The 56,415-nt window shown below is 64.3% G+C and carries 55 protein-coding genes (2 of these 55 cut by a window edge); 25 read left to right on the forward strand and 30 right to left on the reverse strand.

The window, feature by feature from the left end; all coding sequences use genetic code 11:
• The 3 genes from KH389_RS26695 to KH389_RS26705 all read right to left on the reverse strand — a co-directional run.
• A protein-coding gene (locus tag KH389_RS26695; protein WP_008366879.1) for an HU family DNA-binding protein crosses the window boundary here: on the reverse strand, positions 1-211 show its 5' portion. 65 nt of this gene lie to the left of the window's left edge; 211 of the gene's 276 nt are visible here — the first part of the coding sequence; its start codon is at positions 209-211; the stop codon falls past the left edge of the window.
• Positions 212-397: 186 nt separating this feature from the next.
• A complete protein-coding gene (locus KH389_RS26700) occupies positions 398-1,546 on the reverse strand; it encodes an NAD(P)/FAD-dependent oxidoreductase (protein WP_054916465.1) in 1,149 nt (382 codons plus the stop codon).
• Between the two features lie 30 nt (positions 1,547-1,576).
• Complete coding sequence (locus tag KH389_RS26705; RefSeq protein ID WP_007954349.1) at positions 1,577-1,744, reverse strand: rubredoxin; 168 nt, start codon at positions 1,742-1,744, stop codon at positions 1,577-1,579.
• Between the two features lie 168 nt (positions 1,745-1,912).
• Between KH389_RS26705 and KH389_RS26710 the strand changes: the two genes are divergently transcribed.
• Both KH389_RS26710 and ubiA read left to right on the forward strand, forming a co-directional pair.
• Complete coding sequence (locus KH389_RS26710; RefSeq protein ID WP_210014036.1) at positions 1,913-2,479, forward strand: chorismate--pyruvate lyase family protein; 567 nt, start codon at positions 1,913-1,915, stop codon at positions 2,477-2,479.
• Positions 2,479-3,369, forward strand: coding sequence for a 4-hydroxybenzoate octaprenyltransferase (ubiA, locus tag KH389_RS26715; protein ID WP_213606577.1), 891 nt, complete (start codon positions 2,479-2,481; stop codon positions 3,367-3,369). The genes KH389_RS26710 and ubiA overlap by 1 nt, the downstream gene beginning before the upstream one ends.
• A 31-nt stretch (positions 3,370-3,400) precedes the next feature.
• On the opposite strand, the gene KH389_RS26720 is transcribed toward ubiA, so the two are convergent.
• A complete protein-coding gene (locus KH389_RS26720) occupies positions 3,401-3,775 on the reverse strand; it encodes a COG4315 family predicted lipoprotein (protein WP_213606578.1) in 375 nt (124 codons plus the stop codon).
• 147 nt (positions 3,776-3,922) lie between these two features.
• On the opposite strand from KH389_RS26720, the gene phoB reads away from it, so the two are divergent.
• The 3 genes from phoB (at position 3,923) to KH389_RS26735 (ending at position 7,484) form a co-directional block, all read left to right on the forward strand.
• Complete coding sequence (gene phoB / locus KH389_RS26725) at positions 3,923-4,612, forward strand: phosphate regulon transcriptional regulator PhoB (RefSeq protein ID WP_028942483.1); 690 nt, start codon at positions 3,923-3,925, stop codon at positions 4,610-4,612.
• A gap of 142 nt (positions 4,613-4,754) precedes the next feature.
• Positions 4,755-6,029, forward strand: coding sequence for a phosphate regulon sensor histidine kinase PhoR (gene phoR, locus KH389_RS26730; protein ID WP_244988738.1), 1,275 nt, complete (start codon positions 4,755-4,757; stop codon positions 6,027-6,029).
• Positions 6,030-6,143: 114 nt separating this feature from the next.
• Positions 6,144-7,484, forward strand: coding sequence for a hemolysin family protein (locus KH389_RS26735; protein ID WP_043861548.1), 1,341 nt, complete (start codon positions 6,144-6,146; stop codon positions 7,482-7,484).
• Between the two features lie 6 nt (positions 7,485-7,490).
• On the opposite strand, the gene KH389_RS26740 is transcribed toward KH389_RS26735, so the two are convergent.
• From KH389_RS26740 to KH389_RS26775, 8 genes are all read right to left on the reverse strand, one after another.
• Positions 7,491-8,387 (reverse strand): peptidoglycan DD-metalloendopeptidase family protein, encoded by an 897-nt coding sequence (locus KH389_RS26740; RefSeq protein ID WP_054916463.1) that lies wholly within the window; start codon positions 8,385-8,387, stop codon positions 7,491-7,493.
• 185 nt (positions 8,388-8,572) lie between these two features.
• Positions 8,573-9,481: a response regulator gene (locus KH389_RS26745; protein ID WP_213606580.1), complete on the reverse strand. Its 909-nt coding sequence runs from the start codon at positions 9,479-9,481 to the stop codon at positions 8,573-8,575.
• 162 nt (positions 9,482-9,643) lie between these two features.
• Positions 9,644-10,408 (reverse strand): phosphate signaling complex protein PhoU, encoded by a 765-nt coding sequence (gene phoU / locus KH389_RS26750; protein WP_043861545.1) that lies wholly within the window; start codon positions 10,406-10,408, stop codon positions 9,644-9,646.
• Between the two features lie 56 nt (positions 10,409-10,464).
• On the reverse strand, positions 10,465-11,298 hold the full coding sequence (gene pstB / locus KH389_RS26755; protein ID WP_043861544.1) for a phosphate ABC transporter ATP-binding protein PstB: 834 nt from the start codon (positions 11,296-11,298) through the stop codon (positions 10,465-10,467).
• Between the two features lie 80 nt (positions 11,299-11,378).
• Positions 11,379-13,049, reverse strand: coding sequence for a phosphate ABC transporter permease PstA (gene pstA, locus KH389_RS26760; RefSeq protein WP_043861543.1), 1,671 nt, complete (start codon positions 13,047-13,049; stop codon positions 11,379-11,381).
• A 17-nt stretch (positions 13,050-13,066) separates the two neighbouring features.
• The gene (locus KH389_RS26765; RefSeq protein ID WP_043861542.1) at positions 13,067-15,355 is read right to left on the reverse strand and encodes an ABC transporter permease subunit; all 2,289 of its coding nucleotides are present in this window, start codon (positions 15,353-15,355) and stop codon (positions 13,067-13,069) included.
• A gap of 138 nt (positions 15,356-15,493) precedes the next feature.
• A complete protein-coding gene (locus KH389_RS26770) occupies positions 15,494-16,495 on the reverse strand; it encodes a phosphate ABC transporter substrate-binding protein PstS (RefSeq protein ID WP_043861541.1) in 1,002 nt (333 codons plus the stop codon).
• Between the two features lie 150 nt (positions 16,496-16,645).
• A complete protein-coding gene (locus tag KH389_RS26775; protein WP_043861540.1) occupies positions 16,646-17,935 on the reverse strand; it encodes an MFS transporter in 1,290 nt (429 codons plus the stop codon).
• 360 nt (positions 17,936-18,295) lie between these two features.
• Between KH389_RS26775 and KH389_RS26780 the strand changes: the two genes are divergently transcribed.
• Both KH389_RS26780 and KH389_RS26785 read left to right on the forward strand, forming a co-directional pair.
• Positions 18,296-18,697 (forward strand): acyl-CoA thioesterase, encoded by a 402-nt coding sequence (locus KH389_RS26780; RefSeq protein ID WP_009402429.1) that lies wholly within the window; start codon positions 18,296-18,298, stop codon positions 18,695-18,697.
• A 72-nt stretch (positions 18,698-18,769) separates the two neighbouring features.
• Positions 18,770-19,666 carry a D-hexose-6-phosphate mutarotase gene (locus tag KH389_RS26785; RefSeq protein ID WP_213606581.1) on the forward strand — a complete coding sequence of 299 codons (897 nt, stop codon included), beginning with the start codon at positions 18,770-18,772 and terminating at the stop codon, positions 19,664-19,666.
• A 104-nt stretch (positions 19,667-19,770) separates the two neighbouring features.
• Here KH389_RS26785 and KH389_RS26790 read toward each other — a convergent pair whose 3' ends face one another.
• From KH389_RS26790 to KH389_RS26810, 5 genes are all read right to left on the reverse strand, one after another.
• A complete protein-coding gene (locus KH389_RS26790; protein WP_043861581.1) occupies positions 19,771-20,304 on the reverse strand; it encodes a DUF3299 domain-containing protein in 534 nt (177 codons plus the stop codon).
• 51 nt (positions 20,305-20,355) lie between these two features.
• Positions 20,356-20,601 carry a GlsB/YeaQ/YmgE family stress response membrane protein gene (locus tag KH389_RS26795; RefSeq protein ID WP_043861538.1) on the reverse strand — a complete coding sequence of 82 codons (246 nt, stop codon included), beginning with the start codon at positions 20,599-20,601 and terminating at the stop codon, positions 20,356-20,358.
• A 92-nt stretch (positions 20,602-20,693) separates the two neighbouring features.
• Positions 20,694-21,776, reverse strand: a complete 1,083-nt coding sequence (locus tag KH389_RS26800; RefSeq protein WP_213606582.1) for a 5-(carboxyamino)imidazole ribonucleotide synthase — start codon at positions 21,774-21,776, stop codon at positions 20,694-20,696.
• 10 nt (positions 21,777-21,786) lie between these two features.
• Entirely contained in the window at positions 21,787-22,278 is a 492-nt protein-coding gene (gene purE, locus KH389_RS26805) for a 5-(carboxyamino)imidazole ribonucleotide mutase (protein ID WP_054916459.1), read from the reverse strand.
• Positions 22,279-22,490: 212 nt separating this feature from the next.
• Entirely contained in the window at positions 22,491-23,396 is a 906-nt protein-coding gene (locus KH389_RS26810; protein ID WP_043861535.1) for a LysR substrate-binding domain-containing protein, read from the reverse strand.
• A 178-nt stretch (positions 23,397-23,574) separates the two neighbouring features.
• Between KH389_RS26810 and aspA the strand changes: the two genes are divergently transcribed.
• The gene (gene aspA / locus KH389_RS26815) at positions 23,575-24,999 is read left to right on the forward strand and encodes an aspartate ammonia-lyase (RefSeq protein WP_043861534.1); all 1,425 of its coding nucleotides are present in this window, start codon (positions 23,575-23,577) and stop codon (positions 24,997-24,999) included.
• 126 nt (positions 25,000-25,125) lie between these two features.
• Here the strand turns inward: aspA and KH389_RS26820 are convergent, their stop codons facing one another.
• Entirely contained in the window at positions 25,126-25,707 is a 582-nt protein-coding gene (locus KH389_RS26820) for a hypothetical protein (RefSeq protein WP_152644110.1), read from the reverse strand.
• Between KH389_RS26820 and KH389_RS26825 the strand changes: the two genes are divergently transcribed.
• The 3 genes from KH389_RS26825 to KH389_RS26835 all read left to right on the forward strand — a co-directional run bounded on the left by KH389_RS26825 (position 25,706) and on the right by KH389_RS26835 (position 28,951).
• Positions 25,706-26,692, forward strand: a complete 987-nt coding sequence (locus KH389_RS26825; protein ID WP_213606583.1) for an asparaginase — start codon at positions 25,706-25,708, stop codon at positions 26,690-26,692. The two genes, KH389_RS26820 and KH389_RS26825, sit on opposite strands and share 2 nt — an antisense overlap.
• Positions 26,693-26,779: 87 nt before the next feature.
• Positions 26,780-27,772 (forward strand): AraC family transcriptional regulator, encoded by a 993-nt coding sequence (locus KH389_RS26830; RefSeq protein ID WP_213606584.1) that lies wholly within the window; start codon positions 26,780-26,782, stop codon positions 27,770-27,772.
• Between the two features lie 141 nt (positions 27,773-27,913).
• Entirely contained in the window at positions 27,914-28,951 is a 1,038-nt protein-coding gene (locus tag KH389_RS26835; RefSeq protein ID WP_043861530.1) for a histone deacetylase family protein, read from the forward strand.
• 2 nt (positions 28,952-28,953) lie between these two features.
• On the opposite strand, the gene pdxR is transcribed toward KH389_RS26835, so the two are convergent.
• Positions 28,954-30,483 carry a MocR-like pyridoxine biosynthesis transcription factor PdxR gene (pdxR, locus tag KH389_RS26840; RefSeq protein ID WP_213606585.1) on the reverse strand — a complete coding sequence of 510 codons (1,530 nt, stop codon included), beginning with the start codon at positions 30,481-30,483 and terminating at the stop codon, positions 28,954-28,956.
• A gap of 108 nt (positions 30,484-30,591) precedes the next feature.
• Between pdxR and KH389_RS26845 the strand changes: the two genes are divergently transcribed.
• Complete coding sequence (locus tag KH389_RS26845) at positions 30,592-31,038, forward strand: GNAT family N-acetyltransferase (protein WP_043861529.1); 447 nt, start codon at positions 30,592-30,594, stop codon at positions 31,036-31,038.
• Between the two features lie 14 nt (positions 31,039-31,052).
• A complete protein-coding gene (locus tag KH389_RS26850; protein ID WP_054916454.1) occupies positions 31,053-31,727 on the forward strand; it encodes a GNAT family N-acetyltransferase in 675 nt (224 codons plus the stop codon).
• A gap of 94 nt (positions 31,728-31,821) precedes the next feature.
• Here KH389_RS26850 and oadA read toward each other — a convergent pair whose 3' ends face one another.
• Both oadA and KH389_RS26860 read right to left on the reverse strand, forming a co-directional pair.
• Positions 31,822-33,630, reverse strand: a complete 1,809-nt coding sequence (gene oadA / locus KH389_RS26855) for a sodium-extruding oxaloacetate decarboxylase subunit alpha (RefSeq protein ID WP_043861527.1) — start codon at positions 33,628-33,630, stop codon at positions 31,822-31,824.
• Positions 33,631-33,641: 11 nt separating this feature from the next.
• Complete coding sequence (locus KH389_RS26860) at positions 33,642-35,057, reverse strand: acetyl-CoA carboxylase biotin carboxylase subunit (RefSeq protein ID WP_043861526.1); 1,416 nt, start codon at positions 35,055-35,057, stop codon at positions 33,642-33,644.
• A gap of 205 nt (positions 35,058-35,262) precedes the next feature.
• Between KH389_RS26860 and KH389_RS26865 the strand changes: the two genes are divergently transcribed.
• The gene (locus KH389_RS26865) at positions 35,263-36,210 is read left to right on the forward strand and encodes a LysR family transcriptional regulator (protein ID WP_213606586.1); all 948 of its coding nucleotides are present in this window, start codon (positions 35,263-35,265) and stop codon (positions 36,208-36,210) included.
• On the opposite strand, the gene KH389_RS26870 is transcribed toward KH389_RS26865, so the two are convergent.
• Positions 36,152-36,370, reverse strand: a complete 219-nt coding sequence (locus tag KH389_RS26870) for a PA3496 family putative envelope integrity protein (RefSeq protein WP_213606588.1) — start codon at positions 36,368-36,370, stop codon at positions 36,152-36,154. The two genes, KH389_RS26865 and KH389_RS26870, sit on opposite strands and share 59 nt — an antisense overlap.
• 162 nt (positions 36,371-36,532) lie before the next feature.
• The gene (gene hexR, locus KH389_RS26875; protein WP_043861524.1) at positions 36,533-37,399 is read right to left on the reverse strand and encodes a transcriptional regulator HexR; all 867 of its coding nucleotides are present in this window, start codon (positions 37,397-37,399) and stop codon (positions 36,533-36,535) included.
• A gap of 104 nt (positions 37,400-37,503) precedes the next feature.
• On the opposite strand from hexR, the gene zwf reads away from it, so the two are divergent.
• Both zwf and KH389_RS26885 read left to right on the forward strand, forming a co-directional pair.
• Positions 37,504-38,946: a glucose-6-phosphate dehydrogenase gene (gene zwf, locus KH389_RS26880; protein WP_210014044.1), complete on the forward strand. Its 1,443-nt coding sequence runs from the start codon at positions 37,504-37,506 to the stop codon at positions 38,944-38,946.
• Positions 38,947-39,030: 84 nt separating this feature from the next.
• The gene (locus KH389_RS26885) at positions 39,031-39,348 is read left to right on the forward strand and encodes a hypothetical protein (protein ID WP_054916453.1); all 318 of its coding nucleotides are present in this window, start codon (positions 39,031-39,033) and stop codon (positions 39,346-39,348) included.
• Positions 39,349-39,409: 61 nt separating this feature from the next.
• Here the strand turns inward: KH389_RS26885 and KH389_RS26890 are convergent, their stop codons facing one another.
• Entirely contained in the window at positions 39,410-42,280 is a 2,871-nt protein-coding gene (locus tag KH389_RS26890; protein WP_213606590.1) for an EAL domain-containing protein, read from the reverse strand.
• Between the two features lie 235 nt (positions 42,281-42,515).
• On the opposite strand from KH389_RS26890, the gene uvrD reads away from it, so the two are divergent.
• From uvrD to KH389_RS26910, 4 genes are all read left to right on the forward strand, one after another.
• The gene (uvrD, locus tag KH389_RS26895) at positions 42,516-44,699 is read left to right on the forward strand and encodes a DNA helicase II (protein WP_116052430.1); all 2,184 of its coding nucleotides are present in this window, start codon (positions 42,516-42,518) and stop codon (positions 44,697-44,699) included.
• A 192-nt stretch (positions 44,700-44,891) separates the two neighbouring features.
• On the forward strand, positions 44,892-45,743 hold the full coding sequence (locus KH389_RS26900; protein WP_043861520.1) for a Tim44 domain-containing protein: 852 nt from the start codon (positions 44,892-44,894) through the stop codon (positions 45,741-45,743).
• Between the two features lie 111 nt (positions 45,744-45,854).
• A complete protein-coding gene (locus tag KH389_RS26905) occupies positions 45,855-46,262 on the forward strand; it encodes an SMI1/KNR4 family protein (protein WP_014720555.1) in 408 nt (135 codons plus the stop codon).
• A 157-nt stretch (positions 46,263-46,419) separates the two neighbouring features.
• Positions 46,420-47,232, forward strand: a complete 813-nt coding sequence (locus KH389_RS26910; RefSeq protein WP_058541958.1) for a hypothetical protein — start codon at positions 46,420-46,422, stop codon at positions 47,230-47,232.
• Here the strand turns inward: KH389_RS26910 and KH389_RS26915 are convergent.
• Positions 47,229-48,989 carry a cation:proton antiporter gene (locus KH389_RS26915; RefSeq protein WP_054916449.1) on the reverse strand — a complete coding sequence of 587 codons (1,761 nt, stop codon included), beginning with the start codon at positions 48,987-48,989 and terminating at the stop codon, positions 47,229-47,231. The two genes, KH389_RS26910 and KH389_RS26915, sit on opposite strands and share 4 nt — an antisense overlap.
• A 323-nt stretch (positions 48,990-49,312) precedes the next feature.
• Here KH389_RS26915 and KH389_RS26920 point away from each other — a divergent pair, with 323 nt between their 5' ends.
• Positions 49,313-49,798: an acyl-CoA thioesterase gene (locus tag KH389_RS26920; protein WP_043861517.1), complete on the forward strand. Its 486-nt coding sequence runs from the start codon at positions 49,313-49,315 to the stop codon at positions 49,796-49,798.
• Here KH389_RS26920 and pdxY read toward each other — a convergent pair.
• Positions 49,795-50,667, reverse strand: coding sequence for a pyridoxal kinase PdxY (pdxY, locus tag KH389_RS26925; RefSeq protein ID WP_043861516.1), 873 nt, complete (start codon positions 50,665-50,667; stop codon positions 49,795-49,797). The genes KH389_RS26920 and pdxY overlap by 4 nt on opposite strands.
• 117 nt (positions 50,668-50,784) lie before the next feature.
• Here pdxY and KH389_RS26930 point away from each other — a divergent pair, with 117 nt between their 5' ends.
• Positions 50,785-51,177, forward strand: coding sequence for a DUF3301 domain-containing protein (locus KH389_RS26930; RefSeq protein WP_043861515.1), 393 nt, complete (start codon positions 50,785-50,787; stop codon positions 51,175-51,177).
• 54 nt (positions 51,178-51,231) lie between these two features.
• On the opposite strand, the gene KH389_RS26935 is transcribed toward KH389_RS26930, so the two are convergent.
• Genes KH389_RS26935 through zigA form a run of 3 tightly spaced genes read right to left on the reverse strand, consistent with a single transcriptional unit; the run spans position 51,232 to position 54,044 of the window.
• A complete protein-coding gene (locus tag KH389_RS26935) occupies positions 51,232-52,194 on the reverse strand; it encodes a CobW family GTP-binding protein (RefSeq protein WP_078481468.1) in 963 nt (320 codons plus the stop codon).
• A 42-nt stretch (positions 52,195-52,236) separates the two neighbouring features.
• Positions 52,237-52,836, reverse strand: a complete 600-nt coding sequence (locus KH389_RS26940) for a DUF1826 domain-containing protein (RefSeq protein WP_043861514.1) — start codon at positions 52,834-52,836, stop codon at positions 52,237-52,239.
• Positions 52,836-54,044, reverse strand: coding sequence for a zinc metallochaperone GTPase ZigA (gene zigA, locus KH389_RS26945; protein WP_054916447.1), 1,209 nt, complete (start codon positions 54,042-54,044; stop codon positions 52,836-52,838). Before zigA ends, KH389_RS26940 begins: the two co-directional genes overlap by 1 nt.
• Positions 54,045-54,197: 153 nt before the next feature.
• On the opposite strand from zigA, the gene KH389_RS26950 reads away from it, so the two are divergent.
• Complete coding sequence (locus KH389_RS26950; protein WP_338053200.1) at positions 54,198-54,515, forward strand: glutamine synthetase; 318 nt, start codon at positions 54,198-54,200, stop codon at positions 54,513-54,515.
• 75 nt (positions 54,516-54,590) lie between these two features.
• Entirely contained in the window at positions 54,591-55,490 is a 900-nt protein-coding gene (folE2, locus tag KH389_RS26955) for a GTP cyclohydrolase FolE2 (RefSeq protein WP_213606594.1), read from the forward strand.
• On the opposite strand, the gene KH389_RS26960 is transcribed toward folE2, so the two are convergent.
• Positions 55,491-56,018 carry a DUF3617 domain-containing protein gene (locus tag KH389_RS26960; RefSeq protein WP_043861510.1) on the reverse strand — a complete coding sequence of 176 codons (528 nt, stop codon included), beginning with the start codon at positions 56,016-56,018 and terminating at the stop codon, positions 55,491-55,493.
• 128 nt (positions 56,019-56,146) lie between these two features.
• Here KH389_RS26960 and cls point away from each other — a divergent pair, with 128 nt between their 5' ends.
• Positions 56,147-56,415 carry the beginning of a cardiolipin synthase gene (cls, locus tag KH389_RS26965; protein WP_054916444.1) on the forward strand. The gene runs 1,171 nt beyond the window's last position, so 269 of the gene's 1,440 nt are visible here — the first part of the coding sequence; the start codon lies at positions 56,147-56,149; its stop codon lies beyond the right edge, outside the window.

A 56,415-nucleotide genomic window follows, 5' to 3' on the forward strand; every position in this document is an offset into this window, starting at 1 on the left:
TCTTCACCGGCTCGCCCGTCTGAGGGTTCTTGCCGGTGCGCGCGCCACGGTGGCGCTGCAGGAACGTGCCGAAGCCTACCAGGGTGACGCTGTCTTTCTTGTGCAGCGCGTTGGTGATTTCTTCCAGTACGGCATTGAGCACGCGGTTGGCCTGCTCCTTGGTAAGGTCGGCTTTCTCGGCAATGGCTGCGGCGAGTTCTGGTTTACGCATGGTGAAGCCCCTCTGACGGATTTTTTGTTGTTATGCCGTGCTGCCTTGCAGGCAGCGCCTAAGGCACCGCAGGCTCTAAACTGCGGCAGACGGGTGTGAGAATGGCACGCCGCCAGTGGCCGCGCCAGTCTCTGGGCGGCCATTGTTCAGGCAATGGCAGGGTATATCCGACAGAACGACAGCTATTTATGCCAGCAACGGCGGAAGTTGACGGTTCAGCGCCAGCTTTTCCATCACTGCCGTACCGGTCAATACATAGCCCAGCAGCTGGCCATCGGCATCCCGGCAGAGCACCTTGATGTCGCTGCCCTGCCCTTCGACCTGCCACTGGCCTTCGCGGGCGCGTGGCGGCGGTGAAACGACCAGCGGGCATACCGGGGTCTTCACCGTGATGGGCATAGGCCCGTAGCTGACCACCGTCGGATTACCCGCCAGGGTCTGCGCCAGCGCGCGCGCGCAGGCCATCAGCGGCATCACGTACAGCAGGTTGATGCCGTCGACCTCGGCACAGTCGCCCAGGGCATGGATATTGGCGTGCGAGGTGCGCAGGTGGCGGTCGACCACCACCCCGCGATTGACCTGCAGGCCAGCGGCGGCAGCCAGGTCGATGCGGGGGCGCAGGCCGATGGCCGATACCACCAGGTCGCAGACGATCACACTGCCATCGGACAGATGCGCTTGCAGGGCATCGGCCGAACGTTCCAGGCGGGTCAGCACCGGGCCCAGGTGAAAGCGCACACCAAGCCCTTGCAGCCCAGCCTGCACCGCAGCCGCGGCGGCCGGGTGCAGCAGGGTCGGCATGACCTGCTCGCAGGGGGCGACGATGTCGATCTCGAAGCCACCCAGGTGCATGTCGTTGGCGAACTCGCAGCCGATCAGCCCGGCGCCCAGAATCAGTACCCGGCGCTTGCCGGCCGCCGCGGCGCGAAAGCGCGCGTAATCTTCGAGGTCGTTGATCGGGAAGATCGCATCGGCTGCGTCGCCCTGCACCGGCACCTGGATGGTCTGCGCGCCCAGCGCCAGCACCAGGTCGCGGTACGGCACCTGCTCCTCGCCGATCCACAGGCGCTTGTGGCCCGGGTCGATGCCGCTGATGCGCGTATGGGTACGCACCTGGGCCTTGAGCTGCTCGGCCATGGCCCCCGGCTCGGCCATGCTCAGGCCGTCGGCGTCCTTGTCCTTGGCAAAGCCGGTGGACAGCATCGGCTTGGAATACGAGCGACCATCATCGGCGCTGATCAGCAGCAACGGCGTCTCGCCGTCGAGCTTGCGAAATTCGCGGGCGAGGTTGTAGCCCGCCAGCCCCGTACCGACAATCACCACCGGATCGCTCATGCCTTCATCCCTTCCCTGTATAAAAAATGATCAGTTGATTTCGATCATCTCGAAATCCATCTTGCCCACGCCGCAGTCCGGGCACAGCCAGTCTTCCGGCACGTCCTGCCACAAGGTGCCCGGCGCAATGCCGTCATCCGGCCAGCCATCGGCCTCGTTGTAGATAAGCCCGCATACCACGCATTGCCACTTCTTCATGATCGCTCTCCCTCCAGTAATCCAGACGCACATCGGTTGTGATCATTACAGTCTTGGCGCTGCATGGATCGTCAGGGGGCTTTGTACTGAGGCTGGTGGCGCGATGCAAGCGCAACCGGCAAACATGCTAAGCTCGGCGCCTCACTGGCTTGTAACCGCATACCTACCGTGCCGTACGAAACCTCGCAAGTGCCCGCGCCACACTGGCTGCAGCAGCAAACGCCGCTGGCCGCAAGCGCCGACCCCCTTACCGCCGACTGGCTGTTCGACCAGGGCTCGTTGACCCGCCGCCTGACCCGATTATCCGCCGATCACTTCAGCGTGACCCCCCTGTACGAGGGCTGGCAGCCGCTGCGCGCCGACGAGTGCACCAGCCTCGGCCTGGCCCCGGGCAGCGAAGGCTGGGTGCGCGAGGTGTACCTGCGCGGGCATGGCCAGCCGTGGGTGTACGCACGCAGTGTGGCCGCGCGCAGCGCCCTGCAGCAGGGCGGCCTGGACATGGAAGCGCTGGGCAGCCGTTCGCTGGGCGAGTTGCTGTTCTGCAGCCCCGGGTTTACCCGCCAGGCCATCGAGGTGTGCCACTACCCTGCCGCCTGGTTGCCCCGCGAGCAGCGCCATGACGGCCTGTGGGCACGCCGTTCGCGGTTCGACCAGGGTGAACTGAGCATCCTGGTGGCCGAGATCTTCCTGCCCGCCCTGTGGCAGGCCACCGACACCCGCCTGGAGGACCGCTGATGTACCTGAGCCTGCTCAAGTCGCTCAATCGCCTGCACCCCCGGGCGTGGGACTTCATCCAGCTCAGCCGCATGGACAAGCCGATCGGCATCTACCTGCTGCTGTGGCCCACCCTCACGGCGGTATGGATCGCGGTCAAGGGCACGCCCACCGTGGCCAACGTGCTGATCTTCCTGTTCGGCGTGGTGCTGATGCGCGCCGCGGGCTGCGCGATCAACGATTTTGCCGACCGCAAGGTCGACGGTCACGTCAAGCGCACCGCCGAACGCCCGCTGGCGGCCGGGCGCATCAGCGGGCGCGAGGCGCTGGTCCTGTTCGCGACCCTGGTGGGGCTGAGTTTCGTGCTGGTGCTGTGCACCAATGCGCAGACGGTATGGCTGTCGTTCGGCGCCGTGGCGCTGGCAGCCTGCTACCCGTTCATGAAGCGCTACACCTATTACCCGCAGGTGGTGCTGGGCGCGGCCTATTCCTGGGGCATCCCCATGGCCTTCACCGCCGCCACCGGCGAGCTGCCGGCCATCGCCTGGCTGCTGTACATCGCCAACCTGCTGTGGACCGTGGGCTACGACACCTACTACGCGATGGTCGACCGCGACGACGACCTGAAGATCGGGGTCAAGTCCACCGCGATCCTGTTCGGCGAAGCCGATCGCGCCATCATCCTGACCTTGCAGCTGCTGTCGCTGGGCTGCCTGCTGATGGCCGGCAACCGCTTCGAGCTGGGTGGCTGGTTCCACCTGGGGCTGGTAGGCGCGGCGCTGTGCTTCGCCTGGGAATACTGGTCGACCCGCAGCCTGGATCGCGACGCCTGCTTCAAGGCCTTCCTGCACAACCACTGGGCCGGGCTGCTGGTGTTCATCGGCGTGGTACTGGACTACGCCCTGCGCTAGCCGCCCCGGGGGCGGCCGCGCAAGGCCGGCCTCATGGCTTGGCGGCGTGCCAGACGTCCTTCATGCCGTCGCCGGTCATGTCACCGCCCTTCTTGTCCTTGACGAAGGTGTACAGCGGCTTGCCATCGTAGGCCCACTGCATCGAGCCGTCTTCGCGCTTGATCTGCGTCCACTTGCCCTCGGCGGCTTCGCCCGCCATGGCCTTGAGGGGCGGCCAGTTCTTGGCGCAGTCGTCATTGCACATGGATTTGCCACCTGCATCCTTGTCGAAGGTGTACAGCGTCATGCCGGCAGAATCGACCAGCACGCCGTTCTTCTCCATCCCCGGCGCGGCCGCTGCCACCCCCGGCAGGGCCAGTGCTGCAACAGCAAAGAGAGCCATCCAGTTCAGCGTATGTCGTGTCATTGGATTCACCGTTTTTGGTGATGGGTGGGAGCTAAAGCCTAGCTCAGCCAAGGAATGTTGCCGCCAGGCCACACGACCTGTCACACGACTGCAATAATTCCGTTATCTAATGCGGGCCAAGACACCTTAATGGGAAGAGGTTTGAGCATGGTTGGCAGGAACATTCTGATCGTTGACGACGAGGCGCCGATTCGCGAGATGATCGCCGTTGCATTGGAAATGGCCGGCTACGACTGCCTGGAGGCGGAAAACTCGCAGCAGGCCCATGCCATCATCGTCGACCGCAAGCCCGACCTGATCCTGCTCGACTGGATGCTGCCGGGCACTTCGGGCATCGAACTGGCGCGGCGCCTCAAGCGCGACGAGCTGACCGGCGACATCCCGATCATCATGCTCACCGCCAAGGGTGAGGAAGACAACAAGATCCAGGGCCTGGAAGTCGGCGCCGACGACTACATCACCAAGCCGTTCTCCCCGCGCGAACTGGTGGCCCGCCTCAAGGCCGTGCTGCGCCGTGCCGGCCCCAGTGATGGCGAGGCCCCGATCGAGGTCGGCGGCCTGCTGCTCGACCCGATCAGCCACCGCGTGACCATCGACGGCAAGCCTGCCGAGATGGGCCCTACCGAATACCGCCTGCTGCAGTTCTTCATGACCCACCAGGAGCGCGCCTACACCCGTGGCCAGCTGCTCGACCAGGTATGGGGCGGCAATGTGTACGTGGAGGAGCGCACCGTCGACGTGCATATCCGCCGTCTGCGCAAGGCGCTGGGTGAAGCCTACGAAAATCTGGTACAAACCGTGCGCGGCACGGGATACCGGTTCTCAACCAAGAGTTGAGAACACGGCAAGCTACAAGCCTCAAGTAAGAGCAAAAGCAAACGCAGATCCGCTTCAATCTTGCAGCTTGCCGCTTGCAGCTTGCAGCGGGTCCTAAGGACCCACCGTGAACCAAAACTGGCATGGCACCCTGATTCGCCACATGCTGCTGCTGACCACCGTCTGCCTGCTGGCAGGGCTGATCAGCGGCCATTACGGCTGGAGCCTGGCCCTGGGCCTTGGCGTGTATCTGGGCTGGACCCTCAAGCAGCTGCTGCGTCTGCACGACTGGCTGCGCCAGCACAAACCCGACGAGGCCCCGCCCGACGGCTATGGCCTGTGGGGCGAGGTGTTCGACAGCATCTACCACCTGCAACGCCGCGACCAACGCGTGCGCGGGCGCCTGCAGGCAGTGATCGACCGCGTGCAGGAGTCCACCGCCGCCCTCAAGGACGCGGTGATCATGCTCGACAGCGACGGCAACCTGGAGTGGTGGAACCGCGCCGCCGAGACCCTGCTGGGGCTCAAGACCCCACAGGACAGCGGCCAGCCGGTCACCAACCTGGTGCGCCACCCGCGCTTCAAGGAGTACTTCGAACAGGAGAACTACCTCGAACCGCTGGAAATCCCCTCGCCCATCAGCGACCGCCTGCGCATCCAGCTGCACATCACCCGCTACGGCAACAACGAACACCTGATGCTGGTGCGCGACGTGACCCGCATCCACCAGCTCGAACAGATGCGCAAGGACTTCGTCGCCAACGTCTCCCACGAGCTGCGCACGCCACTGACGGTGATTGCCGGGTACCTGGAGACCCTGCTCGACAACGTCGAGGAGGTGAACCCGCGCTGGGTGCGGGCCCTGACCCAGATGCAGCAGCAGGGCGTGCGCATGCAGACACTGCTCAACGACCTGTTGCTGCTGGCCAAGCTGGAGGCCACCGACTACCCCTCCGACAACCAGCCGGTGGCCATAGACACCCTGCTGCAGTCGATCAAGGGCGATGCCCAGGCCCTGTCCGGCCAGCGCAACCAGCGCATCACCCTGGACGCCGAGCCGGGCGTGCGCCTCAAGGGCAGCGAGGCGGAACTGCGCAGCGCGTTCTCCAACCTGGTGTTCAATGCCGTCAAGTACACCCAGGATGAGGGCCAGATCCGCATCCGCTGGTGGGCCGACGCCCAGGGCGCGCACCTGAGCGTGCAGGACTCGGGCATCGGCATCGACCCCAAGCACCTGCCACGCCTGACCGAGCGCTTCTACCGCGTCGACTCCAGCCGCAACTCCACCACCGGCGGCACCGGCCTTGGCCTGGCGATCGTCAAGCACGTACTGCTGCGCCACCGCGGCCGGCTGGAGATCAGCAGCGTACCGGGCCACGGCAGTACCTTTACCTGCCATTTCGCCCCCGTTCAGGTGGCAACCCGCACCGTTTCCTGAGCGACCGCCCTTTAAATTTGCGCAGTCAGCCGCTACATTGGCTGACTCGCGCCAGTACCTGCTGGCATTGCCACACTCCCTTATTTCAGAAGACGGACCCCGTAAAACTCCATCATGGACCCTTCCCCTGGTATCACCCTCGCTTCACTGTTCGCCGATTTCGGCATGATTCTTTTTGCTCTGCTGCTGGTTCTGCTCAACGGATTCTTCGTTGCGGCCGAGTTCGCCATGGTCAAGCTGCGCTCGACCCGGGTCGAGGCGATTGCCGGCAAGAACGGCTGGCGCGGGCATATCCTGCGTACCGTACACAGCCAGCTGGACGCCTACCTGTCGGCCTGCCAGCTGGGCATCACACTGGCCTCGCTGGGCCTGGGCTGGGTCGGCGAGCCGGCCTTCGCGCACCTGCTCGAGCCGCTGCTGGCGGCGGTGGGCGTGCAATCGCCCGAAGTCATCAAGGGCGTATCGTTCTTCAGCGCCTTCTTCGTGATCTCCTACCTGCACATCGTGGTCGGCGAGCTGGCGCCCAAGTCCTGGGCCATTCGCAAGCCCGAACTGCTGTCGCTGTGGACGGCGGTGCCGCTGTACCTGTTCTACTGGATGATGTACCCGGCCATCTACCTGCTCAACGCCAGTGCCAACGCCATCCTGCGCATCGCCGGCCAGGGCGAGCCCGGCCCGCACCACGAGCACCATTACAGCCGCGAGGAACTCAAGCTGATCCTGCACTCCAGCCGGGGCCAGGACCCCAGCGACCAGGGCATGCGCGTACTGGCCTCGGCGGTGGAGATGGGCGAACTGGAGGTGGTCGACTGGGCCAATTCCCGTGAAGACATGGTCAGCCTCGACGCCCATGCGCCGCTCAAGGAGATCCTCGCGATGTTCCGCCGGCACAAGTTCAGCCGCTACCCGGTGCTCGACGCCGAAAGCGGCGAATTCGTCGGCCTGCTGCACATCAAGGACCTGCTGCTGGAACTGGCCGCGCTGGACCACCTGCCCGAGTCGTTCAACCTGGCCGAGCTGACCCGCCCGCTGGAACGCGTATCGCGGCACATGCCGCTGTCGCAGCTGCTGGAGCAGTTCCGCAAGGGCGGCGCGCACTTTGCCCTGGTCGAAGAGGCCGATGGCAAGGTGATCGGCTACCTGACCATGGAAGACGTGCTCGAAGTGCTGGTGGGCGACATCCAGGACGAACACCGCAAGACCGAGCGCGGTATCCTCGCCTACCAGCCCGGCAAGCTGCTGGTGCGCGGCGACACCCCGCTGTTCAAGGTCGAGCGCCTGCTGGGCGTGGACCTGGACCACATCGAGGCCGAAACCCTTGCTGGCCTGGTCTACGAGACGCTCAAGCGCGTACCGGAAGAAGAAGAGGTGCTGGAGGTCGACGGCCTGCGCATCATCATCAAGAAGATGAAAGGGCCCAAGATCGTGCTGGCCAAGGTGCTCAAGCTCGATTGACGCGCCTTACGGGTTGCCGGCGGTAAAGCTCGGCAGCCCGCCGATGGGCTGGTTGAACTGGTACGGGATCGACTCCAGCGCCAGCCCCACGTTGCGCTGCACCACGAAATGCAGGTGCGGCCCGCTGCTGTTGCCGGTGTTGCCGGACCTTGCCAGCGGCGTGCCATAGGCCACCCGCTGGCCTTCGCTGACCACCACCGACCCGCGCATCAGGTGCAGGTACACGCCCATGGTGCCGTCGGCATGCAGAATCCGCACGAAATTGCCTGCCGGGTTGGTACCGCGCCCGCTCTGGGTGTTTTCCGTCTTTATCACCACCCCTGCCCGCGCCGCGATGATCGGCGTGCCTTCGGGCATGGCGATGTCCATGGCATAGCGGCCCTTGGGGCCGAAGTGGCTGTAGGTGCCATTGGGGCCCTGGGAGAGGCGGAACGGGCCGCCGCGCCAGGGGAACGGGTAGCGATAGGCCTGGGTGCGCTGGGCGGGGTTGCCCAACGTGTAGTTGAACTGCTCGCGGTAGCTGACCGGGGTACCGGGCTTGCGCGCACCGAGGGCAGTGAGCAGCAGCGTGGAACGGGCCGGTACCACCCGCCGGACGATGCGCGGCGCCAGGTTCTGCACGTTGCCCAGGCGCTCCAGGCGCAGTTCCACTTCGACCGGGGCGTGCAGCTCGTTGCGGGCACTGAAACGCACGCCGTCGGCGTACTTGCTGACCTGCAACTGCACCTGCTGGCCCAGCTGCTCGACCATGCGATCACGGAACACCAGTGCGCGAGCGCCGGGGCTGGGGCGATCGGAATAGGACACCACGCCGTCGGCGTCGGTGTTCTTGTAGATGGTCATGGCCCAGCTCGGGCCGGCAGCCAGCAACAGGGCGCAGAACAGCAGCAGGTGTGGCGGCATCGGTAGTGGCCATCTGACAGGTTAGCTGTGAGCAAGCCTAGCAGGGGAATATGGAGGGCGTGTTGCGGGGACTGATGCGGGGTATGGCAGGCGATCAGTGGTGTGTCCTTCGCCGGCAAGGCCGGCTCCTACGGCTGTAGGAGCCGGCCTTGCCGGCGAAGAGGCTGCGAGCAGCAAAGGGCCTGTCAGGCCCCCGGCACGAAGTGCTTGAGCGCCGTACCGCGGGCAATCAGCCGCGACAGGTAGTCGAGCTTCTGCGCATCCTGATCGACAAAGCGGAAGGTCAGCTGCAGCCAGTCGCTGTCCGGCTTGGATTCCACCGCCACCACCGCATGCAGGTACCCGTTGAGCCGCGCGATCTCGGCATTGTCGCCCTGCTCCAGGTCCAGCACCGCGCCTTCCAGGATCTGCGGCAGCACTTCGCCACGGCGTACCACCAGCAAGGCTTCCTTCAGGCTCAGGGCCTTGATCACGCAGGCCTGGTTGCCGCTGGACAGGCGCAGCTGGCCCTGTCCGCGGCCCGCCGGCGCCGCCGCCTTGGCCGCGCCCGGTTGCGGCGCATTGATCAGTGGCTTGGCCGCCGCCACCGGGGCCGCGGCTGGGGCGGCCGGGCGCACGTTCTCGGCCTTGCCGCCGGTCAGGGCCGACAGCGAGTCATTGGCAAACGCGGAGGTGGCGCGGGTGGGCGCACTGGCCATCAGGGTATCGAGCTTGCCCAGCTTGGTCAGCGCCTTCTTCACCTTGGTCAGCAACTGCTCGTTGGTGAACGGTTTGCCGACAAAGTCCGACACACCGGCCTGGATCGCCTGCACCACGTTTTCCTTGTCGCCACGGCTGGTCACCATGATGAACGGCATGGCCTTGAGCGCTTCGTGCTGGCGGCACCAGGTCAGCAGCTCCAGGCCCGACATCTCGGGCATCTCCCAGTCGCACAGCACCAGGTCGAAACGCTCGCGCTCCAGCAGCACCTGGGCCTTGCGACCGTTGACCGCGTCCTCGATGACCATGCCGGGGAAGTAATTGCGCAGACACTTTTTCACCAGGTCACGGATAAACGGCGCGTCATCCACGACCAGAACACTGACTTTACTCATCGCCACTCCTTCAAGACCCGGCTAGCATAACGTTGACTGATGGCCATTTGCCAAGACTTCGCTCATGCCGGGGCTCCGTCAAATCATTCGCGGGTGCGTGCTGTTGCGCTGCCGCAAACGAAAACGCCCGGCCAAGGCCGGGCGTTCATTCTCGGGGCAGTCCTATTTATCGTCAGGTTTGCCCGGAACATTAGCTTTTTCGCCGTTGCCGTTGCCCTCGACTTCTTCCTTCATTCGCTTCAGGCCCAGGTGACGCACGTCGGTACCGCGCACCAGGTAGATCACCAGCTCGGCGATGTTGCGCGCGTGGTCGCCGATGCGCTCCAGCGAACGCAGCGCCCAGATCACGCTCAGTACCCGCGAGATCGAGCGCGGGTCTTCCATCATGTAGGTCACCAGCTCGCGCAGGGCGGTCTTGTACTCGCGGTCGATGGTCTTGTCGTACTGCGCCACCGACAGCGCCAGCTCGGCATCAAAGCGGGCAAAGGCGTCGAGCGCGTCGCGCACCATGTTGCGTACCTGGTCGCCGATGTGACGCACCTCCACGTAGCCGCGCGGCGACTCGCCTTCTTCGCACAGCTGGATGGCGCGGCGGGCGATCTTGGTCGATTCGTCGCCGATGCGCTCCAGGTCGATCACCGACTTGGAGATGCTGATGATCAGGCGCAGGTCCGACGCCGCCGGCTGGCGCCGGGCCAGGATGCGCACGCACTCCTCGTCGATGTTGCGTTCCATCTGATTGATCTGCTCATCGACTTCGCGCACCTGCTGGGCCAGGCCCGAATCGGCCTCGATCAGCGCGGTGACGGCGTCGTTGACCTGTTTCTCGACCAGGCCGCCCATTGCCAGAAGATGGCTGCGAACCTCTTCAAGTTCGGCGTTGAACTGCTGGGAGATGTGATGGGTAAGGCTGTCTTTGTCGATCATGAGAAATCCTTGGCGCGTCCGGTAAGTGCTGTCAGGCGGCGTTCAATCGTTGAATCCTAGCCATACCGACCGGTGATGTAGTCTTCGGTCTGCTTCTTCGCCGGGTTGGTGAACAGGGTGTCGGTGTCACCGTATTCCACCAGCTTGCCCATGTACATGAACGCGGTGTAGTCCGAAACCCGCGCGGCCTGCTGCATGTTGTGGGTCACGATGACGATGGTGTACTTGGACTTGAGTTCGTAGATCAGCTCTTCGACCTTGAGCGTGGAAATCGGGTCCAGCGCCGAGCACGGTTCGTCGAGCAACAGCACCTCTGGCTCCACCGCGATGGTACGGGCGATCACCAGGCGCTGCTGCTGGCCGCCGGACAGGCCCAGGGCCGAGTCGTGCAGGCGGTCCTTGACCTCCTCCCACAGGGCGGCGCCCTTGAGTGCCCACTCCACGGCTTCATCCAGTACACGCTTCTTGTTGATGCCCTGGATGCGCAGGCCGTACACCACGTTTTCGTAGATGGTCTTGGGGAACGGGTTGGGCTTCTGGAACACCATGCCCACGCGGCGGCGCAGCTCGGCCACGTCCTCGCCCTTGCGGTAGATGTTGTTGCCGTCGAGGTTGATCGCGCCTTCCACCCGGCAGCCGTCGACCAGGTCGTTCATGCGGTTGAAGGTGCGCAGCAGGGTCGACTTGCCGCAGCCCGAGGGGCCGATGAAGGCAGTCACGCGCTGCTTGGGAATGTTCAGGCTGACATCGAACAGCGCCTGCTTCTCGCCGTAGAACAGGCTCAGGCCCGGCACTTCGATGGCCACGGTCTCGTCGGCCAGCTGCAGGCTCTGCTTGGTGCGACCCAGGGCGGACATGTCGATGCCGTGGGTGTGGGATTCATGCTGCATGGTAAGACTCCATACGCTATCAATTTCGTTTCATCGTACCGCCCGGCACAACACACGGGCGGCGCTTGCAATAAGGGGTATCAGCTGTCCAGCGCCTTGTACTTCTCGCGCAGGTGGTTGCGTATCCATACCGCCGAGAGGTTGAGCGTGGCGATCACCATCACCAGCAGCAGCGCCGTGGCGTACACCAACGGCCGCGCGGCCTCGACGTTGGGGCTCTGGAAGCCGACGTCGTAGATGTGGAAGCCCAGGTGCATGATCTTCTGGTCCAGGTGCAGGTACGGGTAGTTGCCGTCCACCGGCAGCGACGGCGCCAGTTTCACCACACCCACCAGCATCAGCGGCGCCACCTCGCCCGCGGCACGGGCCACGGCCAGGATCATGCCGGTCATCATCGCCGGGCTGGCCATCGGCAGCACGATCTTCCACAGCGTCTCGGCCTTGGTCGCACCCAGGGCCAGCGAGCCCTCGCGCACGGTCCGCGGGATCCGCGCCAGGCCTTCTTCGGTGGCCACGATCACCACCGGCACCGCCAGCAGCGCCAGGGTCAGCGAGGCCCACAGCAGGCCCGGGGTACCCAGGGTCGGCGCCGGCAATGCTTCGGGGAAGAACAGGTGGTCGAGCGAGCCGCCCAGCACGTACACGAAGAAGCCCAGGCCGAACACGCCGTAGACGATCGCCGGCACGCCGGCCAGGTTGTTCACCGCGATGCGGATCAGCCGGGTCACCGGGCCCTGGCGGGCATATTCACGCAGGTACACCGCCGCCAGCACGCCGAACGGGGTGACGATCACGGCCATGATCAGGGTCATCATCACGGTGCCGAAGATCGCCGGGAAGATCCCGCCCTCGGTGTTGGCTTCACGCGGGTCGTCGCTGAGGAACTCCCACACCTTGGCGAAGTAGGTGCCCAGCTTGGTGAAGTTGTTCATGGCGTTGGGCTGGTAGGCGTGCACCACCTTGTCGAGGTTGATCTCGACTTCGCGGCCATTGCCGTCACGGGCCACCAGGCTGTCGCGGCTGAAGTCCTGGTGCAGCTTGCCCAGGCGGTCCTCGATGGCCTTGTAGCGGTTGTTCAGCTCGGCGCGCTCGGCATCCATGTCGGCCTGCGCTACAGGGGTCAGCTTGCCTTGCAGTTCCAGCTTGCGGGCTTGCAGGCGCAGGCGCTCAAGGCCATGGTTGATCGCACCGATGTCCTTCTTCTCGAGCTTCTGCAGCTCGCCGGCCAGGCCGGCAGCACGCTTGAGGCGTGCCTGCAGCTCGTTCCAGGCGGCCTGCCCTTCGGCAACCACCTTGCCGTTTTCCTTGACGCTGACCAGGTAGCCGTAGAAGTTGCCCCACTCGCGGCGCTCCAGGGCGATCAGGTCGACCGGCTTCTGCTGGTCCACCAGCCAGTCGCCGACCACCCAGGTGAAGTCACTGCCGTTGAGGTCGCGGTTGCCGACCTTGATCAACTCGCGGGTCATGAACTCCGGGCCGTTGTCGGGTACCGGCAGGCCGGCCCCCTTGAGGCGTGCCAGCGGCACCTCTTCCTTCTGCACCACTTCGCCGATGACGATGTGGTTGGCCTGGCCCGGCACGTTGTAGCTGGCCTGAATCAGGTCGGCCGGCCAGAAGTGCGCCAGGCCGCGCACGGCGATCACGGAGAGCAGACCGATGGTCATGATCACCGCGATGGACACCGCGCCACCGCTTATCCAGACGCCAGGGGCGCCGCTCTTGAACCAGCTCTTGAGGGAATCCTTTTTCACGGATCTCTACCTTTCTATCAAAGCGACGAGTATTTCTTGCGCAGACGCTGGCGAATCAGCTCGGCCAAGGTGTTCATCACGAAGGTGAACATCAGCAGCACCAGCGCGGCGAGGAACAGCACGCGGTAGTGGCTGCCACCGACTTCCGATTCGGGCATCTCCACCGCGACGTTGGCCGCCAGGGTGCGCATACCTTCGAACAGGTTCATTTCCATGACCGGGGTGTTGCCCGTGGCCATCAGCACGATCATGGTTTCACCCACCGCGCGGCCCATGCCGATCATCAGCGCCGAGAAGATGCCCGGGCTGGCGGTCAGGATGACCACGCGGGTCAGGGTCTGCCACGGCGTGGCGCCAAGTGCCAGCGAGCCCAGGGTCAGGCTGCGCGGCACGCTGAACACGGCGTCCTCGGCAATCGAGTAGATGTTCGGGATGACCGCAAAGCCCATGGCGATACCGACCACCAGGGCGTTGCGCTGGTCGTAGGTGATGCCCAGGTCATTGGTGATCCACAGGCGCATGTCGCCGCCGAAGAACCAGGTTTCGAGGAACGGGCTCAGGGTCAGCGCACCCCAGCCGGTGAACAGGATCACCGGGATCAGGATCGCCGCTTCCCAGCCATCCGGCACACGCAGGCGGATCGACTCCGGCAGGCGGCTCCAGATGAAGCCGGCCAGCAGGATGCCGAACGGCATCACCACGAACAGGCTGAACACACCGGGCAGATGCCCTTCCAGGTAAGGCGCCAGGAACAGCCCGGCGAAGAAGCCGAGGATCACCGTGGGCATCGCCTCCATCAGCTCGATCACCGGCTTGACCTTGCGGCGCATGCCCGGGGCCATGAAGTAGGCGGTGTAGATCGCTGCGGCAATCGCCAGCGGTGCGGCCAGGATCATCGCGTAGAACGCGGCCTTGAGCGTACCGAAGGTCAGTGGCGACAGGCTCAGCTTGGGCTCGAAGTCGGTGTTCGACGCGGTGGACTGCCAGACGTACTTGGGCTCGTCGTAGTTCTCGTACCAGACCTTGCTCCACAGCGCGCTCCAGGACACTTCCGGGTGCGGGTTGCGCAGGCTGGCCGGGATCAGCTTGCCGCCCTCTTCGACGAACAGGCGGTTGGCCCGTGGCGACAGTGCCAGCACGCCGGCGCCTTCGGCCATCGGCTCCACCAGCAGGGTGCGATGTGCGGTGCTGTGGAACACGCCGAGCTTGCCGCTGGCATCCAGTGCCACGAAGCCCTTGCGGCGCTCTTCGGCATCGATCTGCACGATCGGCGCCTTGCCCATCTGGAAGGTACGGATCTGCTTGAAGCGCTGTTCGCCGTCCGGGTCGCGGGCCATGAACCACTGGGCCAGGCCACCCTTGGAGTCACCGATGATCAGCGAGATGCCGCCCACCAGCTGGGCGCTGGCGGTGACTTCGGCATCGGCGTCGTCGAGCAGCTTGTAACGACCGTTGAGGCTCTTGTCGCGCAGGCTGAACACATCGGCCTGGGCCCGCCCGTTGATCACGTACAACCACTGCTGGCGCGGGTCGATGAAGATCGCCTTGACCGCCTCGGTCATCTGCGGCAGTTCGATGTGGTTCTGCTCGCTGGTGACTTCGCCGGTCATCATGTTTTCTTCGCGGCTCAGTTGCAGTACCTGCAACTGCGCACCGCTGGAGCCGGCCACCACCAGGGTGTCGCCATTGACGTTCAGGCTCACGTGCTCCAGCGCACGGCCCGAATCGCCAAGGGCGAACGGTTGCTGGCCATAGGGGTAGTCGATGGCCGGGGTGATGGTCTTGTGGTTGTCCGGGTAGGTGATCTTGTAGCTGTGGCTGAACACCAGTGCCTGGCCGTTGGACAGGCCCAGCACCACCAGCGGGTTGCCCGGCTGGTCGGCGCCGATCGAGGTCACCTGGGTGCCGGCAGGTACCGGCAGGTCGACACGCTTGAGCTCGGCACCGGTCTTGGTGTCGAAGAACAGCGCCTGCCCCTTGTCCGAGACGCGCATGCCGACCAGGTTCTGCTCTTCGAGCGCGATCATCAGCGGCTTGCCGGCGTCCTGGGTCAGCCAGGCCGGGGTCATGGCCTTCTTGGTGGTCAGTTCGGCGCCTTGAAACAGCGGCACCACCACGTAGGCCAGGTAGAAGAAGATCAAGGTGATCGCCGCCAGCACGGCGAGCCCGCCCACCAGTACATACCAGCGGGTCAGGCGGTCCTTGAATGCACGCAGGCGACGCTTGCGTTGCAGCTCGGGCGTATTGAAATCAATCCGCACGGGGGGAGAATTTTGGGTCATGGTGGAGTTGGCCAGATCATTCATGCGCTCACCCTAGCGGTCCCGTATGACAAAAACATGACAATGCAGTGACGCAAAAAAGCCCGCCGCTCAGGCATGCCTGGCAGCGGACTCGCAATTTGCAGCGCGGCCCGCACAGATGCAGGGCGCGCCCGTTCACACTCAGTTTGCAGCGACGCCTTTGGCGGCGTGGTTCAGGCCCAGGTCGGCCAGCGCTTTCTCGGCCACTTTGGCGGGCAGCGGGATGTAACCGTCTTTCACCACGACCTGTTGACCGGCCTGCGACAGCACCAGCTTGACGAACTCGGCTTCCAGCGGGGCCAGAGGCTTGTTCGGGGCCTTGTTGACGTAGACGTAGAGGAAACGCGACAGCGGGTAGGTACCGTTGAGGGCGTTGGCTTCGTTGTCTTCGACGAACGCGCCGCCTTCCTTCTTGGCCAGGGCCACGGTTTTCACGCTGGCGGTCTTGTAGCCGATGCCCGAGTAACCGATACCGTTCAGCGAGCTGCTGATCGACTGCACGACGGACGCCGAGCCAGGTTGTTCGTTGACGTTAGGCTTGAAGTCGCCTTTGCACAGGGCTTCTTCCTTGAAGTAGCCGTAGGTGCCGGATACCGAGTTGCGACCGAACAGCTGGACCGGCTTGTTGGCCAGGTCGCCGGTCACGCCCAGGTCGCCCCAGGTTTTCACGTCGGCCTTGGCACCGCACAGGCGGGTGGAGGAGAAGATGGCGTCGACCTGAGCCATGGTCAGGCCCTTGATCGGGTTGTCCTTGTGCACGAACACGGCCAGGGCGTCGACGGCGACCGGGATGGCGGTCGGCTTGTAGCCGTACTTCTGTTCGAACGCCTGCAGCTCGACGTCTTTCATCTTGCGGCTCATCGGGCCCAGGTTGGCGGTGCCTTCGGTCAGCGCGGGTGGCGCGGTGGAGGAGCCGGCGGCCTGGATCTGGATGTTTACGTTCGGGTATTCCTTCTTGTAGGCCTCGGCCCACAGGGTCATCAGGTTGGCCAGGGTATCGGAACCGACGCTGGAGAGGTTGCCCGATACGCCGGTGGTTTTGACGTAGGTCGGAATAGCAGGATCAACAGCGGCAACTGCGTTGGCAGTCGCAACGCCAGCGGCGGCAAAGGTCAGGGCCGCCATCAAACGCTTCAGTTTCATGCCTTACTCCTAGCAGGAATTGGGGGTAGATGGATCGGGCCCAAGTATCTGCAGGCCGTATGACTACTCTATGAACTGAATGTGACAATTAGATGAAAGGCCATCACCTCGTTCGAGGGATGGCCTTTATAGCGGACGCGGGGCGGGGTTTCAGCGCTTGGTGAGCAGCAGGTAGATGCCTACCAGCAGGCCCAGGGTGCAGATGCCGGCGACATAGTAGGCCGGGCCGAGCGGGCTGAACTTCATCAGCGAGGTGACCATGATCGGGGTCAGGCCACCGAAGATCGCGTAGGCCAGGTTGTAGGAAAACGACAGGCCGCTGAAACGCACCACCGGCGGGAAGGCGCGCACCATCACGTAAGGCACCGCACCGACGATGCCCACGCACAGCCCGGTAACGGCGTACATCGGGTACAGCCACTCAGGGTGCGCCGCCAGGTTGTGGTAGAAGCTCCAGGAGCTGGCCAGCAGCGCCAGGCTGCCGACGATGAACACGCGCCCGGCGCCGAAGCGGTCGGCCAGGCGCCCGGCCACGATGCAGCCGATGCTCAGCAGCACGATGGCCAGGCTGTTGGCCTTGAGGGCCTCGGTGGCGCTGATGCCGTAGAGAGTCTGCAGCACGGTCGGGGTCATCAGGATGACCACGATGATGCCGGCCGACAGCAGCCAGGTCAGCAGCATCGACAGTACGATGGCGCCACGGTGGTCACGCAGCACCGCGCGCAGCGGCACTTCCTCGGCCAATGCCTTGCGCTGCTGCATCTCGGCGAACACCGGGGTTTCGTGCAGCCAGCGGCGCAGGTACACCGAAAACAGGCCGAACACGCCGCCGAGCAGGAACGGGATCCGCCAGGCGTAGTCGCTCAGTTGCTCGGGGGTGTACACGGTGTTGATCAGGGTCGCGACCAGCGAGCCGAGCAGGATGCCCGAGGTGAGGCCCGCCGTCAGGGTGCCGCAGGCGTAGCCGATGTTGCGCGCCGGCACGTGTTCGGACACGAACACCCAGGCACCCGGCACTTCACCGCCAATGGCGGCGCCCTGGATCACGCGCATCAGCAGCAACAGGATCGGTGCCCACATGCCGATCTGTGCGTAGGTGGGCAGCAGGCCCATGATCAGGGTCGGCACGGCCATCATGAAGATGCTCAGGGTGAACATCTTCTTGCGCCCCAGCAGGTCGCCGAAGTGGGCCATCACGATGCCGCCCAGCGGGCGCGCCAGGTAGCCGGCAGCGAAGATGCCGAAGGTCTGCATCAGGCGCAGCCACTCGGGCATGTCGACCGGAAAGAACAGCTTGCCCACCACCGCGGCGAAGAACACGAAGATGATGAAGTCGTAGAACTCCAGCGCCCCGCCCAGGGCGGAGAGCGACAGGGTCTTGTAGTCACTGCGGGTGAGCGGCCGCGAGGGCTGCTCTATGGAGGGGGGCACGGAGGTCATCGAAGCGTCTCTTATTGGCAAATCAGGCCGCGGCAGCGCTGGCCCCGGCCTGTCAGGAGGTCGAACGATAGCAAATTGTTCGAAAAAGCACATGGATCGACATAATCGGGGCAGATAATCATGACCGCATGGTCGTCGCCCCACGCGCGGCTCTATATACTGGCCGCTCGTATCAAACGGTTACGCCTTGTGTGGGATGTTGTGCGAAAACGCCGCTAGGTATGCTTAGTCGGTTTCGCAGAGTTTCCCTTCGCCGCACGGCAGAGCGAAGCAGCGTAGTATGTTCGTGCTGAATCGTTTTTCGCGGCGTCCGCACCAGCGCAAACCAACGAAGCGTTACGGGTCAGAGGCACCCCCGGCATGATTGAACTCGAACAAGAAGATCCTATTCCGCAAGGCGACCTGGCCTTGCAGATCACCGCATTGCCCCGTGAAACCAACGGTTTCGGCGATATCTTCGGCGGCTGGCTGGTCGCCCAGATGGACCTGGCCGGCACGGCCATGGCCAGCCGAGTCGCAGGCGGGCGCGTCGCCACCGTGGCGATCGACCGCATGGCCTTTCTGGTGCCGGTGGCGGTGGGCGCGCAATTGTCCTTCTATACCCAGACCCTGGAAATCGGCCGCAGCTCGATCCAGATGATGGTCGAGGTGTGGAGCGACGACCCGCTGAGCAGTGAATGGCGCAAGGTCACCGAGGCGGTGTTCGTGTTCGTCGCCATCGACGGCAGCGGCCGCACCCGCTCGGTGCCGCCTCGTCGCTGAGCCTGGGGCGCGCTAAACTCGAGGGTCTGCGCGAGGTCCAAGACCTCGTAGGCCACCCTTCGAGAGCAACGCATGTCCACATCCAAGGTAGAAGTCGAACAGCATGGCGAGCTTGCCTGCTGGCGTATCACCACGCCTCGCGCCGAGCTGCTGATTGCCCAGCAGGGCGCACAGGTGCTCAGTTACCAGCGCGTGGGCGAGCCGCCGCTGCTGTGGCTCAGCGATCAGGCGATCTTCAGGCAGGGCAAATCGGTGCGCGCCGGTGCCCCGGTGTGCTGGCCCTGGTTCGGCAACCTGCAACGCAACCCAGCGGCCGTACAGGCCATGTTCCACGGCGCCGAGGCCCCGGCCCACGGGCTGGTGCGCGGGCGTGACTGGCAGTTGCTGGGTATCGACAGCAGTGCGGATTCGGTACGCGTAGACTTCACGCTACCCCAAGCGTTGGGAGAGCTACCCGGCTGGCCGCACACGGTAGAGCTGAAACTGAGCATCGTGCTCGGCGAAGAACTGGCGCTGACCCTCGACAGCCACAACCTGGGCAGTGGCAGCGTCACCCTCAGCCAGGCGCTGCACAGCTACTTTGCAGTCAGCGATGTGCGTGGCGCGCGGGTAGAAGGCGTGGACGGGCTGGCCTACATCGAGACGCTGGCAGACTGGGAGCAACGCACCCAGCAGGGCGACCTGGGGTTTGCCGGGGAAACCGACCGCATCTACCTGCAGGCACCTGAGCGTCTGAGCATCGTCGACCCGGGCTGGAACCGGCGTATCACCCTGCGTACCCAGGGTTCGCGTTCGGCGGTGATCTGGAACCCGTGGGTGGACCGCGCCGCGCAGCTCACGGACATGGCCGATGACGGCTGGCAGCGGATGCTGTGCATCGAGACGGCGAACGTGTGGGATGACGTGGTGGAACTTGCGCCCGGGGCGACCCATTCGCTGAGTGTCAGTATCGGCAGCGAACCGCTCTAGACCGCTATCGCGGGTCAAGCCCGCTCCCACCGGGCATTGCACTGATCATGAGGGCAGCACTGTACCTGTGGGAGCGGGCTTGACCCGCGATGCAGACGACGCGGTTACAGGTCGGAGTCCTCCACAACCCTCACCTTCCCCGCATCCAGCGCATACGCCGCATCGGCCAGGTCATTGCTGACCTTCTCCACCTTCAGCGTGCCGCTGACCCACAGCGGCGTGTAGATATCGTCCAGCTTCAGGCCATGGGGATAACGCACCAGCACCAGCTGGTTGGGCGGCGGTGGCGGTACATGGATGCAGGCGCCCGGATAGGGCACGAGGAAGAACAGCGTGCTGTTGCCCTTGGCGTCGGTCTCCAACGGCACCGGGTACCCGCCCAGACGGATCTGCCTGCCGTTCATAGCAGCCACCGTCTTGCTCGAATACATCACCGCCGGCAGGCCCTTGCTCTGCTTCAGGCCACCCTTCTCGGTAAAGGTACCCATCGCCTCGGGGGAGTTGTGGTCGATCTCGGGCATCTGCTCCAGCGCCTTCTGGTCCGACTTGGGCATCAGCTCCAGCCAGTCGGTCTCGGGCAGCTCGGCGCGGGCCAGGCCACTACACAGCAACAGGGTAAGCAGTACGACTCGGCGCATGAAAAAAAGCTCGGCAACTGACGGAAAGTTGCCGAGCATTCTAGCGCCCTGTCAGCGCTTTTTGATCATGCCGTAGATCACCAGCAGGATGATTGCACCCACCAGTGCACCGAGGAAGCCAGCACCCTCGCCCGCATGGTAGATCCCCAGCGCCTGGCCACCGTAGGTCGCCGCCAGAGAGCCGGCGATACCCAGCAGAATGGTCATGATCCAGCCCATGCTGTCGTCGCCCGGCTTCAGAAAACGTGCCAGCAAGCCGACGATCAGGCCGATGAAGATGGTTCCGATGATACCCATGGCATTCCCTCTGAATTGAGTGCACGAGCCAAAGCCTAGTCAGCGCTTTGGCATCCTGCCATCAGAGGGATGCGCGGCGGGAATGGTTCCGCTCAGCCTGCGATGAGCGCTTCGACCTGCTGGATCTTCTGCTCCAGCGTGGCCATGTCGGCGCAGCGCAGGGTGGCGTGACCGACCTTGCGCCCGGCCTTGAAGGCCTTGCCGTAGTGATGCAGGTGACAGTCGTCGATAGCCACGACCGCGGCCACCGCCGGCACTTCGCCGATGAAGTTGAGCATGGCGCTTTCGCCGACCTTGGCGGTCGAGCCCAGCGGCAGGCCGGCCACGGCGCGCAGGTGGTTCTCGAACTGGCTGCACTCGGCACCTTCGATGGTCCAGTGCCCGGAGTTGTGCACACGCGGCGCGATCTCGTTGGCCTTCAGGCCACCGTCGACCTCGAAGAACTCGAACGCCAGCACGCCGACATAGTCGAGCTGCTCGAGCACACGGCTCGCGTAGTCTTCGGCCAGGCCCTGCAGCAGGTGGTCTTCGCTGGCCACCGACAGGCGCAGGATGCCGCTGTCGTGGGTGTTGTGCACCAGCGGGTAGAAGCGCGTCTCGCCATCGCGGCCGCGAACGGCAATCAGCGACACCTCGCCGGTGAACGGCACGAAGCCCTCCAGCAGGCAGGGCACGCTACCAAGTTCGGCGAACGTGTCGACAACATCGGCTTCGGTGCGGAGCACCTTCTGGCCCTTGCCGTCATAACCCAGGGTGCGGGTCTTGATCACGGCCGGCAGGCCGATGCTGGCGACGGCGGCCTCCAGGTCGGCTTGCGACTGGATGTCGGCGAAGGCCGGGGTCGGGATGCCCAGGTCACGGAACATGCTCTTCTCGAACAGCCGGTCGCGGGCGATGCGCAGCGCTTCGGCGCTCGGATACACCGGCACGAACTGCGACAGGAAGGCCACCGTCTCGGCTGGCACGCTTTCGAATTCGAAGGTCACCAGGTCGACTTCGTCGGCCAGCTGGCGCAGGTGATCCTGGTCGCCGTAGTCGGCACGCAGGTGCTCGCCCAGATCGGCCGCACAGGCGTCAGGGGCCGGGTCGAGGAAAGCGAAGTTCATGCCCAGCGGGGTACCCGCCAGGGCCAGCATGCGGCCCAGTTGGCCGCCACCGATTACACCGATTTTCATGCGTGTGACCTCAGGCCTGGCGCGGGTCTGGATTGTCCAGAACGTTGTCTGTCTGCTCAGCGCGGAACTGTTTCAGAACGGTATGGAACTGCGGGTGCTTGGCGCCCAGGATGCTCGCCGAGAGCAGCGCGGCGTTGATCGCGCCGGCCTTGCCGATGGCCAGGGTGGCAACCGGGATGCCGGCCGGCATCTGTACGATCGACAGCAGCGAGTCGACGCCCGAGAGCATGGCCGACTGCACCGGCACACCCAGCACCGGCAGGTGGGTCTTGGCGGCGCACATGCCTGGCAGGTGGGCAGCGCCACCGGCACCGGCGATGATCACCTCGATGCCACGGCCTTCGGCCTCTTCGGCGTACTGGAACAGCAGGTCCGGCGTGCGGTGGGCGGAAACCACCTTCACTTCGTAGGGAATGCCGAGTTTTTCCAGCATATCGGCGGTGTGGCTAAGGGTGGACCAATCGGACTTGGAGCCCATGATCACGCCAACCAGTGCACTCATCGTCGAGCCTCTTCTCTTGGGCGCCTTCAGGCGCGTCAAAAAACAACAAGCCACGCAGGGACGACCGGCGTGGCTTGTTATGCGAATTAGGGCCGGGTGTACCGACCGAAGGCCGCGCAGTATATCGTAAAGCCGTGTGTTTGATGCACCCCGGCGACCAACTGTAAGCCTTATTTTTCGGGCTTTTTCAGGGCTTCGGGCTGACTCTGGAGTCAAGCCGTCGCCGGCCCGCCTTCGAGCTTGCGCCACAGCAGGCGCACGTTGGCCTTGCGTACCAGCGCGCAGCGGTACAGGCGGATCTCCAGCGGCACGTGCCATTGCGCACCGCCACAGATCACCAGCTCGCCACGTTCAAGCTCGGCGCGGGCCGACAGGCGCGGCACCCAGGCAATACCCAGGCCTTCCAGGGCCATGCTCTTGAGGCTGTCGGCCATGGCGGTTTCGTAGATGGTGGTAAAGCGCAGGTTGCGCTGGCGCAGCAGCAGATTCACCGAGCGCCCCAGAAACGCTCCGGCGCTGTAGGCCAGCAAGGGCACGCTGGCGTCGTTTTCCAGGTCGAACAGCGGCTTGCCGTCGGCATCCGCTGCACACACCGGCAGCATCTCGGTGTGCCCCAGGTGCAGCGAGGGGAAGATCTCGGCGTCCATCTGCAGGGCCGCATCCGGGTCGTAGAACGCCAGCATCAGGTCGCAGCCACCTTCGCGCAGGGCGTGCACCGCATCGCCGACGTTGGTCGCCACCAGCCGCGTGGCGATGTTCAGACCGTCGTTGCGCAACTGCGCGATCCAGCGCGGAAAGAAGCCCAGCGCCAGCGAGTGCGCCGCCGCCACCTGGATCACCTCGCCCTGCCCGCCTTCCAGGTGATGCAGGTGGCGCAGCACCTCGCCCAGCTGGTCGACCACCGTGCGCGCCGTCACCAGGAACAGTTGGCCGGCAGCGGTCAACTCGATCGGCGTGCGCGAGCGGTTGACCAGGGTCAGCCCCAACGCAGCCTCCAGGCTGCGAATGCGCCGGCTGAACGCCGGCTGGGTCACGAAGCGACGCTCCGCCGCCTGGGAAAAGCTGCGGGTGGCGGCCAGGGCGCTGAAATCTTCCAGCCATTTGCTTTCGAGGTTCATCGGGCTCTCCAGGCATGCACCAAAATGGTACACGCTCGAATGTCAATTGGCGTCACATGGAACGTTATGCCGTTTGTGCATAGGTTAGCGTGCAACAGCATTGGCCGCAAAATCCGTGCAGGCCTAGGATTGGCGCCATTCCGGCATGTGCCGGGCCTAACTCGAGATGATCTCTATCATGTCCGCTGCTGCATCGTTCCGTGTCGAAAAAGACCTGCTTGGCACCCTCGAAGTCCCTGCTGATGCCTACTACGGTATCCAGACCCTGCGTGCTGCCAACAACTTCCACCTCTCTGGCGTGCCGCTGTCGCACTACCCGAAAATGGTTGTCGGCCTGGCCATGGTCAAACAGGCAGCTGCCGACGCCAACCGCGAGCTGGGTCACCTGAGCGATGCCAAGCACGCCGCCATCAGCGAGGCCTGTGCCCGCCTGATCCGCGGTGACTTCCACGAGCAGTTCGTGGTCGACATGATTCAAGGCGGTGCCGGTACCTCCACCAACATGAACGCCAACGAAGTGATCGCCAACATCGCGCTGGAAGCGATGGGTCACCAGAAGGGCGAGTACCAGTACCTGCACCCGAACAACGACGTGAACATGGCGCAGTCGACCAACGACGCATACCCGACCGCCATCCGTCTGGGCCTGCTGCTGGGTCACGATGCGCTGCTGGCCAGCCTCGACAGCCTGATCCAGGCCTTCGCTGCCAAAGGTGAAGAGTTCAGCCACGTACTGAAGATGGGCCGTACCCAGCTGCAGGACGCCGTGCCGATGACCCTGGGCCAGGAATTCCGTGCCTTCGCCACCACCCTGACCGAAGACCTCAACCGCCTGCGCACCCTGGCGCCGGAAGTGCTGACCGAAGTCAACCTGGGCGGTACCGCGATCGGTACCGGCATCAACGCCGACCCGGGCTACCAGGCCCTGGCCGTACAGCGTCTGGCGCTGATCAGCGGCCAGCCGCTGGTACCGGCTGCCGACCTGATCGAAGCCACCTCCGACATGGGCGCCTTCGTGCTGTTCTCCGGCATGCTCAAGCGCACTGCAGTCAAGCTGTCGAAGATCTGCAACGACCTGCGCCTGCTGTCCAGCGGCCCGCGCACCGGCATCAACGAGATCAACCTGCCGGCGCGTCAGCCAGGCAGCTCGATCATGCCCGGCAAGGTCAACCCGGTTATTCCGGAAGCGGTCAACCAGGTGGCCTTCGCCATCATCGGCAACGACATCGCGCTGACCATCGCGGCCGAAGGCGGCCAGCTGCAGCTGAACGTGATGGAGCCGCTGATCGCCTACAAGATCTTCGACTCGATCCGTCTGCTGCAACGCGCCATGGACATGCTGCGCGAGCACTGCATCGTCGGCATCACCGCCAACGAACAGCGCTGCCGTGAACTGGTCGAACACTCGATCGGCCTGGTCACCGCCCTGAACCCGTACATCGGCTACGAAAACGCCACCCGTATCGCCCGTATCGCGCTGGAAAGCGGCCGCGGCGTACTGGAACTGGTGCGTGAGGAAGGCCTGCTGGACGAAGCGATGCTCAACGACATCCTGCGTCCGGAAAACATGATTGCACCGCGTCTGGTACCGCTCAAAGCGTAACCGACGCCGTACTACCGCTCACCAGGTTGAGGGACTAGACACCTCTCACCTTTTGAGGGCCCAGGGACTTTGTCTCCGGGCCCTTTTTTTTGCCTGCGCCGCGAGCTTCGCCAGCAATGCCGGCGCCTACAGCGAACCGGTGGTGTCGGCTGCTTCTGCCGACGAGGGCAGCAGCAGCACATTCAGGAAGGTCGAATCGCTGACGATCTCCTTCATGAACCACCACACGAACGCCAGGCAGAGCGCCACCATGAAGGCGGTCAGATCGCCCGTGTAATGGCGCACCGTGAGCACCCCGATAAAGCACAGCACCACGCCCAGCCCGCTGATCAGGTCTGCCCAGTTGGAACGGCTGAGGTGGCGCTTCATGGCTCGGTGATCCGCCTCGGGCAACACCAGCGCCTGGGCACACTTTGCACAGGGGAGCGGCTGCCCGCCCATGAGCGTTTCCAGCTCGCCCTCGCTCGGCAACCAGACGTGGCCGCATGCCGGGCAATTGAGGTCCACCGCGGCGCACAGGCGCTCTTGCGCGGATTTGTACTTGTTCGTCGACACGTCCTTGGCACCTTCGTCCTGAAGCAGGCGCGATGGTAACCGCTGGCTGTCGCGCTGCCCATCGCGAACTCGGGCGGCCCGGCCGCTGACAGCGCGCCGGGGGATGGCGTAAGGTGGTCGGCTTTCCTTCAGTCGAGCACGGAGACAGGCCATGACCCCGGCCCCTGCCCACAACATCATGGTGCTGTACACCGGTGGCACCATCGGCATGCAGGCCAGCGCCGGCGGCCTGGCCCCGGCGTCGGGCTTCGAGCAGCGCATGCGTGAGCAACTGGCCGGGCAACCGGGCCTGGCAGCCTGGCAGTTCCGCGAACTGCTGCCCCTGATCGACAGCGCCAACATGACGCCCTGCTACTGGCAGCGCCTGCGCACCGCGATCATCGAAGCAGTGGATGGCCAGGGCTGCGATGGCGTTCTGGTGCTGCATGGCACCGACACCCTGGCCTACAGCGCCGCCGCCATGAGCTTCCAGTTACTCGGGCTGACGGTGCCGGTGCTGTTCACCGGCTCGATGCTCCCGGCCGGTACGCCGGACAGCGATGCGTGGGAGAACCTCACGGGGGCGCTGCAGGTGCTGAGCCAGGGTACGTCGCCGGGTGTTCAGCTGTATTTCCACTGTCAGCTGCTGGCGCCCAACCGCACCGCCAAGGTGCGCAGCTTCGGCCGGAACCCGTTCGCGACCTTGCAGCGCTCGGGCGGTGCGGCGCAGGCGCCCGTACCGGCAGCACTGGCTTATCGCGCGCCGCTGCAAGTGGCCAAGGTTGCAGTGTTGCCGCTGGTACCGGGCCTCGACGCCGCGCTGTTGCAGGCCACACTCGACAGCGGGGTCCAGGGGCTGGTGCTGGAATGCTACGGCAGCGGCACCGGGCCGTGTGATGACGATGCGTTCGTGGCCGTGCTGGAACAGGCCTGCGCGCGTGACATCGTGGTGGTGGCGATCACCCAGTGCCATGAAGGCGGGGTCGAACTGGGGGTGTACGCAGCCGGCAGCCGCCTGCGCGAGGCCGGTGTGCTGTCGGGTGGTGGAATGACCCGGGAAGCGGCGTTCGGCAAATTGCAGGCATTGCTCGGTAGCCGGTTGCCGGTTGACGAGGTGCGACGGCTGGTTGGTCTGGACCTGGCTGGCGAGTTACGTTGAGCCCTTCGCTGGCTTGCCAGCGAACAGGCCCTGAAGGGCATACAAATTGCTCACTCAACCCCAAGCCCCCTCAGCCGGATGCCGAGCATGCTCCATTCCCACCTCACCACCCTGAACGCGGTTTCCCTGATGCTGCAGGCCTTCAAGGACGAAGACCGTGCCGCCCAGCGGCTGCTCGAAGGCACCGGCATTACCCCGGCCGACCTGGGCCGCGCCGACTGGCGCATCACCACGCACCAGGAACTGCGCGTGTGCGCCAACGCCGTGGCCATGCGCCGGGAAGTTGGGCTGGAACTGGGCCAGCGCATGCACGTTTCATCCTACGGCATGCTCGGTTACGCCCTGCTTTCCGGTGCCACCCTGGGTGACGCCCTGCACCTGGCCCTGCAGTACCCCGCGCTGCTGGGAACACTTTTCCAGCTGCGCCTGATCGAGGACGGCGAGCGGGTCTGGTTAAGCGCCAGCGACTACGGCCAGGCCCCGGAGCTTGCGGCGTTCAATGCCGAGTTCTGCCTGACGTCGCTCAAGGTCATCTGCAACGACCTGCTCGGCCAGCCGCTGCCCTTGCTGGGCGCGCGTTTCGCTCACCCTGCCCCGGATTACCAGGCGCTCTACAGCGCGCCTTTCGACTGCCCGCTGCAGTTCGGCGCCAGCGACAATGCCTTCGCCTTCGAACGCCACTGGCTGGCCCGGGCCCTGCCCCTGGCCGACCCGATCACCCACCGTGCGATGAGCGAACGCTGCCGCCGGCAGAACCTGGAATTCACCGGGCGCCAGGCCTGGCTCGGGCGCATTCGCCAGCTGCTGCAGCAGCAGTTGGAGGCACCACCAGGCCTCGAGGGCCTGGCGCGGCAGATGAGCTGTTCGTCACGCACCCTGCGTCGCCACCTGCACGAGCTGGGCAGCAGTTATCAACAACTGCTCGATGAGCTGCGCTTCGAACGGGCCAAGCAGTTGCTGGCCGAGGACGAGCTGCCGATCTACCGCATCGCCGAGGTGCTGGGCTTCAGCGAGCCGGCCAGCTTCCGACACGCCTTCCTGCGTTGGAGCGGCGTGGCACCGAGCCATTTTCGCGCCTGAAACACGCGCATGCACCGCGAGGGGGCGAAATGCGGACAACCGTGTTGGCCATATCGATCCCCTTTTGGCCGTTTGCGCCGTTCTGCCGGTGGGCGTACCTCTCGACAATGGGGCCACGCCAGTAAACCCGGAGAACAAAAAATGCTGACGATCTATTCCGATGACCATCGCCTGCACCACGGCCGCTGCGAGCTGATCGACGGGCAGTTGATGCCCTGCTTCGAAATGCCCTCGCGTGCCGACCATGTGCTCGAGCGGGTCAAGGCCCAGGGCCTGGGGCCCGTCGAAGGCCCTACCGATTTTGGCCGCGCACCGCTGCTGCGCGTGCACAGCGCCGACTACCTGGATTTCTTTCAGGGCGCCTGGCAGCGCTGGAGCGCACTGGGCCATGACGGCGACCTGCTGCCGTTCACCTGGCCGGCGCGCAGCCTGCGCCAGGTCAAACCCAGCGGCCTGCATGGCGAGCTGGGCTATTACAGCTTCGACGCCGGTGCACCGATCACCGCCGGCACCTGGCAGGCCGCCTACAGCTCGGCGCAGGTTGCCCTGACCGCACAGGCGGCGGTGCAGGCCGGTGCCCACAGCGCCTTCGCCCTGTGCCGGCCACCGGGGCATCATGCCGCCAGCGACGTGATGGGGGGCTACTGCTATCTGAACAACGCCGCGATCGCCGCCCAGGCCTTCATCGACCACGGTCGCCAGCGCGTGGCGATCCTGGATGTGGACTACCACCACGGCAACGGTACCCAGCAGATCTTCTACGCGCGCAACGACGTGCTGTTCGCCTCGATCCATGGCGACCCGCAAGCCGAATTCCCGTTCTTCCTCGGCTATGCCGACGAGCACGGCGAAGGCGACGGGCTGGGCTGCAACTTCAACTACCCGCTGCCGGCAGGCAGCGACTGGGCCACCTGGCGCGGCGCGCTGGACGAAGCCTGCGAACGCATCGGCGCGTATGACCCCGAAGTGCTGGTGATCTCGCTGGGCGTGGACACCTTCAAGGACGACCCGATCTCGCAATTCAAGCTCGACAGCCCCGACTACCTGGCCATGGGCGAGCGCATCGCGCAGTTGGGCAAGCCGACCCTGTTCATCATGGAAGGTGGCTATGCCGTGGCCGAAATTGGCGTCAACGCGGTCAACGTGCTCGAGGGTTTCGAGCGCGCCCGTCAAGGCTAGGCTCAGTCGACCCAGGCACCTGCAAGGCGTGCCAGGGCCTGGGCAATCGCGGCCTCGTTCACGGCCGCGAACCCCAGCACCAGTCCGGCACGCTTATCCACAGGCAGCGGCGTGTCGGGCAACCAGTAATCACTCAGCGCATTGAGTTCGACACCCACCGCTGCGGCACGGGCGATCAGTTCCCGTTCGCGCGCCTGGCTGTCCACGTCGATCTTCAGGTGCAGGCCCGCCGCCACCTCCGGCAAGGCTCCCAGCCCCGCCACAGCCTTCGGCCAGCCGGCCAGAAGCGCATTGCGCCGGCTCAACGCCGCGCGGCGCATGCGCCGGATATGACGCTGGAAGTGCCCTTTGGCCATGAACTGCGCCATCACCGCCTGTGTGCCGACCTCGGAATGGCGCACCGCCAACGCCCGAAAGCGCGAGAATGCCTCCACCAGCCGGGCCGGCAGCACAAGGTAGCCCAGACGCAGCGCCGGGAAGGCCACCTTGCCGAAGGTGCCGACATACAGCACCCGTCCGCTGCGGTCCAGGGCTGCCAGCGGGGCCAGCGGCGCGCCGCTGTAGCGGTACTCGCCGTCGTAGTCGTCCTCGATGATCCAGCTGTCGTTGCGCTCGGCCCAGGCCAGCAGTTCCAGGCGCCGCGCCAGGCTCAGGGTGACGCCGGTGGGGTACTGATGCGCGGGGGTAACGTAGCTCAGGCGACAGTTGGGCAACTGGGCCAGGGCAGCGCACTGCAACCCGTCGAGATCCACCCCCACGCCATGCACCTTCGCGCCCGCCATGGCGAAGGCTTTGCCCGCCGCACGATAGCCGGGGTTTTCCACAGCCACACCGTCACCGGGCGCCAGCAGCAGCTGTGCACAAAGGCTGATTGCCTGCTGCGCACCACAGGTGATCACAATTTGTTCAGCCACGCAGGACAACCCACGGGAGCGACGCAGGTAGGTGGCAATCAGCTCGCGCAGCAGCGGTTCTCCGGCCGGGTCGCCGTAACCGAGGGACGCCGGGTCGGGATTTCGCCAGAAACCCGCCTGCAGCTTGGCCCACACCTCGAAGGGGAACAGGTCGAAGGCCGGTATGCCAACCTGAAAAGCCCGCGGCGCACGAGGCTCATGCACGGATAAATGATTGTTTTCCAGGCGCTCCAGCACGTCCGTGTGGATAACTTTACTGGATAAATCCTCAGTGCAATCACCCGTTTTTGTGGATAACCCTGTGGAAAAACCCAGGGATAACCCTGTGGACAGTTTTGTGGATAGTTTTGGCAGCTGACTGACGTAGGTACCATCGCCCACCCGGCTTTCGATATAGCCTTCGGCATACAGCTGGTCGTAGGCACGAACTACGCTGTTACGTGAGACGGCCAGCGCTGCGGCCATGTCGCGGGTGGCGGGAAGACGCGTGCCGCTACCCAGTCGCCCGTCCAGCACGCGCTGGCGCAGCGCCTGGTACAACTGGCGACTGAGCCCCTGACGACGGTCCAGCACGATGCCGGTGGGGTCGAAGGGCAAGGCAACGCTACGTTCGCTCATGAAATTGGACCTACCAAATAAGCCGGAAATGGCTCTTACCATAAGCCAATAGCCTGACTAGGATGGGGCCATTCGCCAACCCCCTGTATTGCACACAAGGATCCTTTGATGTCTACCGTGACCCTGCGCCCCGTGACCGCCGATGACCACGCCGCCTGGCTGCCGCTGTGGCAGGCCTACCAGCGTTTCTATGAGACCCGCATCGATGAGGCGGTCAGTGCCGTGACCTGGCAGCGCATGCTCGACACCAGCGAGCCGACCAACGCTGCGCTGGCCTGGGTCGATGGCAAGGCGGTGGGCATGGTGCACTGGATCTACCACCGCTCCAACTGGACGGTGGAAAACGCCTGCTACCTGCAGGATCTGTATGTCGACGCCAACCAGCGCGGCAAGGGCGTGGGCCGCCAGCTGATCGAGCTGGTGTACGACACGGCGCGCCAGGCCGGCTGCACCAAAGTGCACTGGCTGACCCATGAAACCAATGCCACCGGTATTTCGCTGTATGAACAGGTGGCCGAACGGCCGGGTTTCATCCAGTTCCGCAAAGCCCTGTAATCGGAGAAGCCACCATGAGCACACCGTTGAACTGGCGGCCGGCCAAGGCCCCGCAGCCTGTCCCGCTGGTCGGGCGCTTCATCCGCCTGGAAAAACTCGACCCGCGCCGCGACCGCGAGCACCTGTGGGCGGTGTTCCAGGGCCCCGAGGCCGACCAGACACTGTGGAAGTACCTGGCCTACGGACCATTCACCGAGCGCGAAGACTTCGACCACTGGCTAGACAGCAACGCCGCCAGCAGCGACCCGCTGTTCTACAGCGTGATCGACCTGGCCAGCGGGCAGACCCAGGGTATCCTCAGCCTGATGTCGATCGTGCCCGAGCAGGGCCGTATCGAGATCGGCCATATTGCCTTCGGCGCGGCCATGCAGCGCACGCCCAAGGGCACCGAGGCCATCTACCTGCTGGGCAAGCAGGCCTTCGCCCTGGGCAACCGGCGCCTGGAATGGAAGTGCAACAACGACAATGCCCGCTCCAAGCGCGCGGCCGAGCGTTTCGGGTTCACCTTCGAAGGGGTGTTTCGCAAGCACATGGTGACCAAGGACCACAACCGCGACACGGCCTGGTACTCCATCACCGATGACGAATGGCCGGCCATTGCCGCTGGTTTCGAACGCTGGCTGAGCGAGGACAACCAGCGCCCAGAGGGTCAGCTCAAGACGCTGGAAGCGTGCCGTACGGGTGCGTGAGGCGGATACCCGGAGCGGGCGTATCCAACAGAAGATAAAAAAAGGGGAGCAATTCGCTCCCCAGAGGTTAACCGCTTGCAGATGAAGGCCTGAGTCAGCCTTCGATCTCGATCAGGATCTCGCCCGGGTTGACCCGGTCGCCCTTGGCCACGTGTATGGCTGCAACCTTGCCGGCGATGGCCGATTGCACCTCGGTTTCCATCTTCATCGCTTCGGTGATCAGCACCGCCTGGCCGGCCTTGACCGTGTCCCCCTGCTTGACCAGCACATCGACGATGTTGCCCGGCATGGTGGTGCTCACATGGCCCGGCTCGCTGGCCTGCTTGCGCTTGCTGCTGCCACCGCCGACGAACTCGTTGAGCGGCTCGAACACCACCTCTTCCGGCATGCCGTCGATGGACAGGTAGAAGTGGCGCTTGCCTTCGGCCTTGACGCCCACACCGGTGATATCCACGCGGTAGGTCTCGCCGTGCACGTCGATCACGAACTCGGTTGGTACGCCTTCGCCACCGGCCGAGGCCACCGCGCCGGCTTCCGGAATCGGCAGCAGCACTTCAGGGGTCAGGCTGCCGGCTTCACGCTCTTCAAGGAACTTGCGCCCGATGTCCGGGAACATGGCGAAGGTCAGCACGTCTTCTTCGGACTTGGCCAGGCTGCCGATGTCGGCACGCAGCTTGGTCATCTCGGGCTTGAGCAGGTCGGCGGGGCGCACGTCGATGACGTCTTCGCTGCCGATGGCCTGGCGACGCAGCTTCTCGTCGACCACCCCCGGTGCCTTGCCGTAGCCGCCCTGCAGGTACAGCTTCACCTCGTTGGTGATGGTCTTATAGCGCTCGCCGGCCAGCACGTTGAAGAACGCCTGGGTGCCGACGATCTGCGAGGTGGGCGTGACCAGCGGCGGGAAGCCGAGGTCTTCACGCACCCGCGGGATCTCGGCCAGCACTTCGTTCATGCGGTTGAGCGCACCCTGCTCCTTGAGCTGGTTGGCCAGGTTGGAAATCATCCCGCCCGGTACCTGGTTGACCTGCACGCGGGTATCCACGGCGGTGAACTCGCTTTCGAACTGGTGGTACTTCTTGCGTACGGCATAGAAGTACAGGCCGATCTCCTGCAGCAGTTGCAGGTCCAGGCCGGTATCGAACTCGCTGCCCTTGAGCGCTGCAACCATCGATTCGGTGCCCGGGTGGCTGGTGCCCCAGGCGAAGCTGGAGATGGCGGTGTCGATATGGTCGGCACCGTTCTCGATGGCCTTGAGCTGGCACATCGCGGCCAGGCCGGCCGTGTCGTGGCTGTGGATGAACACCGGCAGCGACTGCTCGGCCTTGAGTGCCTTTACCAGCTCGCCGGTGGCGTAGGGGGTCAGCAGGCCGGCCATGTCCTTGATCGCGATGGAGTCGCAGCCCATGGCTTCCATCTGCTTGGCCTGGGCCACGAACGCCTCGATGGTGTGCACCGGGCTGGTGGTGTAGGCGATGGTGCCCTGGGCATGCTTGCCCGCCGCCTTCACGGCCTCGATGGCCACGCGCAGGTTTCGCACGTCGTTCATGGCGTCGAAGATGCGGAACACATCGATGCCGTTGACTGCTGCCTTGGCCACGAAGGCCTTGACCACGTCATCGCTGTAGTGCCGGTAGCCAAGCAGGTTCTGGCCGCGCAGCAGCATCTGCAGACGGGTGTTGGGCAGTGCTGCGCGCAGCTTGCGCAGGCGCTCCCACGGGTCTTCCTTGAGGAAGCGCACGCAGGCGTCGAAGGTCGCGCCGCCCCACACTTCCAGCGACCAGTAGCCCACCTTGTCGAGCTTGTCGCAGATCGGCAGCATGTCGTCGGTGCGCATGCGGGTGGCCAGCAGCGATTGGTGGGCGTCGCGCAGGATCGTGTCGGTTACGAAAATTTTCTTGGACATTGTAGGGTTCCTCACAGGCCTGCGTGGGCGGCGATGGCGGCGGCGATGGCCAGGGCCAGCTCTTCGGGTTTGCGCTTGATCGAGTAGTTGGTCAGTTCGGGGTGGCTTTCAACGAAGCTGGTGTTGAACTGGCCGCTACGGAATTCCGGGTTGCGCAGGATTTCCTGGTAGTACGCGGCGGTGGTTTTGACCCCCTGCAGGCGCATGTCGTCCAGGGCCCGCAGGCCGCGGTCCATGGCTTCTTCCCAGGTCAGCGCCCAGACCACCAGCTTCAGGCACATCGAGTCGTAGAACGGCGGGATGGTGTAGCCGGTGTAGATCGCCGTGTCGGTGCGCACGCCCGGGCCGCCGGGGGCGTAGTAGCGGGTGATCTTGCCGAAGCTGGGCAGAAAGTTGTTTTTCGGGTCTTCTGCATTGATCCGGAACTGCAGCGCGAAGCCGCGGTGCTGGATGTCTTCCTGCTTGACCGACAGCGGCAGGCCCGAGGCGATGCGGATCTGTTCGCGAACGATGTCGATACCGGTGATTTCCTCGGTGATGGTGTGCTCCACCTGCACCCGGGTGTTCATTTCCATGAAGTACACCTCGCCATCGGCGAGCAGGAACTCCACGGTACCGGCATTCTCGTAGCCCACGGCCTTGGCCGCGCGCACCGACAGGTCGCCTATGTAGGCGCGCTGTTCGGGGGTCAGCTGCGGGCTGGGGGCGATCTCGATGAGCTTCTGGTTGCGGCGCTGGATAGAGCAGTCGCGCTCGAACAGGTGCACCACGTTGCCGAAGCTGTCACCCAGGATCTGCGCCTCGATGTGCTTGGGGTTGACGATGCATTTTTCCAGGAACACCTCGGCCGAACCGAATGCCTTGGTGGCTTCGGAAATCACCCGCGGAAAGGCCTGCTCGAGTTCTTCGCGGCTGTTGCAGCGACGAATGCCGCGCCCGCCGCCGCCGGAAGTGGCCTTGAGCATAACCGGGTAACCGATGCGGTCGCCCTCTTCCAGGGCTTCGTGGATGTCGGCCACGTTGCCTTCGGTGCCCGGGGTGACCGGTACGCCGGCCTTGATCATGCTGCGCCGCGCCTCGGTCTTGTCGCCCATGCGGCGAATGACTTCGGCGGCCGGGCCGATGAACTTGATCCCGCGTTCGGCGCAGATGTCCGCCAGCTCCGCGTTCTCCGACAGAAAACCATAGCCCGGGTGCAACGCATCGCAGCCGGTTTCCACTGCCAGGTTCACCAGCTTGCGCGGGTTGAGATAACCGGCCAGGGGTTCGGCACCGATGCTATGGGCCTCGTCCGCACGCTTTACGTGCAGGGCGTGACGGTCGGCGTCGGAATAGATCGCCACCGAGCGAATGCCCATCTCGGCGCAGGCACGCACAATGCGTACTGCGATTTCACCCCGGTTGGCGATCAGGATTTTTTTTATCACTGGAGTCTTCCCAAAGCCGTTGGTAACAAACGAACCGGCAGTACCGGTCGGCGCGTGACCAGACGTCGCTGGCCAGTCGTATAATCACCCTAGCGCCGAACGTGAATAAACAAAAATCAATATTTGTTAGGGGCAGCATTAGTAATTGCTTATAGTGCCGTAACAGGGTTTTGCCGAGGCGACGGGAAATATGCGTAAGTCATTGATGCGTATGACATTGCGTCAATTGCAGATCTTCAATGAAGTGTGTGATTTGCGTTCCTACAGCCGGGCCGCCGAGGAGATGTCGCTGACGCAACCCGCCGTTAGTCTACAGATCCGCCAGCTCGAAGAACTGGTAGGCCAGCCGCTGTTCGAGTACGTCGGCAAGAAGCTCTACCTCACCGAGGCCGCCGAGGCGCTGCAGCGCGCCAGCCGGGACATCTTCGGACGCCTGGAGAGCCTCGACATGCAGCTGTCGGACTTGCAGGGCTCGCTGCAGGGCCAGCTCAAGCTGGCGGTGGAATCGAGCGCCAAGTACTTCGTGCCGCACCTGTTCGCCGCCTTCAAGCGCCTGCACCCGGAGGTCAACCTGACCCTCACCGTGGTCAACCGCGCCCAGGCCATCCGGCGCCTGTCGGACAACCGCGACGACCTGATCATCATGTCGATGGTGCCGCAGGACATGGGCCTGGAGTTTTTGCCCTTCCTGAACAACCCGATCGTGGCCGTGGCCCCGCCCGATCACCCGCTGTGCACGCTCGACAGCCTGCGCCTGCAGGACCTGGAGCCGCATACGCTGCTGGTGCGCGAACAGGGTTCGGGCACGCGCAAGGCGTGCGAGGAGTACTTCAAGGAAAAGCGCGTGCACTTCACCCAGACCCTGGAAGTGGCATCGGCCGACGCCCAGCGCGAATGCGTGATCGCAGGCCTTGGTATCGCCCTTTTAACCCGGCATGCACTGAACATGGAACTGGCCACCGGGGTGCTGCGCGAGCTGCCGGTAGAGGAGCTGCCGCTGTATCGCAGCTGGTGCGTGGTGCAGGCCAAGGCCAAGCGGCAGTCGCCGGTGGCCCTGGCCTTTGTTGCGTTCATCCGCAGCGAACGTGCGCAGATCAGCGCGCTTGTTGAGCGTTTCTCGGGGACATTGCCGCTGACACCTGCCATACGCTGACAGCGTGCAGTTCGGGGTAGTCGGCGATGTCCTGCAGCAATTGGCGCTGCTCGGAATAGCTTTCGATCGCGCGGCGAAACTCCATGCGGCGCTGATCCTTTTCCTGCTGCTTGCGGGACTTGGCGGTAGGTTGGTGCGAGCCATCGAATTCACGAGCCATTGCGTGTCTCCCTGGTCGATTGCGGGGAGTTTCAGCGTGCCCGGGCGGGGTTACGGTTTGGCGGCGGGAGGGTTACAAAAGCATGAACAATCAGGCGTGGCATGCGATGCTGCCCTTCGCCGGCAAGCCAGCGAAGGCGTCAGTTCGAGCGGTGCAAGACGATCAGTCGTCCATCGCCTTGATCGACTTGGGCGACAGGCGCAGGCTGCGCAAGCTGCGCTTGACGCTCTTGAGGTGGTTGACCAGGCTCGGCCCGCGCGCCATGGCAACGCCCATGGCCAGCACGTCGATCACCACCAGGTGGGCGATACGCGAGGTCAGCGGAGTGTAGATTTCGGTGTCTTCATGCACGTCGATGGCCAGGTTGACCGTGGACAGTTCGGCCAGCGGGGTCTGGCTCGGGCACAGGGTGATCAGCGTCGCGCCGCTTTCACGCACCAGGTTGGCAGTGATCAGCAGGTCCTTGGAACGCCCTGACTGGGAAATGCAGATCGCCACGTCACCCGGCTTGAGGGTGACCGCCGACATCGCCTGCATGTGCGGGTCGGAATACGCCGCTGCCGTCAGCAACAGGCGGAAGAACTTGTGCTGGGCATCGGCAGCCACCGCACCCGATGCACCAAACCCGTAGAACTCCACGCGCTGCGCCTGGGCCATGGCCGTCACGGCGCGCTGCAATGCCTGGGCATCGAGGTGCTCGCGCACTTCCATCAGGGTGTGCAGGGTGGTGTCGAAGATCTTCAGGCTGTAGTCGGCTACCGAATCGTCTTCATGAATCGCGAATTGACCGAAGCTCGCACCCGCCGCCAGGCTTTGCGCCAGCTTGAGCTTGAGGTCCTGGAAACCGGTGCAACCGATCGCCCGGCAGAAACGCACGATGGTCGGCTCGCTGATCCCGACGCTGTGCGCCAGATCAGCCATGGAGCTATGCATGACAGCCGCTGGATCGAGCAATACGTGATCGGCAACCTTCAGTTCCGATTTGCGTAGCAGATGGCGCGACTGGGCGATGTGTTGCAACAGATTCAAGGGCAGGACTCGGTTATGATCGGCTGACCGGGTTGTAGCTTTCTTGTAGTTATACTACATGACCGGCGACCCGCCCAGCTAAACGATCTTGGAGAGTGGTGGCATTGACTATCCCGTGCGACATTCTGGTGTTCGGCGGCACCGGCGATCTGGCCCTGAACAAACTGCTTCCAGCGCTCTACCACCTGTTTCGCGAAGGCCGTCTGCACAACGCCGTGCGGATCATCGCCCTGGCCCGCCGGACCTTGCCACGGATTGAATTTCTCAAGCTGGTCGAACGCCGCTGCCGCGCCCAGATCGCGCCCCAGGACTTCAGCGACGAGGTGTGGCACCGCTTTTCCACGCGCCTGGACTACTTCTCCATGGACGCCATGCAGAGCGCCGATTTCGGCCGCCTCGCCCGCTTTCTGGGCGAGCCCGGCGGGCTGACGCGGGTCTACTACCTGGCCACCGCACCCAACCTGTTCGTGCCCATCGCCACCCACCTGCAGGTGGCCGGGCTGGTCGACAGCGAAGCGCGTATCGTGCTGGAAAAACCCATCGGCCACTCGCTGGAGTCCGCCACCACGATCAACAGCGCCATCGGCGCGGTATTCGCCGAATCCCAGGTGTTTCGCATCGACCACTACCTGGGCAAGGAGACGGTGCAGAACCTCATGGCATTGCGCTTCGCCAACGCGCTGCTGGAGCCGGTGTGGCGCACCAACCAGGTGGACCACGTGCAGATCAGCGTGTGCGAAACCCTCGGCGTGGAAAACCGCGGCGGCTACTACGACCGTGCCGGCGCCACCCGCGACATGCTGCAGAACCACCTGCTGCAACTGCTCTGCCTGGTAGCCATGGAGCCACCTGCGCAGTTCGAGGCCGAGGCGGTGCGCGATGAAAAGGTCAAGATCCTCAAGGCCCTCAAACCCATCACCGGGCAGGATGTGCAGGACAAGACCGTGCGCGGCCAGTACAGCGCCGGCAAGATCGGCGGGCAGGAGGTTCCGGCCTACTACTTCGAGAAGGACGTGGACAACGACAGCGACACCGAAACCTTCGTCGCCGTCGAAGCCCACATCAACAACTGGCGCTGGGCCGGTGTGCCCTTCTACCTGCGTACCGGCAAGCGCATGGCCAAGCGCTCCTCACAGATCGTCATCCAGTTCAAGCCGGTGCCCCATCGCCTGTTCGACGGCGACCAGGCCAACCAGTTGCTGATCCAGCTACAGCCCGATGAGCGCATCAGCCTGCAGATGATGACCAAGGCACCGGGCAAGGGCATGCGCCTGGAGCCGGTGGAACTGAACCTGAACCTGGCCCAGGTGTTCGGCCAGGCTCGACGCTGGGACGCCTACGAACGCCTGCTGCTGGATGTTCTGGACGGCGACTCGACCCTGTTCATGCGCCGCGACGAAGTGGAGGCCGCATGGGCCTGGATCGACCCGATCCTGACTGGCTGGCAGGAGCACTTCCAGGCCCCGCGCCCTTACCCGGCCGGCTCCAATGGCCCGGACCAGGCCCACAGCCTGCTGGCTCACCAGGGACGCGCCTGGCACGGTTGAAAGCTTTCCGGCTGCCGGGTGCAGCCGCGCTGTTCGATAGTGGGCACGCAACATCCCACCCACCATCGAATGGAGTACAAAGGAATGTCCCTGAAAGCAAAAGGCTGGATCGCGCAGAACGACAAGATGCCGGGCAACGCCAGGTTTCGAGTGTATGGCACCGTGGAAGTCGCCACCTCGGCCATCGTGCCGGTGCTGGTGAAACGCGCCATCCAGGACAAATCGCACGCCCTGGCGCTGGAACTGAAGCTGGAGAACGTGGACGCCCTGGCTGCCCAGGTGATCACCGAACGTGCGGTCTGTTTCGAAATGGACGGCGACCACAGCAACATCCCGAAAGTGGATATTTTCCACGACGGCAAACTGCTGGTGAGCCTGGAGGAGATCCTGGTCACTCACTGACCGGCAGGCTGCGACTTGTTACAACGCCAGGGCCCCGTTGATCGGGGCCCTGGCCGTAGGGCTACCAGCGCCGATCTTCACGCAGCAAGGCGGCCAGGCTGTCGGCCTCCACCGGCCGGCTGATCAGGTAGCCCTGCACCTCATCGCAGCCCTGCTCGCGCAGAAACGCCAGCTGCTCCTGGGTTTCCACCCCTTCGGCCACTACCTGCAGGCCCAGGCTGTGGGCCATGACAATGATCGCACGGGTGATTGCGGCGTCCTCGCTGCCTTCGTGCAGGCCACGGATGAAGGTCTGGTCGATCTTCACGTAATTCACCGGAAAACGCTTGAGGTAGCTGAGCGACGAATAGCCGGTGCCGAAATCGTCGATGGCCAGCTTGACCCCCAGTTCATGCAACTGATGAAAGGTCGCGATGATGTGCTCCACGCTGTCGAGCAACTGGCTTTCGGTCAGCTCCAGCTCCAGCAGGTGCGGTGCCAGGCCGCTGTCTTCCAGCACCTGACGCACCAGGCTGACCAGCTTGCCCTGGCGCAACTGATACACCGACAGGTTCACCGACACGCGAATCGGCGCCAGCCCCTGCCGTTGCCATTCACAGGCCTGCCAGCACGCCTGGCGCAACACGAACTCGCCCATCGGCGCGATCAGCCCGGTCTCTTCGGCCAGGCCGATGAAGTCGCCCGGTGGCACCATGCCCACCTGTGGGTGATGCCAGCGCACCAGGGCCTCGGCAGCCTGCAGGCGGCCGCTGGCCAGGCACAGTTTGGGCTGGTAATAGACCTCCAGCTGGCGCTCTTCGATGGCCTTGCGCAGCTGGTTCTCCAGTTGCAGGCGCTCCAGGGTGCTGGCCTGCAGGCTCTCGGTGTAGAACTGGAACCCGTCGCCGCCGAGGTGCTTGGCGTGCTGCATGGCCATGTTGGCCTGGCTCACCAGCGTGCTGACATCCAGGCTGGCATCGGGCAGCAGACTGACCCCCACTGAAGCGCTGATCACCAGCTCGTGCCCGTCGACACGCAGCGGCACGCGCAGCTTGTCCAGCAGGCGCGTCGCCACCCGCACCAGGCTGGACAGGTGTGAATAGCCGTCGAACAGCACCACGAACTCGTCACCGGACAGACGCGCCACGGTATCGGCCTCGGGCACTGCGTTGCCGATGCGCTGGGCCATGGTCTTGAGCAGCCGGTCGGCCAGCTCGTGGCCCAGGCTGTCGTTGAGCAGCTTGAAGCGGTCCAGGTCGATGTGCAGCAGCGCCAGGCTGCGACCGCTGCCACGCAGGCGCTGGCCGGCTTCATGCAGACGCAGGCGGAACAGCGCGCGGTTGGCCAGGCCGGTCAGTTCGTCGTAGTGCGCCAGGTACCGCAGGCGCTCTTCTGACTCGCGGCGTGCCGACAGGTCGGTGAAGAAGCCCACGATGGTGCCGACCTGGCCACGCGCATCCGTCACGCCGGTCAGTTGCAGCCACTGCGGGTAGAGTTCCCCGCTCTTGCGCGCCTCAACCAGCTCGCCTTCCCAGCGCCCCTGCTGCGCCAGGGCCTGGTCGATGGCACCGTAGTGCCGGCGCGCGTCGCGGCTGCATGGCAGCTCCAGCGCATTGCGCCCCAGCAGTTCTTCGCGCACGTAGCCGGTCATGTGGCAGAACGCCTGGTTGGCGGCCAGTACGGCATAGTCCGGCCCCATGATCGCGATGCCTTCGCTGGCCGCCTCGAATACGGTTGCGGCCAGGCGTTGCTGTTCCTGCTGGGCCTTGCGCGCGCTCACGTCGCGCCGGGTGCCGAGCATGCGCACCACCCGCCCGGCGGCATCGCGCTCCACCGCGCGGCCGCGGTCCTCGATCCAGCACCAGTGGCCCTGGGCGTGGCGGAAGCGGTACTCGATACGGTAATCGTCGGTGCGCCCCTTGAGGTGGTCGACCAGGGCGCGCTTGAGCGCCGGCACGTCATCCGGGTGCAGGCGCGGCTTGAGGTGCGCCTGCACCGCCCGCACCTGCTCCGGGTTCAGGCCGAACAGTTCGTGCAATTGGGTGTGATGCACCTCGTCGGTTTCCAGATTCCAGTCCCACAGCCCCAGCTCACTGGCTTCCAGCGCCAGGGCCAGGCGCTGCTCGCTCTTGCTCAGGGCCTGGCTGGCGCGGTCCAGCTCCTGGCTGCGCTGCGCCACCCTCGATTCCAGCCCGGCCTGGGCCTGACGCAGTTGCTCCTCGATCAGCCGACGCTGCTCGACCTCGGTCGCCAGGGCCTTGTTGAGCCGCTCGCTGCGCGCCTGCGCGGCCTGCAGGTGCTCGATCAGCGCCTGGTTCTGAAAGCGGCGCAACAGGCCCCCCTCGATCAGCCGATTGACCTGCCAGGCCACCACCATCAACGCGCCGAGCAGGATCAGCCCAAGCCAGCCCCAGCCCTGCTGCTGCTCATCACCGCGCCAGAACAGGAACGCGATCGGCGGCAGCAGGCACGGCAAGGTGAAACTCAGGAACGCCGGCAGGCTGACCGCGTAGGCCACACTCGCCGACAGGGTCGCGGCCCCCAGCAAGCCGAAGACCCAGGCCTGTTGCACGAAGTTATCCACAGGCACCAGGGCAATCGCCGCGCTGGCCAGGGTCAGGCCGCTGAAGGCCGAACCGAGCAGGAACATGCGCCACCAGGTCGGTTGCACCTGTCGATCGGGCATCGCCGCGTCGAAGGCCGCCACCTGAATGACCCGCAGCGCTACCAGCGCCATCAACCAGACGATCCACACACTGACCAGCAGGTAGCGCTGCGGGCTCCACAGCAGCCAGGCACACACCAGGCCGTTGAGCAGCATGAACAGGGTGGGCAGCAACGAGCCCTGGTACAACAGACGGGTACGCTCGACGGCCAGTTGCGTGGCGAACTGTTTGCGAATACCGCGGCGCGCTTCCAGCGGCACGCTGACGGAGGCAGATGCGAAGGTCATAGGCAATGTTCTTGTAATGGTGAGCCTCGAACGAGCACGGAGCATACACAAGCAGGCGCCTGGGCCAAACTGCTCTGGGTCATAAATTGTGCGTGGCAATTATGGAACCTGGTTTCAGTGCCGAGCCCTCAAGCACGCGGGCCAAGGGGCGCGACCGATGAGCGGGCGGCGCCTTGGGCGATCTTTTTCCACCATGGGTTTGCCCCCGGCTCGCTTGCGCCCCTAAAATGGCCGGATGCGCGATGACCTCTCCCTCCTGTTGAACTCCCTCAACGACGCCCAACGCCAGGCCGTAGCGGCCCCGCTTGGTCGCCAGTTGGTTCTGGCCGGTGCCGGCTCCGGTAAGACCCGAGTGCTGGTGCACCGTATCGCCTGGTTGATCCAGGTCGAGCAGGCCTCACCCCATTCGGTGCTGTCGGTGACCTTCACCAACAAGGCCGCCGCCGAGATGCGCCAGCGCATCGAGCAGTTGATGGGCATCAACCCGGCCGGCATGTGGGTGGGTACCTTCCACGGCCTGGCGCACCGCCTGTTGCGTGCCCACTGGCAGGAAGCGGGGCTGAACCAGAACTTCCAGATCCTCGACAGCGACGACCAGCAACGCCTGGTCAAGCGGGTGATCCGCGAGCTGGGCCTGGACGAACAGCGCTGGCCGGTACGCCAGGCGCAGTGGTTCATCAACGGGCAGAAGGACGAAGGGCTGCGCCCGCAGCACATCCAGGCCAGCGGCGACCTGTTCCTGGGCACCATGCGCAGCATCTACGAGGCCTACGAGGCAGCCTGCCAGCGCGCCGGCGTGATCGACTTCTCCGAACTGCTGCTGCGCGCGCTGGACCTGTGGCGCGACAACCCGGGCCTGCTGCAGCACTACCAGCGGCGCTTCCGCCACCTGCTGGTGGACGAGTTCCAGGACACCAACGCCGTGCAGTACGCCTGGTTGCGCCTGCTGGCCCAGGGCGGTGACAGCCTGATGGTGGTGGGCGACGACGACCAGTCCATCTATGGCTGGCGCGGCGCCAAGATCGAGAACATCCACCAGTACAGTGCCGACTTCCCCGACACCCAGATGATCCGCCTGGAGCAGAACTACCGCTCCACCGCCGGCATCCTCAAGGCGGCCAACGCCCTGATCGCCAACAACAGTGATCGCCTGGGCAAGGAGCTGTGGACCGACGGCGGCGACGGCGAACCGCTGAGCCTGTACGCCGCCTTCAACGAACACGACGAAGCGCGCTATGTGGTCGAGACCATCGAGAGCGCGCTCAAGACCGGCATGGCGCGCAGCGACATCGCCATCCTGTACCGCTCCAACGCCCAGTCGCGGGTGCTCGAGGAAGCCCTGCTGCGCGAGCGCATCCCGTACCGCATCTATGGTGGTCAGCGCTTCTTCGAACGCGCCGAGATCAAGAACGCCATGGCCTACCTGCGCCTGCTTGAAGGGCGTGGCAATGACGCGGCGCTGGAGCGGGTGATCAACGTGCCGCCGCGCGGCATCGGCGAGAAGACCGTGGAGGCGATTCGCGAACACGCCCGTCACGCCCAGGTATCGATGTGGGAGTCGATGAGCCTGCTGGTCGCCAACAAGGGCCTCAAGGGCCGTGCCGCCAGCGCCCTGGCCGCGTTCATCGAGCTGATCGAGAACCTCTCGGCCAAGGTCATGGACATGCCGTTGCACCTGATGACCCAGACCGTGATCGAGCAGTCCGGGCTGATCATCTATCACCAGGAAGAAAAGGGTGAAAAGGGCCAGGCACGGGTAGAAAACCTTGAAGAACTGGTCAGCGCCGCGCGCAACTTCGAAAGCGCCGAGGAAGACGCCGAGCTGTCGCCGCTGGCTGCGTTCCTGGGCCACGCCTCCCTCGAGGCCGGCGATGCCCAGGCCGAGGAACACGAAGACAGCATCCAGCTGATGACCCTGCACAGCGCCAAGGGCCTGGAGTTCCCCCACGTGTTCCTGGTGGGCATGGAAGAGGGCCTGTTCCCGCACAAGATGAGCCTGGAAGAGCCCGGCCGCCTGGAAGAGGAACGTCGCCTGGCCTATGTGGGCATTACCCGCGCCATGCAGCAGCTGGTGATGACCTACGCCGAGACCCGCCGCCTGTACGGCAGCGAAACCTACAACAAGGTGTCGCGATTCGTGCGTGAGATCCCTGCGGGGCTGGTGCAGGAAGTGCGCTTGTCCAACAGCGTCAGCCGGCCGTTCGGCTCGGGCCAGAAACAGAATTCGAGCAGCCTGTTCGGTGCGGCGAACATCCCCGAAACCGCGTTCAACCTCGGCCAGCGCGTGCAGCACGCGGTGTTTGGCGAGGGCGTGATCCTCAATTTCGAGGGCGCCGGTGCCCAGGCGCGGGTGCAGGTGAACTTTGCCGAAGGCAGCAAGTGGCTGATGCTTGGCTACGCCAAGCTGGAGCCGCTGTAACACCCTCCGCCGGCAAGGCCGTCCCCTGTGGGAGCCGGCCTTGCCGGCGAAGAGGTCGGCCAGTTCCTACACGCACTTGATAAACATCCCACAGCGCCAAGCAAAAGATAGAAACATTATGGCGCTAGTCATGTGTCCTACAACCTGTGCACCATGGCGCGCGTGCACTCCACAAAACGGGAATACCCTTCTATGCAACGTTTTCTTAGCATCGCCTTGGCGCTGTGCATCGGCCTTACGCTGAGCCTCGACGCCAACGCCAAGCGCTTCGGCGGCGGCAAGAGCTCGGGCGCCGCGCCGACCCACCAGACGCGCCAGGCCGCTCCGGCCACGCCGGCCGCCACGCCAAATGCGGCAGGCCGTCCACCGGCAGCCGCCAGCGGTGCTTCGCGCTGGCTCGGCCCTCTGGCCGGCCTCGCCGCCGGTGGCCTGCTGGCCTCCATGTTCATGGGCGACGGCTTCCAGGGCATGCAGATCTTCGACATCCTGATCATGGCGGTCATCGCCTTCCTGATCTTCCGTTTCATTGCCGCCCGTCGCCGCAAGCAACAGCCGCAGATGGCCGCTGCCGGTCACGCGCCGTTCCAGCGTGAAGTTCACGAGCAACCGGCTCAGCCGTCGATCTTCGGTGGTTCCGCTGCACCTGCCGCGGCCCGCCCGGTAATCAACGCACCAGCCTGGTTCAATGAAGAGAGCTTCCTGGCCGCTGCACGCAACCACTTCCAGACCCTGCAGCAGCACTGGGACGCCAACGAGATCGACAAGATCGCCGAGTTCGTTACCCCGCAGATGCTGCAGTTCCTGAAAAAGGAACGTGCCGAGCTGGGTGAAGGCTTCCAGTCCACCTACATCGACGACCTGAACGTGCAACTGGAAGGCGTGGATGACCGTGCCGACCGCACCATCGCCACCCTGACCTTCAGCGGTGTGTCGAAAACCTCGCGTTTCGACCAGGGCGAAGTGTTCAGCGAAAGCTGGAACATGGAACGTGCCCAGGGCGAAAACCAGCCTTGGCTGGTCGCAGGGATCCGCCAGAACGGCTGATCTTGAGGCATTGCACAAAAAACCCCGGGCTTGCCCGGGGTTTTGCTTTTAGCGTAGCGTCCTACTAGGGTATAACGCGCAGCGTGTCGTCAAGGTAAGAGGATTGAACCCGTGGAAGAAATCATCGAGCAACTGCGTGAAGCCAACGAACCGGTACCCGTACCGCTTGAGTTGCCCGACGAAGACCTGCTGGTCGAGATTGAAGAACAGCTGTTCATCGATATCCCGTTCGTCTTCAGGGAGTTCCTGTTGACCGTCAGCGATGTGGTGTACGGCAGCCTGGAGCCGGTGACCGTTACCGACCCGCAATCGCATACCTACCTGCCTGACGTGGCGGCCAATGCCTGGGATGCCGGCGTGGACCGTTCGCTGATTCCGATCTGCCAGGATGGTGACGATTACTACTGCGTCGAGGAAGACGGCACCGTGGTGCTGTGGTCGGCCGAAGAAGAGCTGGTGACCGAAGAAACCTGGGAATCGGTATGGCACTGGGCGCGCGACGTGTGGCTGGAAAGCTGATCCGTCAGTTTGTCGGACAAAAATGATGGCTCTGAGCTATCAATCTTCGTAGAATCGCCGCGCCTTCCTGTGCGCGGCGGTGTTGCTACCGCTCCATCCCCTCGGACATACGACCCGCGCGCACAGGAATGCACCTTCACATGCCGGGGCCCTGTCGATGTACTCCAGACTGTTCACACTGCTCGCCCTGCTGCTGGCGAGCGGCTGCCAGGCGCCGCTGACACAGTTGCAGACCCTCAGCCAGGCCCATGGCCATCGTGTCGAGATCCAGCCTACCCAGCCCTTCCCGCTGGCGCTGAGCGTTCCGCTCAAGGCGCCAGGCGCCCTGCGCCTGCGTGTCTATCTGGAAGGTGACGGACGCGCCTGGGCCACCTCCAGCCAACCCAGCCTGGACCCCAGCCCGCGCAACCTGTTGCTGGCGCGACTGGCCCTGGAAGACCCACAGCCCAGCCTGTACCTGGCGCGCCCTTGCCAGTTCGTCAGTGCGCCTGGCTGCCGCGCAGCGATGTGGACCGACCAGCGCTTTGGCAAGGCAGTGCTCGATAGCCTGGACCAAGCCCTGAGCGGCATCAAGCAACGCTATGGCAACCAGGAGTTCGAGCTGATCGGCTATTCCGGCGGGGGTGCGCTGGCCTTGCTGCTGGCCGCCCGGCGAAGCGACGTTACCCAGGTACAGACCCTGGCCGGCAACCTCAGCCCGCGGTACTGGGCACAGACCCTGCAACTGACGCCACTGGCGGGCTCACTGGAGCCGCTGGACTATCGCCAGCGCCTGCGCGACCTGCCGCAGCGCCACCTTCTCGGCCTGCAGGACCGCAGCGTGCCGGCCTCGCTGTTCGAGCACTACCGCGTGGAACTAGGCAGTGCCCGCTGCATGCAGCAGGTTGCGCTGCCCGGTGTGAGCCACGCCGAAGGTTGGACACAGGCCTGGGCCCAATGGCGGGACCAGCCGCTGCGCTGCAAACCCTAGGGGTGATGTTCCTTCTGATTGTCGAGGGTTTCGAGCAGTGCGATCTGCATGCGCGTGTGCACCCGGATGAACCAGCGCCACAGCAACGCCACCACGCCGGCCGCCACCACCGCGATCAGCAACAGCAGCTCGCTGGTGGGCAGGATGCTCGCCGACAGCGCCGACAGCAGCAGGAAGATCACCAGCAGCGACAGCAGCGGGATCACCTCGGCGATCACCCGGCGCACGCGCTGGGTATGGCGCCCGGCCATTTCCGGCTTGACCCCCATTTCGGCCAGCAGCATCGACAGCGCCTTGAGCTTGCGATACGCGGCAATCAGGAACGGCAATGACAGCAGCAACGCCGCGCCCCAGATCAGCGCTTTCTGCTGGGCCAGGTCGGGCAACCATTCGCTCAGGTACTCGCCGATGCGTGCCGCGAAGTAACCACCACTGAAGAAGATCGCCACCACCAGCGCCAGGTTGACCCCCACCTGCAGCAGGATGCGCCGGATCATCGCCGCCACCATCGCGCCCTCGCCTTGCGGCTGGATGCTGCGCAGCCATTCGCCGTACAGCGACAACACCCGCGACAGGCGCTTGGGCACCACACTGGCAAGCTTGAGCGACAGCGGGTCGGCGGCGCGAATCAGGTAGGGCGTGAGCAAGGTGGTAATGGCCGACACCGCCACCGCCACCGGGTAAAGGAAGTCGCTGGTGACCTGCAGGGTCATGCCCAGCGCAGCGATGATGAAGGAGAATTCGCCGATCTGCGAAAGCCCCATGCCCACCCGCAACGAGGTGCGACCGTCGTTGCCGGCGATGAAGGCGCCCATGCCGCACGAGAGCATCTTGCCCAGGACCACCGCTACAGTGATGACCACGATCGGCCAGATGTACTCGATGAGCACGCTCAGGTCGATCATCAGGCCGATGGCGACGAAGAAGATGGCACTGAACAGGTCGCGAACCGGCTCGATCAACTGCTCGATCTTCAGCAACTGGCGCGATTCGGCCATGATCGCCCCGATCAGGAACGCGCCCAGCACCATGCTGTACTCGAGCTTGACCACCAGCAGGCAGAAGCCGAAGCACAGGCCCAGCACGGTAATCAGCAGCATCTCGTTGCTTTCGAACCTGGCCACGTAGGCCAGTACCCGCGGTACCAGCAGTATGCCGATGACCAGCGCCACGATCATGAACAGCGAGAGCTTGCCGACGGTGGAGAACACCTCGCCGGAACTGACCGCGCCGCTGACCGCAATGCCCGACAGCAGGGCAATGATGCCGATACCGAGGATGTCCTCGACGATCAGCACACCGAAGATCAGCTGGGCGAAGCGCTCGTTCTTCATCTTCAGGTCGTTGAGCGCCTTGACGATGATGGTGGTGGAAGAAATTGCCAGGATTGCGCCCAGGAACAGCGAGTCCATGGTGTTCCAGCCGAACCAGCGGCCGATCTCGAAGCCGATCCAGATCATCAGCACGATTTCGAGGAAGGCCGCAATGAACGCCGTGGCCCCCACCTTGAACAGCTTGCGCAGGCTGAACTCCAGCCCCAGGCAGAACATCAGGAAGATCACCCCGAGTTCGGCCAGCGTCTTGATCGTGTCTTCGTCGTGGATGAGGCCGAATGGCGGGGTGTGCGGGCCGATGATGAACCCGGCGACGATATAGCCGAGTACCACCGGCTGCTTGAAACGGTGAAACAGGATGGTGACCACACCGGCAACCAGCATGATCACCGCCAGATCCTGAATAAAGCTGATGGCATGCACGGCGTGGAGCTCCTTACTTCGAACCGAAGAACAAGCCCGCCGCTCGATGACATGCCTGTCGTGGAGCGGCGGGGGAATTAGTCTGTCAAATGACGCCAGGCACCACATTGCATGGGCTTGGTCAGGTTAACACCGGCGCCTGCGACGAAATGGCGGTGTAATATCAAGAAACAGATAGACCGGTAACACGCCAAAGATGGCACGAACGGCGTGACGGCAACGGCGCTGTCAGCGTCCCGTTTTCATGGGATTCGAAATTGGGGAAAAGAAGCGTGACGACCACTCGCCACCCCGCCTCAGCGCAACCTTACCGTGAGCACACTATGGAACCTGGAAACGCCCAGCTGTCGATGACCGTCCTGATGACCCCGGACATGGCCAACTTTTCTGGCAACGTACACGGCGGCACCCTGCTCAAGTACCTCGATGAAGTCGCCTATGCCTGCGCCAGCCGCTACGCCGGCCGTTATGTGGTGACGTTGTCGGTGGATCAGGTGGTCTTTCGCGAGCCGGTACACGTGGGCGAACTGGTGACCTTCCTGGCGTCGGTGAACTACACCGGCAACACCTCGATGGAGGTCGGGATCAAGGTCGTCACCGAAAATATCCGCGAGCGCTCGGTGCGCCACAGCAACAGCTGCTTCTTCACCATGGTCGCGGTGGACGACGATCGCAAGCCGGTCGCCGTGCCGCCACGCCAGCCAGAGACCAGCGAGGAAAAGCGCCGCTTCGTGCAAGGCAAGCAGCGCCGCCTGATTCGCCAGGAACTCGAAAAGCGCTACCAGGAACTCAAGGGCGACGCCTTCTAGAGCGCCAGGCGCCGCGCCTCGAAGCGCACCCGCGGGTGCATGATGCGGTCCTGGGCACGCACCAGCTCCAGCTCGTAGCTGGTGCAAGCCTGGGTTTCCAGCAGCACCTCGTGCACGGCCGCGGCAGTGAATTCGAAAGCCGCCACCCAGCTGTCACCCAGCAGCACCCGCGCCAGGAACAGGCCGGAGGTCAGGTCGCCGACCCCCACCGGCTGCCGCGCAAACGCCAGCAGCGGTCGCTGCAGGTGCCAACTGCCTTCGGCAGTCACCAGCAGCATCTCGAAGTCTTCAGCCTTGCGTCCCGGGTATGCCAGGTGCTTGACCAGCACAGCCTTGGGCCCGCGGGCGAGCAGGCTGCGCGCCATGGCCACGCAGTCCTCCAGCGACTCGGCCCGACGCCCGCAGAAGCTGTCGAGCTCCAACTGATTGGGGCACAGCACATCCGCCACCGCAACCGCTTCATCGAGCAGGAAGTCACTGACCTCGGCGGGTACGATGCAGCCTTTTTCCGGATGCCCCATGACGGGGTCGCACAGGTACAGGGCGTTCGGGTTGACCGCCTTGATCCGCGCCACCCCAGTAAGAATCGCACGGCCCTGGGCGGCGCTGCCGAGGTAGCCGGAAAGCACCGCATCACAGTTGCCCAGCTCGCCGATCGTCGCAATCCCGTCCACCAGCGCCGGAATTTGCTCTGGCGCAAGCACTTCGCCGGTCCACTGGCCATACTGAGTATGGTTGGAGAACTGAACGGTGTTCAGCGGCCAGACATTGACCCCCACCCGTTGCATCGGAAACACCGCGGCGCTGTTGCCGGCGTGGCCGAATACCACGTGTGACTGGATGGCGAGCAGATGCGGTGTACGTTTCATGCAGGGCTTCCAAACGATCGAATGAAAAACAAGGCGCGCAGTATGGCGCCAAATGCCACCTGTACGACAGACCGGGGTGGCAGTTAAGCTGAGCCTATCTGGTTGGAGCGAACGTAGATGTTAACCCTCGAAAACCTTCTGGTGCTGATGCTGCTGGCCACCGCAGGCGCCTGGCTGTGGCATAACCACGGCCTGCGCGAAAAGGCACTGGAACGGGTCAAGCAGCATTGCGCCAAGCTCGACCTGGAACTGCTGGATGGCAACGTGGCGCTCAAGCGCATCGGTTTTGTGCGCGATGCCAACGGGCGCAAGCGCCTGGCCCGTGTGTACAACTTCGAATTCACAGTGACAGGCGAACATCGTCACCCCGGTACGGTGACGCAGTTTGGCGCGCATACGATGCAGATCGAACTGGCACCCTACCCGTTCGAGATCAAGCCGCCGGTGCAGGGCGGCAACGTGATCGAGATGAACCAGTGGCGCCAGGAGCACAATCGCTGGCGCCAGTGACGTTCCCTTCGTCTACCGGGGCCAGCCTTGCCTGCAAAAAGGCCGACCCTGTCTTCAGGGAATCCGGCATTCCTGCATCCCCTGCTCCAAGGCCGCCACTGCCTGCGGCTGTGCAAAAATCAGCTCGATACGCGAGTCGCGCCGCCACTCGCTGGCCTGCCAGTGCAGCGCCTGCCCCTCCAGCGCATTGGCCGACTGCCAACCCTCCGGGCTGTGGATAACCAGTTTGGCCCTGCGCCACCCAAGGCCTGCAAGCCATTGCTGCAAACGCTGCGGGTGCAACTGCTGGCTCGGGTGCCAGCGCCAGCCAATACTCCAGCCCTGCTCCAGCTGTTGATAAAGACAGATCGGCGTCAGCGGGTTTATCCACAGCGCCGCCGGCAACGGCCTGGCCTCCGGCAGCTTGAAGTTATCCACCGGCAACGGATGCACACCAACGCCCGGCAGGCTGTTCAGCGCAATCTGCCCATGGTCCGTCCAAAGCTGGGGTACATCAGGCAACCCCTGGCTTATCCACAGGCGCGTGGCGGCCGCCAAGCCTTCAGATTTGTTGAGCACCAGCAGCCCCGCACCGTGCAGTGCCTGCGCCTGCGGCTGGGGTAATGCCTGGCCTGCCGCCAATGCCTGGGCGTCCAGTACCAGCACCGACGGCTGAACCGCCAGCACGCCTTGCCAGGGTGCTTCGCCCAGCTGGGCCAGCAACTGGGCAGGATGACCCAGCCCCGAAGGCTCGATGAACAGTCGATGAGGTCGGGCCTTGCGCAACAAGCGCCCCAGGCCCACCTGGAACGGTGCACCATTCACGCAGCACAGGCATCCGCCCGCCACTTCGCCCATCGCCACGCCATCATCGTCGGTGGCGAGCAAGGCGGCATCCAGGCCGATCTGGCCGAACTCGTTGATCAGCACCGCCCACCGCTCGTGGGCCGGGCGCTGGGCCAGCAGGTGCCGGATCAGGCTGGTCTTGCCGGCGCCCAGGGGACCGCCGATCAGGTGGGTGGGTATGTTCTGCAGCATGCGCATCGATTCGTCAGGAAGGATACGCACTATGCTGCGCGCTCAGGCCATCCAGTCAAGCGTCAGCATCAGGCGGCGCTGCCCCGCAGGTACCGCCGGCGAACGGTGCACCAGCCCCTGCCCCTCATTGCCCAGCCACCTCTCGCCCTTGAGCACGGCCACATCACCGGTCGACAACTGCTCCACCTGCACCGCATCGGGCGCCGTCAGCCATTCACTGCCGGGGCCCGCATAAGTACAGATCAGCCGCGCCGGCACGTGGTCGACGTGAAAACGCGGGCACATTGCGCCCTCCAGTGCGCGCAGGCGCAGCCCCACCCGACGCGCGTCGAGCAGGCAGGCGTAGGCGCCCACCAGCCAGCGCACATCGCAGATGAACCCCTCATACCCCTGCAGATCGGCATACGCTGCCGCCAACCCGCGCAGGGCGGGTGCGTCGTCATCTGGCTGCAACTCCAGGGTCAGGGACTCGGCCAGCGGCTGCCCAAGGGACAACAGCACCTGGGCAAAATCGGCCACATGCACCGGCAACTGGCGCTGCCACACGGCCAGATTGACGCCATCCTGCAGCACCTCGGTCAGCACCTGGGGCGATTCGCCGACTGTTTGCCGGGCGCTGCCACGGCGTTTCAGGGCCAGCATCAGGCCGCCTCTTCGTCGTGCCAGTCGCCAAACGGGTCGGGCAGGCGTTGCCAGCCCTCGGCGCCCAATGCCATTTCTTCATCGCTCAGCAGGCAGGCGCCCAGCTCGGCATCCAGTTGCGCAAAGTCGATGTGCTGCCCGATGAACACCAGCTCCTGTCGGCAATCGCCGCATTCGGCCGTCCAGTGCTTGAGGATCGCCGCCGTGTCCTGCGGGTCCTGGGGCCATTGCCCGCGTGGTACGAAACGCCACCAGCGACCGGCAAAGCCGTGGCGCATCATGCCGCCGGCCTGGGACCAGCTGCCGGCTTCCTGGTGCTTGCTGGCCAGCCAGAAAAAGCCCTTGGAACGCAACAGGCGGCCGTTGCTCCAGGGCCTGTGGATAAAGTCGAAAAAACGCTGTGGGTGCAAGGGGCGGCGGGCCTGCCAGGTGGTGGCGGCAATGCCGTACTCCTGGGTTTCCGGCACATGCGTACCGCGCAGTTCCTGCAGCCAGCCCGGCGCCTGGGCAGCACGCTCGAAGTCGAACAGGCCGGTATCGAGAATCTGCGCCAATGGCACCTGCCCCATCACCATCGGCACGATCTGGGCGTGGGCATTGAGCGAGCGCAGAATGGCGCAGAGTTCTTCGCGCTCATCGCTGCCGATCAGGTCGATCTTGCTCAACAGGATCACATCGGCGAATTCGACCTGCTCGATCAGCAGGTCGCTGATGGAACGTTCATCGCCCTCGCCCAGGGTCTCGCCGCGCGAAGCCAGGCTATCGGCGGCCTGGTAGTCACCCAGGAAATTCAGCCCGTCTACCACCGTGACCATGGTGTCCAGCCGCGCCTGGTCGGCCAGGCTGCGGCCTTGTTCATCACGGAAGGTAAAGGTTTCGGCTACCGGTAGCGGCTCGGATATGCCGGTGGACTCGATCAACAGGTAATCGAAACGCCCCTCGCGGGCAAGCCGCGCGACCTCTTCGAGCAGATCTTCGCGCAGGGTGCAGCAGATGCAGCCATTGCTCATCTCGACCAGTTTTTCTTCTGCACGATTGAGGCTGACGTTGCGCTGCACTTCGCTGGCGTCGATATTGATTTCACTCATGTCGTTGACGATCACCGCCACCCGCAGGTTGTCGCGGTTACGCAGCACATGGTTGAGCAGGGTGCTCTTGCCGGCACCTAGAAAGCCGGACAGCACGGTAACGGGGAGACGGTCGGTCATGGCGCAAATACCTCATCAGGGCGTCGGAGCATTCGAAGGATGCCTTTTTCAATGTTATATTATAACAATGCAATTTAGCCAATCGGAGATTGGATGAAAACCTTCGTACTGCTTTCGCTCCTGCTAATTCCTGTCGCGACGGTTCACGCCGCGATGCCGCGCAGTGAGCCTGCCCAATGCACGCGCAGCGCCAACCTGCTGGCCTGCCAAGATCGCGACGGCAATGTGTACAGCGTGCACAGCCAGGGCAACACCCAGTACGTGCGCGGCGTTGAGGTGTTGGGGCAGCGACGCTGGGTGCAAACCAACAGCCTCTATGGGCCGCTGACCTTCTACACGGGCCTGGCCAGCGACGGCGAAGCCTGGGTCGGCTATAGCCGCCGGGTGGGTTGGACCACGCAGAACCGGGTGTCCAGCTCCAGCGGCCAACGCTTCAGCCTGCGTTGCAATCGCCTTGGGAGCTGCGAGTGAGGACTCGGAAAAAGCTATGATGAATGAATCGTTATAATGTAACGTATCGGTTTTTAATTCAGCGATGGTTTCAGCATGAACGCCCTGACCCTTCCCGATATCGCCGCTCAGGCCAGCCAGCAATCCATGCCTCTGGAATGGGTTGGCATGTGCGGCATCGCACTGCCGATCACACTCGACGGCGTGCAGGTACGCGCCAGCGCCGATGCCGGCGTCAGCCTGGATGATGGAGCCTCGCGGGGGATTCACATGTCGCGCCTGTACCTCGCGTTGGAGCCATTCGAGCACGCGGCGTTTTCAGTAGGGTTGGTGCGCCAGGTCCTGGAACGGTTTATCGACAGCCATCAGGGCCTCTCTACCACCGCTTACCTGCGTCTGGGCTTTGAATTGTTGCTCAAGCGGCCTGCGCTGGTCAGCCCGCTGGCAGGCTGGAAGGCTTACCCGGTGAGTGTGGACGCACGTTTGGAAAACGGAGTGTTCCACGTGGAACTAAACGCACAAGTCGAGTATTCCTCGACCTGCCCATGCTCCGCCGCGCTCGCCCGCCAATTGATTCAGCAGCAGTTCGTCGATGATTTCGCCAACCGCAGTAACCTCGATCATGCTGCCATCCTGCATTGGCTCGGCACCGCCCAAGGCATCGTCGCAACACCACACAGCCAACGCAGCACGGCCCATCTGCACCTGCGCCTGGCCCCAGGCGAGGAGCAAATGCCCTTTCGACAGCTGATCGACCTGGCCGAGGCAGCTCTCGGCACTGCTGTGCAGACAGCCGTGAAACGAGCCGACGAACAGGCGTTTGCGCTGGCCAACGGGCAGAACCTGATGTTCTGCGAAGACGCCGCGAGGCGCCTGCATCTGGCCCTGCAACCGCTGCCGTGGATCGACGGCTTCAAGCTGCGTGTGGAACATGCCGAAAGCCTGCATGCCCACGACGCTGTCGCGCAAAGCCAATGGCAGTGGCACCTGCGCTGATCAGGTGCGCGGCTTGACCGTGCCGCAATCGTTGCCCAGCCACACCGCACGGGTGTTCATGCTGCCCTTTTGCTCAACACCGGACGCATTGAACGTGCCGCTGACCTTGGTCAGAAATTCCCGATCGCTGAGAAACTGCGCTTCACCGTTGCCTTGAGCCTTGGGGCAACTGAAGGTGAACTTCCACACATTGCCGTTGCGCTCGGTGATCTTCTGCGTGCACCCCGACTGCGGGTCCTGCAGCGGAATGTCGTTGGTCTGAACCTGCTCCTGGGTCAGGCACGAACGCACCCCTTTGCCCCCGACGCTGATGCCTTGCTTGGCCAGGCCACCCTCGATCATCGCGCGCTGCTCGGGCGGCAGGTTCTTCAACTGGCCGAGCATGAATTCCATGTCGGGCAGTGGCTTGCCATCGACCTGCATGTTGCTGCTGGTCAACTCCCACAGGCCCGGTTGCAACATCTGCGCATGCACCAACGGGCTCGCCAGGCCCAGTACCAGTGCCAGCATCGGCAGACGACTTTTCATGTAGTGACTCCTTCAGAATCCGGCCCCAAGCCGGAACACAGCTTAGACGCGTTTTCGTGCTTTCAGTTGCAAGTGCAGGCGCGAACGTGCTCTGTTAGCGGGCAGTGCCCTCGGATAGCAGAATGTGTATGGATTACCACAGCCCTTACTTCTTCGGTTACCTCATCGGTTTGATTCACCTGCTGGGCGTGATTGCCGCCCTACATGCCGTGTTCACCGTGCGCACCGCCCAAGGTGCAATTGCCTGGGCCATGTCGCTGCTGTTTATCCCCTACTTCACGCTGATTCCGTACCTGGTGTTCGGCAGTCGCACCTTCGACGCCTACATCCAGGCCCGCCGCCAGGCCAACCGCGAAATGCACGTGGCCATGGCCGACCTCAACTGGCGCCCCTGGGT

Source organism: Pseudomonas qingdaonensis, from assembly GCF_018398475.1.
Classification (GTDB): Bacteria; Pseudomonadota; Gammaproteobacteria; order Pseudomonadales; family Pseudomonadaceae; genus Aquipseudomonas; species Aquipseudomonas palmensis.

Bases quoted from the DNA above. Each gene is read 5' to 3' on its own strand.
- KH389_RS26700 (WP_054916465.1), bottom strand. From the start codon at position 1,546: ATGAGCGATCCGGTGGTGATTGTCGGTACGGGGCTGGCGGGCTACAAC.
- KH389_RS26705 (WP_007954349.1), bottom strand. From the start codon at position 1,744: ATGAAGAAGTGGCAATGCGTGGTATGCGGGCTTATCTACAACGAGGCC.
- ubiA (WP_213606577.1), top strand. From the start codon at position 2,479: ATGTACCTGAGCCTGCTCAAGTCGCTCAATCGCCTGCACCCCCGGGCG.
- KH389_RS26720 (WP_213606578.1), bottom strand. From the start codon at position 3,775: ATGACACGACATACGCTGAACTGGATGGCTCTCTTTGCTGTTGCAGCA.
- phoB (WP_028942483.1), top strand. From the start codon at position 3,923: ATGGTTGGCAGGAACATTCTGATCGTTGACGACGAGGCGCCGATTCGC.
- phoR (WP_244988738.1), top strand. From the start codon at position 4,755: ATGCTGCTGCTGACCACCGTCTGCCTGCTGGCAGGGCTGATCAGCGGC.
- KH389_RS26735 (WP_043861548.1), top strand. From the start codon at position 6,144: ATGGACCCTTCCCCTGGTATCACCCTCGCTTCACTGTTCGCCGATTTC.
- KH389_RS26740 (WP_054916463.1), bottom strand. From the start codon at position 8,387: ATGCCGCCACACCTGCTGCTGTTCTGCGCCCTGTTGCTGGCTGCCGGC.
- KH389_RS26745 (WP_213606580.1), bottom strand. From the start codon at position 9,481: ATGAGTAAAGTCAGTGTTCTGGTCGTGGATGACGCGCCGTTTATCCGT.
- phoU (WP_043861545.1), bottom strand. From the start codon at position 10,408: ATGATCGACAAAGACAGCCTTACCCATCACATCTCCCAGCAGTTCAAC.
- pstB (WP_043861544.1), bottom strand. From the start codon at position 11,298: ATGCAGCATGAATCCCACACCCACGGCATCGACATGTCCGCCCTGGGT.
- KH389_RS26765 (WP_043861542.1), bottom strand. From the start codon at position 15,355: ATGAATGATCTGGCCAACTCCACCATGACCCAAAATTCTCCCCCCGTG.
- KH389_RS26770 (WP_043861541.1), bottom strand. From the start codon at position 16,495: ATGAAACTGAAGCGTTTGATGGCGGCCCTGACCTTTGCCGCCGCTGGC.
- KH389_RS26775 (WP_043861540.1), bottom strand. From the start codon at position 17,935: ATGACCTCCGTGCCCCCCTCCATAGAGCAGCCCTCGCGGCCGCTCACC.
- KH389_RS26780 (WP_009402429.1), top strand. From the start codon at position 18,296: ATGATTGAACTCGAACAAGAAGATCCTATTCCGCAAGGCGACCTGGCC.
- KH389_RS26785 (WP_213606581.1), top strand. From the start codon at position 18,770: ATGTCCACATCCAAGGTAGAAGTCGAACAGCATGGCGAGCTTGCCTGC.
- KH389_RS26790 (WP_043861581.1), bottom strand. From the start codon at position 20,304: ATGCGCCGAGTCGTACTGCTTACCCTGTTGCTGTGTAGTGGCCTGGCC.
- KH389_RS26795 (WP_043861538.1), bottom strand. From the start codon at position 20,601: ATGGGTATCATCGGAACCATCTTCATCGGCCTGATCGTCGGCTTGCTG.
- KH389_RS26800 (WP_213606582.1), bottom strand. From the start codon at position 21,776: ATGAAAATCGGTGTAATCGGTGGCGGCCAACTGGGCCGCATGCTGGCC.
- purE (WP_054916459.1), bottom strand. From the start codon at position 22,278: ATGAGTGCACTGGTTGGCGTGATCATGGGCTCCAAGTCCGATTGGTCC.
- KH389_RS26810 (WP_043861535.1), bottom strand. From the start codon at position 23,396: ATGAACCTCGAAAGCAAATGGCTGGAAGATTTCAGCGCCCTGGCCGCC.
- aspA (WP_043861534.1), top strand. From the start codon at position 23,575: ATGTCCGCTGCTGCATCGTTCCGTGTCGAAAAAGACCTGCTTGGCACC.
- KH389_RS26825 (WP_213606583.1), top strand. From the start codon at position 25,706: ATGACCCCGGCCCCTGCCCACAACATCATGGTGCTGTACACCGGTGGC.
- KH389_RS26820 (WP_152644110.1), bottom strand. From the start codon at position 25,707: ATGGCCTGTCTCCGTGCTCGACTGAAGGAAAGCCGACCACCTTACGCC.
- KH389_RS26830 (WP_213606584.1), top strand. From the start codon at position 26,780: ATGCTCCATTCCCACCTCACCACCCTGAACGCGGTTTCCCTGATGCTG.
- KH389_RS26835 (WP_043861530.1), top strand. From the start codon at position 27,914: ATGCTGACGATCTATTCCGATGACCATCGCCTGCACCACGGCCGCTGC.
- pdxR (WP_213606585.1), bottom strand. From the start codon at position 30,483: ATGAGCGAACGTAGCGTTGCCTTGCCCTTCGACCCCACCGGCATCGTG.
- KH389_RS26845 (WP_043861529.1), top strand. From the start codon at position 30,592: ATGTCTACCGTGACCCTGCGCCCCGTGACCGCCGATGACCACGCCGCC.
- KH389_RS26850 (WP_054916454.1), top strand. From the start codon at position 31,053: ATGAGCACACCGTTGAACTGGCGGCCGGCCAAGGCCCCGCAGCCTGTC.
- oadA (WP_043861527.1), bottom strand. From the start codon at position 33,630: ATGTCCAAGAAAATTTTCGTAACCGACACGATCCTGCGCGACGCCCAC.
- KH389_RS26865 (WP_213606586.1), top strand. From the start codon at position 35,263: ATGCGTATGACATTGCGTCAATTGCAGATCTTCAATGAAGTGTGTGAT.
- KH389_RS26870 (WP_213606588.1), bottom strand. From the start codon at position 36,370: ATGGCTCGTGAATTCGATGGCTCGCACCAACCTACCGCCAAGTCCCGC.
- KH389_RS26885 (WP_054916453.1), top strand. From the start codon at position 39,031: ATGTCCCTGAAAGCAAAAGGCTGGATCGCGCAGAACGACAAGATGCCG.
- KH389_RS26890 (WP_213606590.1), bottom strand. From the start codon at position 42,280: ATGACCTTCGCATCTGCCTCCGTCAGCGTGCCGCTGGAAGCGCGCCGC.
- uvrD (WP_116052430.1), top strand. From the start codon at position 42,516: ATGCGCGATGACCTCTCCCTCCTGTTGAACTCCCTCAACGACGCCCAA.
- KH389_RS26900 (WP_043861520.1), top strand. From the start codon at position 44,892: ATGCAACGTTTTCTTAGCATCGCCTTGGCGCTGTGCATCGGCCTTACG.
- KH389_RS26910 (WP_058541958.1), top strand. From the start codon at position 46,420: ATGTACTCCAGACTGTTCACACTGCTCGCCCTGCTGCTGGCGAGCGGC.
- KH389_RS26920 (WP_043861517.1), top strand. From the start codon at position 49,313: ATGGAACCTGGAAACGCCCAGCTGTCGATGACCGTCCTGATGACCCCG.
- pdxY (WP_043861516.1), bottom strand. From the start codon at position 50,667: ATGAAACGTACACCGCATCTGCTCGCCATCCAGTCACACGTGGTATTC.
- KH389_RS26930 (WP_043861515.1), top strand. From the start codon at position 50,785: ATGTTAACCCTCGAAAACCTTCTGGTGCTGATGCTGCTGGCCACCGCA.
- KH389_RS26935 (WP_078481468.1), bottom strand. From the start codon at position 52,194: ATGCTGCAGAACATACCCACCCACCTGATCGGCGGTCCCCTGGGCGCC.
- KH389_RS26940 (WP_043861514.1), bottom strand. From the start codon at position 52,836: ATGCTGGCCCTGAAACGCCGTGGCAGCGCCCGGCAAACAGTCGGCGAA.
- zigA (WP_054916447.1), bottom strand. From the start codon at position 54,044: ATGACCGACCGTCTCCCCGTTACCGTGCTGTCCGGCTTTCTAGGTGCC.
- KH389_RS26950 (WP_338053200.1), top strand. From the start codon at position 54,198: ATGCCGCGCAGTGAGCCTGCCCAATGCACGCGCAGCGCCAACCTGCTG.
- folE2 (WP_213606594.1), top strand. From the start codon at position 54,591: ATGAACGCCCTGACCCTTCCCGATATCGCCGCTCAGGCCAGCCAGCAA.
- KH389_RS26960 (WP_043861510.1), bottom strand. From the start codon at position 56,018: ATGAAAAGTCGTCTGCCGATGCTGGCACTGGTACTGGGCCTGGCGAGC.